This window comes from Microbulbifer mixtoriginis (SeqCode) (assembly GCF_052468275.1).
Window position 1 is genome coordinate 1,376,024 of record NZ_CP174341.1, and the last position, 57,671, is coordinate 1,433,694.

Genomic DNA, 57,671 nt, shown 5'->3' on the forward strand with positions numbered 1-57,671 from the left:
GACTCCACTGATTAAAAAAATGCCTGCAGGGATGTTACAGACGGTGGGAGAAATGGGATGGAGATTGTCTCACGGTGAGATGAGCCGCTTGTTTATTGCACGGGCACTTTTGCAGAATTCTGAGTTGTTGGTACTGGATGAGAGTTTTGCAGCTTTGGATCCAGATAATTTAAGACGATCGTTTCATTGTGTGCAAAAATATTCGAATAGCTTAATTGTGATCGCTCACCCATAATTTTTGGTTAATTGTGGTGTGATTGAAGAAGGCGGGTTAAGCTATGACTATCTAGCATGTGTATATCTGCTAGATAACTTTTTAGAATTAATGATAAAAGGAGCAGGCGTATGTATACTGAAAGCGATATCCAGGTAGGTCCTATAGGTGGTATCGATCCTCCCGAAGAGATTTCTTTCTTCGCTGTATAATTTGCAGTGTGGCCAGAGATAGATAATTTCTCTTCTTTGTTAATTGGAGGAAGTTTTTCTCTGGCCTTATCTTATACGCTATAATATAAGTTTGTAGTTTTTCAGCGTTGATTTTTTGATTGAGATTTACATGAAATGCAAATCTCAATATTATATTTCACTACTGGTGCACATGGTTTCTATACTGTCATTGTGGTGACGCTTGACAGCCTTATCTTCTTGGGCAATAAAAGTTTCAATATCTCAATCTCATGGATCTTTTTTGTCAGTCCATAAGAAAAAAACGTCTGCGAAAAATATATATTTCGGTGTGGTTACTTACGATTGATTAGTGATTATCAAGTACGTAGCTGATGTCGAGCTTTCGCAATTACTTGATGGATTTAGCATCCGTTTGATCGATGCTTTTATTAAATTCATAGTTTACAAGTACATTTGCAAAGGCTCTTTCTGTGAACTTTAGTATCTTCCCTGTATTACTTGAGGTCAGCGTCTTTAACAGTCTTTACGGGACACTTATCAATATTAACGCGACTATGGTTTAGTTTTCTTAGATTGTAAAAAAGCCCGCATAATGCGGGCTTTTTTGATCAAGTCTTCAGCTTCTTATAATGCATCCTATGCGGTGCGGCATCCTCGCCTTTGCGCTGCACAAAGTCTTCGTGGTACTCGGTGTAGTTACCTTCAAAGAAGACCGCTTCACTCTCACCCTCATAGGCGAGGATATGGGTGGCAACGCGGTCCAGGAACCAGCGATCGTGCGAGATCACCAGGGCGCAGCCTGGGAAGTTGAGCAGGGCTTCTTCCAGGGCGCGCAGGGTTTCGATATCCAGATCGTTGGAGGGTTCGTCCAGCAGCAGTACGTTGGCGCCCTGCTTGAGGGTGTAGGCCAGGTGCAGGCGTCCGCGTTCACCACCGGAGAGTTCGCCTACGCGCTTCTGCTGGTCACTGCCCTTGAAGTTAAAGCGGCCAACATAGTTGCGCGAGCCCACTTCGTAGTTGTTGATCTTGAGCATATCGTGGCCGTCTGAGATGGCTTCCCATACGGTCTTGCTGTCATCCAGATTCTCACGGCCCTGCTCAACGTAGGCGACCTTAACGGTTTCACCGGTCTTGATCTCGCCGGAGTCCGGCTGCTCGGTGCCACTGATCATACGGAACAGGGTGGACTTACCGGCACCGTTACCGCCGACGATACCCACAATTGCGCCCTTAGGCACGCGGAAAGACAGGTTGTCGATCAGCAGGCGCTCGCCGAAGCCTTTGCTTACTTCTTTAAACTCAATCACATTGTCGCCGAGACGCTCGCCGGGCGGAATGTAGATTTCGTTGGTCTCGTTGCGGGCCTGGAAGTCCTGGGACTGCATTTCTTCAAGGCGGGACAAACGGGCCTTGTTCTTGGACTGACGGCCCTTGGGATTTTGACGGGCCCACTCGAGTTCCTTTTGCATGGCTTTGGCGCGGGCCTGTTCGCCGCGCTGCTCTTGCTCCAGGCGCTTTTCTTTCTGTTCCAGCCAAGTGGTGTAGTTGCCTTCCCAGGGGATGCCGTGGCCGCGGTCCAGTTCCAGAATCCAGCCGGCAACATTGTCGAGGAAGTAGCGATCGTGGGTGATGGCTACCACAGTGCCGGTGAAATCGTGCAGGAAGCGCTCCAGCCAGAATACGGATTCTGCATCCAGGTGGTTGGTGGGCTCATCGAGAAGCAGCATATCCGGGCGGGACAGCAGCAGGCGGCACAGGGCCACACGGCGCTTTTCACCGCCGGATAGGTTGTTGACGTCTGCATCCCAGGGCGGCAGGCGCAGTGCGTCAGCGGCGACTTCAAGGCGGTGCTCCAGGTTGTGGGCGTCCCAGGCCTGGATAATGTCTTCGAACTGTTGCTGTTTCTTGGCCAGGGCATCGAAGTCCGCGTCGGGCTCGGCATAATCGGCGTAGACCTGTTCCAGGCCGGCGAGGGCGTCAATGGCTTCGCGTACACCGTCCTCTACGTTGCCGCGCACGGTCTTGCTGGCATCGAGTTGCGGTTCCTGGGGTAGGTAGCCGACCTTGATGCCGGGCATTGCGCGGGCTTCGCCGTTAAAGTCCTGATCGACCCCAGCCATAATGCGCAGCAGGGTGGATTTACCTGCGCCGTTGAGACCGAGTACGCCGATTTTGGCGCCGGGGAAGAAGGAAAGGGAAATGTCCTTCAGAATTTCACGTTTGGGGGGCACTACTTTGCCCACCCGGTTCATGGTGTATACGTATTCAGCCATTTGGGGTTCCGTAACTGGGTGTTGCAATCGCTCAGATTTTGCGCGCAACTTATCAGTTTGCGTAAAAAGTGCAACCGCGCCGCAGAGCATGTCGCCGTTGTACTCGCGTGTGGCTGACGTTGAATCTGATCTGTGCTTAACTGCGACGCTAATTAGTACAAGAGCAATAAGACAGATAGCAATGGATCAGGACTCCCCGGTGTTGTTCTCCCGGCGCGGCGCATTGGCGATTGCGACCCTCAACCTGCCCAAGGCGCTTAATGCGCTCAACCTGCAGATGATTGATCTGCTTTCAGCGCAACTAGGTCAATGGGCGCATGACGATGACGTGGCCGCTGTGTGGATAGAAGGCAGTGGAGATAAAGCCTTCTGTGCTGGGGGCGATGTGGTGGCGCTGTATGAGCAATCGGCCGCCTACGGTGAGACGCCGGAATATAGTTACACGACTGAATTCTTCTCTCGTGAATATCGTCTCGATTACCAAATACACACTTATCCGAAGCCAATCGTGGTCTGGAGTGGCGGTATTGTGATGGGCGGTGGTATCGGCATTATGGCAGGCGCCAGCCACCGTATTGTGACTGAAACCACACGTATGGCGATGCCGGAAATCACTATCGGCTTATTTCCCGATGTGGGTGGAAGCTGGTTCCTGAACCGTATGCCGGGTCGCCTGGGGCTTTTCCTGGGGCTGACAGGGGCCCAGTTTAATGGGGCCGATGCCCTGTTTGCCGGTATGGCCGACCGTATTATTGCCCAGGATCAGCGCGAGCCCGTGTTGGCGGCGCTGGCGGCGCTGGATTATTCGGCCAGTTGTGCGTTTAACCACCGCCTTGTAAGCGATTGCCTTAAAAGTTGCGAACTCTCCCCATTGCAGCGGCCGGAATCACAGCTGCGTGAACACTACGATCAGATCCAGCAGCTTACCGACTTTGCCAGCCTGCCTGAGGTTTGCGCGGCAATCAGCGCCTACCAAGGAGTGGATAAATGGCTGCAGCGCGCCGCCACTACTCTGGCCGGTGGTTCGCCATTGACCCCCTGGGTGGTGTGGGAGCAGTTGCGTCGTACGCGCCACTTGTCTCTAGCCGATGTGTTTAGGATGGAGCTGATTCTCGCGGTAAACCTCTGTGCCAGTGGTCATTTCAAGGAGGGGGTGCGGGCTCTATTGATTGACAAGGATCGCACACCAAAGTGGCGGCCCCTTAGCCTGGAGGAAATTAGTCCACAACAGTTGGAGAGCTGTTTTACTGCTCCCTGGAGCAGTGCGCATCCGCTTGTGGATTTATAACGCGACCCGGGCCGCTTTACGCACGGGATACCAACAACAAAATATGGAGTGGCTTTTATGGAAAAAATAGCCTTTTTTGGTCTGGGGAATATGGGCGGCCCTATGGCGGCCAATCTGGTGAAAGCCGGTTTTAGTGTGGCGGCTTTCGATCTCAATCCCACGGCTCTGGCGCAGGCGCAAGAAGATGGCTGTAGGCCCTGCGACTCCCCAATGCAGGCGGCTGAGGGGGCTTCCATTGTAGTCTCGATGTTGCCCAGTGGTGCGGCGGTGAAAGGGCTTTATCTGGGAGAAGAGGGGCTGCTGAACCGCCTGGCTGAGAATACTCTGATTATCGATTGCTCAACCATCTCTGCAGAAGATGCCCGCCTGGTGAATGAGGCCGCATCTGAGCGGGGCCTACTCGCCATTGACGCGCCAGTTTCAGGGGGTACCGCGGCAGCTCAGGCTGGCAGCTTGTGTTTTATGTGTGGAGGTGAAGAAGCGGCAGTAGATGCTGCGCGGGCGCCGTTACAGGCGATGGGCGCCAAGATTTTTCACGCCGGCTCGGCTGGGGCAGGGCAGGTGGCAAAAATTTGTAACAACCTGCTTCTGGCTATCCATATGACCGGTACCGCCGAAGCCCTGCAGTTGGGGGTCGACAAAGGCTTGGACCCCAAGGTTCTAAGCGAGATCATGATGCAGAGCTCTGGCAACAATTGGTCTCTGGCCAATTACAATCCCTACCCAGGTGCTATGGAGAATGTACCTGCAGCAAATGGTTACTCTGGTGGTTTCACCGTGGCGCTAATGCTGAAAGACCTGGGGCTCGCCATGGATGCCGCAGCTACCAGTGCCTCTTCCACGCCTATGGGGGCTCTGGCAAAAAACCTTTATCAGCTACATGGAGCCAGTGACGAAAACCAGAAGTTGGATTTCTCCAGTATCCAGAATATGTTCCGCCGCCCGGCAGGTGGTCTGACCTGGTAGATTTCTAGCTTCCGCGGGCTCCCTCCTCAGTTGATTGTTTCTGGCCAGTACCGGAGAGGGAGCTTTGCTTCAGTGTCGCCTAACGTTAAAAATTTGGACCAGTTCGCAAAATTGGCAATAGGTACCAATTACTAGCCCCCTAGCCGTTCCTTCATTACACCCCTATCGCTATCTTCGCTGCCCCGCTCGGAAGGCCATCTGATGATTGGCCAGACAAGCGTTATGGGTAATACGCTGCTTTTAATTCCGCGAAATTCTACAGCTTGATTTGGATCAAGCTCACTATTGCGGCCAGCGGTTAACCTGCCTGCGACTTGTGATTGTGCCTGGAGGGGGCCTTCCAAAGTCGGGAAAAATGCTAAATCGCTATATGGAGAAGTTAATGAATCGTATAACTGCTTGTGCGACAGCCGCCCTGACCGCCGTACTTTCTGCACCGGTACTGGCCTACGAAGAGGGCAGCTTTATTTTGCGCGGTGGTATGGCCACAGTAGCGCCCGACACCAGTTCCAGCGCACTGTCTGCGAATGGGAGCAAGATTGGTAATACTGGGGTTGATGTGGACAACGGCTCAGCCCTGGGCTTGACCGGTGTGTATATGTTCCGCGATCACTGGGGAGTGGAGCTGGTTGCAGCAACGCCTTTTAGTCACGATATCGAAGTTGTTGGTGAAGGCCTTGGCAACTTTGATCTGGGTGAAACCAAGCATTTGCCACCCACTCTGTTAGTGCAGTGGTACCCAATGGATACTCAATCCACAATCCAGCCCTACGTAGGACTGGGGGTGAACTACACCGCTTTCTTTGATGAGGAAGTTAGCAGCACCGGTAATGCCACCCTTAAAGGCATTGGCGCAACTGGAGATTCAAAACTATCTCTCGATAATTCCTTCGGTCTGGCGGCTGAAGCGGGTATCGACTTCGCCTTCGGCGCAGATCAGCGCTGGTTGTTTAATATGTCTGTGTTCTGGATGGATATTGATACCGACGCCACCGTAAAGGTACCTGGTGTGGGTAATGTCACCGCTAAAGTAGATATCGATCCGCTGGTTTATATGGCGGGTCTCGGCTACCGCTTCTAAGGTGGCAGCACTCTAGTTTTGGAGTGTGGCAGTCGTTGCGGTTTTCCCCGTGGGAGCTCGGCGACTGCCTTTTAGTTTGTGCGGGAGGCTGTCGCAAACAATTGATTGAGGTTGTGGAAATATGATGCAAGAGACTAAAAGCACTATAGGTGGCCTATCAGAACAACTGTTATCCCGATACAGTGGCCCCTGCCCGCGCTACACCTCTTATCCCACAGCCGACAGATTTAAACCTCTGGATGGCAGTATCAAACCTTGGGATGCACTAAAAAATATTCGCAGCTTATCCCTGTATGTGCATATCCCCTTTTGCCGTTCTCTCTGTTATTTCTGTGCTTGCAACAAGGTAATTACTTCCCAATACGGTCTCGCCTCCAGCTATCTGGATAACCTCTTGCAGGAAGCTCGCTGGTATCGGGACAAGGTGGCACAGGTACCGGTCACCCAGTTGCACTTGGGAGGTGGTACACCCACATTTCTCAGCGATGGAGATATGCGCCGCTTGATGGAAGGACTGGGTGAGATTTTTGATTTACGCCCAGGCGATGGAGTGGAGTACAGCATTGAAGCCGATCCACGCACCTTGGAGCTGGAGACCTTGGATACCCTAAGAGAGCTCGGATTTAATCGCTTGAGCCTGGGCGTGCAGGATTTTGATATCGAGGTGCAGAGATCCATCAACCGAATTTGCAGTGCCGACCAGGTGACTGAATTAACGGTTGCGGCGCGTGAGCGGGGATTCGAATCTATCTCCTATGATCTGATTTATGGTTTGCCCAAACAAAACCTCAGCAGTTTGCACAGCACCCTGGATAAGGTGCTAGATTTACAGCCGGATCGTATTGCCCTCTATCACTATGCGCATTTACCCCATCGTTTTAAAGCTCAGCGTCTTATCGATACGGAACTTATTCCCTCCGCCTCAGAAAAAGTAGCAATGCAGCTGGCTGCGGTAGAGCACTTGGGCCAGGCCGGTTATGAATTCCTGGGTATGGACCATTTTGCCCGGCCGGGAGATGAGCTGGCCAAGGCCGCTCATGCGGGGATGTTACAGAGGAATTTCCAGGGCTACACATTAATGCCCGCCGATGCGTTAGTTGGACTGGGGGCTTCCGCAATCAGCTACAGCCGTAATGGTTTCTGGCAGAACCTGCACCGTCTGAAAGAATATACCCAGGCCGTCGCTGAGCGGGGTAATGCTTCGTGTCGCGGCTGGTTAATGAGTGATGAAGATAAGTTGCGTCAGTGGGTTATTACTGAACTGATGTGCCGGTTAAGCCTGGATAAAACTGAGGCTGAGCGTCGCACTGGCGTACCTTTTAATCAATACTTTTTCCAGGAACTCAAAAGGCTGGAACCCATGTTTGAGGATGGTCTTATTTATCAGGATGAAAAAAAGATCACCGTCACGGAGCAGGGGCGCTGGTTTGTACGCAATGTTGCCTCGGCTTTTGATATTTACTTACACAGTCAGCAAACTGATGCGCAATATTCTCGTGTTCTTTAATGTTCTACAGGAGACGATTGTCTTCACAGCGGGTACAATAGCCGCAAATTAGTTTACCGACTGGTTTAGTATGATGGATTCCTCAGTAGCGGTTAGTTGCAGCAACTGCTCGGTTAGACGTTTATGCCTGCCTGCGGGGTTATCTCAAGCAGATATCGATCGACTAGAGCAGGTTACGCGCCGTAAGAAAATTGTAAAAGCCGGTGAGACCTTGTATCGCTCCGGTGATCCTTTTGCAAACCTTTACGCTATTCGTTCAGGCAGTTTTAAAACTGTGGTTATCGCAGCGGATGGCGATACGCAGGTCACTCACTTTGCCCTGCCAGGTGAGCTGTTGGGGCTGGATGCCTATAGTAGCCGCGTACACCCCAGTTACGCTGAGGCGCTGGAAGACAGTAGTGTCTGCCTGTTGCCCTTTACTCAGTTGGAATTACTGGCTAATCAGGTCACCGCGTTGCAGCAGCAGATTTATAGTATTTTTTCTGAAGAGCTGCGCCAGGAAAATGATATTTTAATGCTGTTGGGCAAGCGATCGGCTGATACCCGCTTAGCGGCTTTGCTGATTAATATTTCCAGCCGCTATGCTCGTCGCGGTTATTCGCACAGTGAATTTGTGTTGTCTATGCCGCGCACAGATATTGCCAACTACCTTGGATTAACTGCAGAAACCGTAAGTCGATTATTTTCGCGTTTTCAAAAAGAAAAGCTGATCAAGGTAAGTGGTCGGGCGGTGGAAATACTGGATATGATCAGTCTCAGTGAACTGGCCGGAACCCATTACGGTTACGATGAAGACTGATTAAGCACTCTATCAGAGTTTGATAAGCTTAGTTGATTAAAAGGGCCCAGGCTAAATAATTAGCAGGCCCTATAAAATTTTTCAAATTATTTACGTTAGAGTTGCCTTAATTAAATAGCGGCGATGACCTCGGCCCATTTTCGTTGTTGGTCTTGCGAAATATAGCTGGCCTTAAAGCTGTTGATAGCCAGCTGTTTTGCCTGTTTCTTGGTCATGCCAAGACTTTCACTCAGTGCTTGGTAATTGCGGTTTACGTAACCGCCGAAATAGGCCGGATCATCGGCATTTACCGTGACACAGAGCCCGCGCTCCAATAACTGTAATATGGGATGCTGGCTCATATCGTCGTAAACACACAGTGCGGTGTTGGATAGAGGGCATACAGTGAGGGGAATTCCCTGATCGATAAGTCGCTCAATCAGAGCCTCGTCTTCCACACAGCGCACGCCGTGATCTATGCGGCTTACATCGAGTAAATCCAGGGCCTCTTTAATATATTCAGATGGCCCTTCCTCCCCCGCATGAGCGACCCTCTCCAGGCCTAATTCTTTAGCCATGGCAAAGACTTGCTGGAATTTGCTGGGGGGGTGTCCCAGTTCTGAGGAGTCCAGGCCAACACCCTTAATAAATTCCAGGTAAGGTTTGGCGGATTCCAGAGTAGTGATGGCCTCTTCCTCACTCAGGTGGCGCAGGAAGCAGAGAATCAGGTGGCTACTAATTCCCCACTCAGATTCGGCATCTTTTAGAGCGCTGTGGATGCCCCGAATAACCACACCGATATCAATACCCCTTTCTGTATGGGTTTGGGGGTCGAAGAAAATTTCAGTGTGCACAACATTATCTTCACGACAGCGCTGCAAGTAGGCCATGGTTAGATCGTAAAAGTCCTGTTCATGGATAAGGACCGAGGCTCCCTGGTAGTAAATATCCAGGAAGGACTGCAGGTTGTGAAACTTATAGGCAGCCTTAATTTCCTCAACACTGGAAAAGGGGATTTCAATTTTATTGCGCCGGCTAAGCTCGAACATTAGTTCTGGCTCCAGCGAGCCTTCAATGTGCAAATGCAGCTCTGCCTTGGGGAGAGTCTTAATAAAATCCAGATCGGCGATGCTCATAGTAATAACTGTATTGGAGATAAGTGTGGGAGCTGTTACCCGGGCCGGAGGCATCGATTCAACAGCCGGAAAAATTGGCGGTAATGGTAACAGCTTCTTCCTTATGGCTGAAAAGCCATTCACTAACCTGCCGGCCCGGGCATGGCTGGTGAAGCCGCAAGACTATAATAATGTAAACTAGACGGTTTACTTTGTGGGTTAAAGGTGTAACATACACCAGGCAGTGTACTTTTTCTGAGTGTTGGAGTGGGTCTATGGGCAAAGTAGTACTGATTACGGGAACATCGACAGGTTTGGGACAGAGTTTGGCCACCAAAATGGCGAAGTGGGGGTATGTTGTCTACGCCACCATGAGGGGTTTGGACAAAGCGGGCCCACTGCTGAAAGATGCCGGGCTTGGGCACAAGCTCAACGTTTTAGCGCTAGACGTGCAGGATGCAGGAAGTATTCAACATGCTGTGAATACCATTATTGAGGAGCAGGGGCGTATCGATATTTTGGTTAACAATGCCGATGCCGGCTTTGTGAAAACCACCGAAATGGCCTCAGAGGCAGAGACACAGTGGGTTATGGATGTGAACTTCCACGGGGTAGTGCGTTGCACCAAGGCAGTACTCCCCCATATGCGAAAGGAACGCAGCGGTCGGATTATCAACATTTCTTCTGTGGGTGGGTTAGTGGGGCAGCCGTTTAATGAACTTTATTGTGCTGCCAAGTTTGCTGTAGAGGGGTACACAGAGGCTATGGCTAGCTATATCCAGCCCAGCTTTAACATTCAATTCACTGCGGTTGAACCTGGCGGCATTTACTCTGAATTTGCCAACAGTGTTTTATCTCAACTGCAAGTGGATGGTGGTGTGCCAGAAGGAGATTACCAGGGCTTATTCGAACAATATATGAGTGGTATCCAGAGGCGCACACCAGAACAAACGGCCCGTCTTTATCAGAGTGCCGGGCAGGTGGCGCAGGTAGTTTTAGATGTTGTTGAAAGTGAAGATCCACCGGTTCGGGTCCGTACTTCTCCTTGGGCCAATGAATTTTGTGCAAAACGGATGCAGATCCAAGTGGTAAAGCTCAGCAGAAAATGGTGATAGATACCCTGTTATCTGCCAATCAATGATTTACCGAAAAGTTCATTGATTTCGCAGGCCTTTGTTTATTTAGATAAGCCCAGAAGTACCCGCTAGTCATTATTTCCATGTAGAAGAGTAATGTCTGAAATTGTGTAAACGTAGTATATATTAGTCCGTTATTTTAGAAAGATGGTTAGCCTCGATACTAATTTTTTAATATTTAGTGTTTTATTTCTGGGTGGCGACGCTTTTCAATAATACCGTTACAATTTTCCTATATTGTTAAACGGCGATTTGGGTATGGCTGATTCACCAGTGGCAGTAAGTTGCAGTAATTGCTCTGTCAGGCGTCTCTGTTTGCCTGCGGGCCTGTCTCTGGCAGAGATTGATCGCCTCGAACAGGTCACTGGAAAAAAGAAGGTCATTAAGGCCGGAGAACCTCTGTACCGGGCAGGCGATTCATTTCAAAATCTCTACGCGATTCGCTCTGGCAGTTTTAAAAATGTAGTAATTGCCGCAGATGGTGATACCCAGATAACACATTTTGCCCTGCCGGGAGAATTACTTGGCCTCGATGCTTATAGTACCCGTGTTCACTCTAGCTATGCCGAGGCGTTAGAAGACAGCAGTGTCTGTCTCCTGCCTTTTGCTCAACTGGAAGTACTGGCGCAACAGGTTCCGGCCCTGCAGCAACAGATTTACAGCATTTTTTCCGAAGAGTTGCGCAAGGAGAATGAAATTTTAATGCTGCTTGGCAAGCGTTCTGCAGATACTCGCCTTGCCGCATTGCTTATGAATATTTCCAGTCGCTATGCCTGTCGAGGTTATTCCCCCAATGAATTTATCCTTTCAATGTCGCGTACAGATATTGCCAATTACCTAGGATTAACTGCAGAAACGGTGAGTCGTCTGTTTACTCGTTTTCAAAAGCAGGGGGTTATCCAAGTAAATGGCAGGGTAGTGCAGATTCAAAATTTACTGGGGCTTAGTGAAATAGCGGGAACCCACTGTGGTTATGAGGGCGAGGTTTAGAAGTCTTTGAAGTGGCGAAAATTTTCTGGAAAGGATAAGGGTTTGAGCATTAAAAAATAAAAAAGGGGGCGAAAACGCCCCCGGAATCCACTACTTATCAGGAGTGTGTGGAGAAAGCTAATTCCTTTTCTGGACCTTTTTTCTCTACTTCTTCCGGTGCTTGTGATAGCCAGTCCATGGCCTCGTGCTGCTTCTCAAAGTAACGCACTTCGCCACTTACAAACCATCCTCCAACTTTGGTGGCCAGCTGTTGCCAGCCTTCATCCCCAAGTACAGCAATGCGGCAGAATTCATTGCCATGTTTAAGGGTTAGCTTGAATTCATCCCAAATCGCGTGCAGACCCCAGCCCTCAAAATCCCGCAAGTCAATCAGCATTTGTACCTGTGGTTTTTTAACGCCCTCAAGAGCATACTCTAGCAAAGGCGTTATATATTCGTAGTCCTCATGGGTCAACTGCCCAACAGCTTTGATATACAGGAAGAAATCATCATCAATTCTCTCCATGCCAATGGAGATTCCGTGACGCTTGATTTTCATGTCTCCTCCTTTTTATAGTTTGTGGAATGACCCGGTCATCTTAAGCAAATACTTGTGAGGGTGTTTCTGGTTGAGTCAGATATTCGCGTAAAGATTCATATACATTTCTGGTGTTTTTATCGAAAAAGGGATCTTTTAACTGCTTTACCTGCTTGTATATTTGTTTCCAGTCTTCTACCTGTAAATATTGCTCTATTTGAGGAAAAATCGCAGAATTTTCCAGCTCAATATGATTCCGCTGTAACTGCAAATAGCTATTACTAGCTCCTTGTAACACTCTCCTCTCAACCATGGCGTCATTGGCTACGGCATAGAAAAGTGCACACATATGCTTGGTGGTTGCAGCAATTTTTTCGTGCTGCATCTGCGCTTCATAAATAGCACTTCGGTCATGCACAGGTTTGGTCAACAAGCGAGCAAGAATCAAGTCTTCTACCGGATGATGATATTTATCTGGGTAAACAGAAAAATAATCCAGTGCGTCAAGAATCAGAGAGAGGGTGTTAGGGTCTCGCTCATGAGTTCCAAAAAGGTCCTGTAGCAAGCGCTCAAAGGCATTGAGCATTTGCTGCATATTTTTATGGTCTAAACAGAGTTGTCGGTAGATGTTGTTCATCCCAGACCCCCGCGATCAGTTTCGAAGCTTATTGTTGCCAGCAGACTCAAGAGAGGAATTGATGTGGATCAAGTAGCGAAAAAAAAAGTGGTACAACCTGAGGATTTTGACGCAGTAAAGAAATTAAAGGGCACCATTTTTAAAAATTATCTAAAACCAGTTATCGAGTTAGAGTCATACAAAGGCTGTGAGATAACGAAATTGGGCTCAAGCCATGTTAATTGCCACGCAGGGTTTGAGTATTAATTCCTCATTTTTATTTTGGAGGCTGAGTGCTGTGGTGCACTCTAATTACGGGGGGGCAACGGTTAAATCAATAGGAGGATAGGCCATACATTATTATTGGTGTCCTACCGGTCCACACAAGCTGATGACGGTGGGTATAAGTCACTGGTGTGAGAATGAGGCAGTGACTGGTGATCCTAGTATGGTTTTGATGTTGGCTTAGCTTAAGGGCCAGCAGTGACAAGGTATTTGAGTAAAGCAAGCTTTTAAAGAGGTGGCTTATGAGTCCGGCCCCTGAATTGCTCATTTCTAAGGCAATCAATAGTCGAAAACACGGCTAACTGGCCGGGTTTTGGTTTTCGCGCAATCCCTGTGACCTTGGTGTACAATGCGCGCCTTTCTAAAATGCTCAGGATTCTTTGAGTAGTCAGTGGGGCCTGTTGGCGCCTGAGGCCAAGTTGCAAGGCCTGAGCACAGTGGTACCGAGTTACACCAGTCTCTACTCAGCCCGCATTACCGAGGGAACACCATGTTTGATTCATCTGTCACGCTCGCTTCTTACGATCCCGAAATCTGGGAAGCTATCCGCGAAGAGGATTCTCGCCAGGAAGACCACATTGAGCTGATCGCCTCCGAGAACTACACCAGCCCACAAGTCATGGAAGCCCAGGGCAGCAGCCTCACGAATAAGTACGCAGAAGGTTATCCGGGCAAACGCTACTACGGTGGCTGTGAGTATGTGGATAAAGTGGAAACCCTGGCGATTGAGCGCGCCAAGGCGCTGTTTGGTGCGGATTACGCCAATGTACAACCGCACTCTGGCTCCCAGGCCAACTCGGCGGTATATCAAGCCCTGTGCGCCCCCGGCGACACCGTGCTAGGTATGAGCCTGGCTCACGGCGGCCACCTGACCCACGGTGCCCGCGTCAACTTCTCTGGCAAAATCTACAATGCGGTGCAGTACGGCCTGAACCCGGAAACCGGTGAGGTGGATTACGAGGAAGTGGAACGTCTGGCTCAGGAGCACAAGCCCAAGATGATCGTGGCCGGTTTTTCCGCCTACAGCCGCGTCATGGATTGGGCGCGTTTTCGCGAAATCGCCGACAAAGTGGGTGCCTACCTGTTTGTAGATATGGCCCACGTAGCCGGTCTGGTTGCCGCTGGTGAATACCCATCGCCGATTCCCCACGCCGATGTGGTGACCTCCACCACTCACAAGACCCTGCGCGGACCGCGCGGTGGCATTATCCTGGCCCGTGCCAACGAAGAGATCGAGAAAAAACTGAACTCCGCGGTATTCCCCGGTGGTCAGGGTGGCCCGCTGATGCATGTTATCGCGGCCAAGGCGGTTTCCTTTAAGGAGGCCATGAGCCCAGAATACAAGGATTATCAGAAGAAGGTGGTAGAGAATGCCCGCGCTATGGCGGAGACTTTCCTCGACCGCGGTATCAATATCGTTTCTGGCGGCACCGATGACCACCTGATGCTGGTGGACCTGATCGGTAAGGAATACACCGGTAAAGATGCCGATGAGGCCCTGGGCAATGCCAATATCACGGTGAATAAAAATGCGGTGCCTAATGACCCGCGTTCTCCCTTCATTACCAGTGGACTGCGTGTCGGTACTCCGGCGATTACCACGCGCGGTTTCGGCGTGAAGGAAACCCAGCAGCTGACCCATTGGATCTGCGATATCCTGGACGCACTGGAAGGCGGCGATGTTGAAGCCACCATCGCCGATGTGAAGCAAAAAGTTCTGGAGATCTGTGCACAGTACCCTGTGTACAAGAAAGCCTAATTTAGCTTTGCTGGAAAAAGCGGCTCGGTGAGCCGCTTTTTTTATGGCTGTATCACAGTGTGCTGCACCGCAGCGGTGCGTGGTGCAGTCACAGGGGGCAACGGCTGTGATAAACTGCGGCCCATTTTCCATTCCCCTGGGGACGATCCCACATGCACTGTCCTTTCTGCAGCGCAGAAGAAACCAAAGTAGTCGATTCCCGCCTGGTGGCGGAGGGCGATCAGGTGCGCCGCCGGCGCGAGTGCCTCGAATGCCATGAACGTTTCACCACCTTTGAAAGCGCAGAGCTGCTGTTGCCCAGGGTGATCAAACAAAATGGCCAGCGCGAGCCCTTCAATGAAGACAAATTGCGCGCGGGCATCCAGCGCGCGGTAGAGAAGCGCCCGGTCAGTATCGAGCGGGTGGAATCCGCAGTCTCCCAAATCAAGCATGCACTGCGCGCAACGGGTGAGCGCGAGTTGCCCGCAAGGGCCATTGGCGAGCTGGTTATGGAGCAGCTGCGCGAGCTGGATGAGGTCGCTTATGTGCGCTTTGCCTCGGTGTATCGACGCTTTGAAGATGTCAGCGACTTCAGTGAAGAAATTGAGCGCCTGACCAGTAAGGAAAACCAAACGCAATGAGTCAAATGGCTGTAGAGAGTGCCCAGGCACTGATGGGCCGCGCTATTCAGCTGGCGGAGCGCGGTCTCTATACCACTATGCCGAACCCCCGGGTCGGCTGTGTGATCACCGATGCTAATGGCAAAGTAATTGCCGAGGGCTGGCATAAGCGTGCTGGAGAACCCCACGCTGAAATAGAAGCCCTGCGCGATGCAGGCGAGCGGGCCCGCGGCGCCATCGTCTATGTGACCCTTGAACCCTGTAGCCACAGTGGCCGCACAGGTCCCTGTGCCGAGGCACTGGTACAGGCCGGTGTCGCCCGCGTGGTATACGGTATGGAAGACCCGAATCCCAGGGTTGCCGGAAGCGGTTTACAGAAACTACGCGATGCGGGCATTGAGGTAGAGGGGCCAGTGCTGGAAGAGCGCTGCCGCGCGCTCAACCCGGGTTTTATCAAGCGTATGACTTTGGGGTTACCCCTGGTGCGCAGCAAATCTGCGATGAGCCTAGACGGCCGCACCGCCATGGCCAGCGGTGAATCCAAATGGGTTTCGGGCCCGGCTGCGCGCGCCGATGTGCAGCGCCTGCGTGCGCGCAGCTGTGCAGTGGTAACTGGCGTAGAGACTGTGCGATTCGACAACCCGAATCTCAATGTGCGCGCCGATGAGATGGCGCTGGAGCTGCTCGAAGCGGAACAGGCTGCAGAAGTTCAGCCCCTGCGCGTTATTGTCGACAGCCAGCTGCGCACGCCGGCAAAGGCCTTTATTTTGCAGGGGGACGCCCCCACACTGGTGTGCACTACTGAGCGCGCCGATCCAGAGCGTCGTCAGCGACTGGAAAACGCCGGTGCCGAAGTTGTTGTTTTGCCTCAGGACAAGGACGGTCGGGTAGACCTGCTTGCCCTGCTCAAAGAGTTAGCCCGACGCGAATGCAATGAAGTACTGATAGAAAGCGGTGCGATCCTTTCCGGTGAGTTTCTCTACCGGGGGCACGTAGACGAATTGATTGTCTATCTGGCGCCCAAGCTGCTCGGCAGCACGGCGCGGCCGCTGTTTGAATTGCCCATCGAGCGTATGGGCTCGGTGCTGCCGATCACGATTACCGATATGCGCGCGGTCGGCCACGACTGGCGCATCACCGCAACCACGGATATCGAGCGCTGATGTTTACTGGAATTATTGAGGCGGTCGGCGAGATTGCCGATCTGCAGCCGCGTGGTGGGGATCTGCGCGTGCGTGTTAGGAGCGGCAAGCTGGACCTCGCCGATGTGCAGCTTGGTGATAGTATCGCCACCAGCGGCGTCTGTCTGACCGTAGTGGAGTTGCCCGGTGATGGCTACTGGGCGGATGTTTCCGCGGAGACGCTGGATGTCACCAGTGTCAGCAGCTGGAAGCGCGGGGATAGGGTCAACCTGGAGAAGGCATTGACCCCACAGACCCGCCTTGGCGGCCATATTGTCAGCGGCCATGTGGACGGTATCGGCGAGGTGGTGTGGCGTAAATCCGAGGCCCGTGCCGAGCGTTTTCGCCTACGCGCACCGGATAATCTGGCTCGTTATATTGCCCACAAGGGCTCGATTACTGTCGACGGTACCAGTCTTACCGTGAACGCGGTGGACGGCGCTGAGTTTGAACTCACCATTGTGCCGCATACCCTGCAGGAAACGATTATGCAGGGCTACGCGGTTGGCACCCGGGTCAATCTTGAGGTGGACTTGATCGCACGCTACCTGGAGCGCCTGCTTCTCGGCGAGGAGGCGGCCAAATCCAGCGACGGTGGTATGACACTCGAATTTCTCGCCCAGAACGGGTTTTACAAGCGCTAGCTGGCTTTATCCCGGCATGCCGCGCCAGTGAGGGCGGGTGAGTGTAACTGCAGGGAAAGCCGCTCAATTTGCAATTGATTAATTTATCCAGAGTTAGCAATGGAATTAAATACGGTTGAAGAACTGATCGACGATATCCGCCAGGGCAAAATGGTGATCCTGATGGACGATGAGGATCGCGAAAACGAGGGTGACCTGGTGATGGCGGCGGAGCAGGTGCGCGCCGAAGACATCAACTTTATGGCTACCCATGCCCGCGGCCTGATCTGTATGCCCATGTCCAAGGAGCGCTGTGAGCAGCTGGACCTGCCGCTGATGTCGCGGGATAACGGTGCCCAGTTCAGCACCAACTTCACCGTCTCTATCGAAGCTGCCGAAGGGGTGACCACCGGTATTTCCGCTGCGGACCGTGCACGTACCGTGCGCGCCGCCGTCAATAGAAATGCCAAACCCAGCGATATCGTTCAGCCCGGACATATTTTCCCGATTATGGCCCAGCCCGGTGGCGTACTGAGCCGTGCCGGTCATACCGAGGCCGGCTGTGATCTTTCCCGCCTTGCGGGTTTCGAGGCGGCGGCGGTAATCGTGGAAATCATGAATGACGATGGCACCATGGCACGCCGCCCGGATCTGGAGAAGTTTGCCAAGGAGCACAATCTTAAGATCGGCACTATTGCCGACTTGATTACTTACCGCGCGCTCAACGAGAAAACCGTGGAGTGTGTGAACGAGCGCAAAGTGCGCACCGAGTTTGGCGAGTTCAAGCTGCGCACCTATCTTGACAAGGCCCGTCGCGAGCGCCACTTCGCCTTTATCAAAGGTGAGCCCACGCCGGAGGAGCCGACCCTGGTGCGCGTACATGTGGGTAACACCCTGCGCGATGTACTCACAATTCAGCGCGGTGATGAAAAATTTGTCCCCTGGACTTTCCGCCGCGCCATGCAGCGCATCGAGAAAGAGGGCAAAGGTGTGGTGGTATTGATCTGCCATAACGAGACCACCGAGGAAATCGAGGAGAGTATCGATTGGCTGATCAGCGGCAAGCAGCAGCGCCCCAGCCAGGACCTGGTGTACAAGCAGGTGGGTACTGGTTCGCAGATACTGCGTGATCTCAAGGTGCGCAAGATGCGCCTGATGAGTGCGCCGTTTAAGTTCAGCGCTATTTCCGGTTTTGAACTGGAAGTGGAAGAGTACTTGAACGTCGAAGAGTAATAACAGAATGTTTCCCGGCGCATTTGAAATGGCACGGGTATGGAAAGAAATACGGATTGGACATTATGAGCAACATTCAAGTGATTGAAGGGGATTTTGTCGGCAGTACAGGTAAGTACGCGCTGCTGGTGAGCCGTTGGAACAGCTTTGTGGTTGAGAGCCTCAAAGACGGCGCCCTCGATACCTTGCGCCGCAAGGGCATCAAGGATGAGGATATCACCATCTATTACGCCCCCGGTGCCTTCGAATTCCCGCTGGCCGCGCAAAAGCTGGCGGAAACCAAAAAATTTGATGCGATTATTGCACTGGGCGCGGTGATTCGTGGCGGCACTCCGCACTTCGAATATGTCGCTGGTGAGTGCACCAAAGGTCTGGCTCAGGTATCCCTGAATACCGGTATTCCGGTGACCTTTGGTGTGTTGACTGTGGACTCCATTGAGCAAGCTATCGAGCGCTCCGGCACCAAGGCTGGCAACAAAGGTTGTGAAGCCGCCGAAACCGCCCTGGAAATGGTTTCCCTACTCGGCAAAATCTAATTGCCACAGCGCCGGCCAGTTGCGTCGGCGCTGTCCATTCTGAGAAGTATCTACCGGAAAAGACAATGACCGTAACTGCATCTGCCCGCCGCAAGGCGCGCCACTACGCCATGCAGGCGCTCTACCAATGGCAAATGGCCGGCGCCAGCCTCAATGCGATTGAAGCCGAGTTCCATACCGACAACGATATGAGCAAAGCCGACGTGGAATATTTCCGCGATATCTTCCACGGGGTAGCCAAAAACCTCGACGAAGTGGAAGGCGCTTACTCCTCCCATCTGGATCGCAAAGTGGAAGATCTGGACCCGGTGTCCCGCGCCCTGCTGCGCATGGCCACTTATGAACTGAAAAACCGCATCGATGTGCCCTACAAAGTAGTGATTAACGAAGCAGTGGCACTGGCGAAAAAATTCGGCCCCACCGACGCTTTCAAGTTCATCAACGGCATCCTGGATAAGACTGCTGCAGACCTGCGCGCTGCGGAAGTGGCTGCAGACAAGAAGTCCTGAAGTCACGCTTATGGGAACTGCGCCGGGCGAATTTGAAATTATCCGCGATTTTTTCGCCAGTGCTCCTGTGGGCGAAGGGGTTGCTCTGGGTATAGGTGACGACTGCGCTCTCCTGCAGGCACCCGCCTCGGGGCAGCTGGCCACCTCTATGGATACCCTGGTGGCAGGCCGCCACTTCCCCGCTGATGCGGACCCTGCTGCTATTGCCGCGCGTGCACTCAGGGTTAATCTCAGTGACCTGGCGGCAATGAATGCGCGCCCGCTCTGGTTTACTCTGGCCCTGACCCTACCTGACAGTGATGCAGTTTGGTTGCGCAAATTTGCCGATGGCCTGCTGCAGACCGCGGCACAGTTTGGTGTTTCTTTGGTGGGGGGCGATACCACTGCGGGCCCTTTGTCGATCACCATTCAGGTGATCGGACACACGGAATCGCCACTGCGCCGAGATCTTGCCGGCCCCGGTGATCACGTTTATGTCAGCGGTCCTCTAGGTGCTGCTGCCGCCGCTCTGCCGGTGGTGCTGGGAGAGCAGCGGGTGAATGCCGATGTGCAGTTGCAGTGTGAACGCGCCTTCTATTATCCCGAACCCCAATTCCCTGTGGCTGCGGCGATTGCCGAGTTGGCCAGTGCGGCTCTGGATATTTCCGATGGTCTGCTCGCGGACCTGGGACATATTTGTGAGTCCAGCGGTGTCAGCGCTGATATTCATCTGGAGCGATTGGCCGTTTCTCCCTTGGCGCAAACTCTTGCCGCAGAGAAAGCAATGGCTCTGGCTACAGGCGGTGGCGATGATTACCAACTCTGTTTTACCGTTCCCCAGCAGCGGGTTGCAGATTTGGACCAACTGGGCCTGAAAGTAACTGCTATCGGCACCCTCATTGAGGGCAGTACCGGGGTGCGCTGCTGGCATAATGGCAACCCTTGGTCGCCAGCGGTCACTGGCTATCAGCATTTTTAAATGGTATTGGCCCGGAAGTGCCGGTGGTGGCTTTGGAAATAAGACAATGAGAATACATAACCCCAGTTTTTCCGAGCTTTTGCGCGATCCTACTCTGTTGCTGGCTTTTGGTTTTGGTTCGGGGCTGGCACCCAAGGCACCGGGTACTTTTGGCACTCTGGTTGCCATACCTTTTTGGTGGCTGATGAAAGATCTCCCCCCATCTTGGTACCTGGGAATCCTAGTGGTGACGGGTTTAGTGGGGTGTTATTTATGTGGCGCTGCGGCAAAGAAGCTCGGTGTACATGACCATGGGGGCATCGTTTGGGATGAGATGGTGGGCTACTGGCTCACTATGTTTATGGCCCCGGCTGGATGGATTTGGGCACTTTACGGTTTCGTACTTTTTCGCCTGTTCGATATCGCCAAGCCACCGCCCATCGGTTGGGCAGATCGGCGGGTACAGGGTGGCGTCGGAATTATGCTCGACGATATACTGGCCGCCGTTTATGCGGCTTTAATATTGCAAATAACCGTGTTTTTTGTAGGGGCTTAGCGGATAGGGATTATCGATGCACAAGGCATTTTGGCTTCTGCTGGGGTTACTGGTTTCCAGTACAGCCTGGGCACAACAGGTACAGCTGAAGGGTTTGTTTGGCGATAGCGCCATGCTGGAAATCGATGGCCGCCAACGCATTCTTAAGGCAGGCCAACAATCACCGGAAGGGGTTGGCCTGATTGAATCGACGACCAGTTACGCGCGTGTTCGCGTGAATGGACGCGAACAGAAGCTCACCCTGGATGCGCCCATCGCCGCAAGCTATGCCCAGGCTGAGCGCGCCGAGGTGCGCTTGATGGGAGATAGTCGTGGCCATTTCAATACCGATGCCTGGATTAATGGGATGCGGGTTCCGGTGATGGTGGATACTGGAGCGACTACTCTGGCAATCAATTACCCCACCGCCCAGCGTCTGCGTTTAAATCTTAATGGTGCCAAGCGCATACCGGTGTCGACCGCCAGTGGTATCACCAGTGCTTATTTGATCAATCTCAGCAGTGTCACTATCGGTGGCATTAAATTGCACAATGTAGAAGCTACCGTGCACACTGATAACTTTCCCCAAGTGGTGCTTCTGGGAAACAGTTTTCTCGGCCGGTTAGATATGGAACAGCAGAGGGGTGTGCTGATACTGCGCGCCCGCAACTGACGTGAAGAGGTATTAAGTTGACCATTCGTTATGTGGAATCCTCAAAGCTGCCCACTTCCTGGGGTATGTTTGAAATGCACGGCTTCGAGGAAGTGGAGACCGGCAAGGAGCATGTGGTGCTCACCATGGGGGACTTCGATACCAGCGAGCCCCTACTGGCCCGCATTCACTCGGAATGCCTGACCGGTGATGCCCTGTTTTCCCTGCGTTGCGATTGTGGTGCCCAGTTGCAACATGCCATGCACCGCATTGCCATGGAAGGACGTGGAGCTATTTTCTACCTGCGCCAGGAGGGGCGTGGCATAGGCCTGTTAAACAAGATCCGTGCTTACCATTTGCAGGATTGCGGTGCGGATACCGTGGAGGCCAATGAGCAGCTCGGCTTTGGCGCCGATATGCGGGATTATTCAATTCTGAAAGCGATGATCGACCACCTGGGTATTCATGCCATTCGCTTGATGACCAATAACCCGCGCAAAGTAAAAGCGTTGGAGGACTTGGGTATTAATGTGACTGAGCGCCTGCCGCACCAGTCCGGGCGCAATCCCCACAATGCCAAGTATTTGTCCACCAAGAAAGGCAAGCTTGGCCATTTGATTGAAAATGAGGATGAGGAAGGGAAAGAAGAAAAATAACTTTTAACCTCCTTCAGGCACCCCCACAAAAAAGGCCGGATAATCCCGGCCTTTTTTGTGGAAATTAATTAAAGCCGAGCTCGAGTATTTGAAGTTCGGCTTTGAATAATTCAGAAGCTCCAAAAATATTGGGCTTCTAATCTTTAAAGACCTTGCCACCTTTCATCACAAAGTCCACGTCTAAGAGTTCCTCAATATTATCCAGTGGCGAGCCATTGGTGGCGATAATATCGGCGTACTTACCGGACTCAATGGTGCCCAGTGAATCGCTCATATCGATCAGGTCGGCGGCGTTAACGGTAGCGGACTGCAGGATGGCCATATTGTCCATACCGGCTTCACTCATCAGGACCGCCTCGCGTGCATTGATGCCGTGCTTGGATACACCTGAGTCGGTACCGAAGGCAATTTTTACTCCGGCATCGACCGCTTTACGGAAATTGCCGCGCATGTCTGTGCCAACACGAATGGCTTTTTCCTTCTGAGCTTCAGATAAGACATCGGTATTTTTTGCCAGCTGTACCACGGTATCGCCGGCGAGAAGTGTCGGAACCAGGTAAGCGCCGGTTTCTTTAAATAGCTTATGGGCGCGGGGACCTGCGTAGGTGCCGTGCTCAATACTGTCTACACCGGCCTCCAGTGCGGCGATAATGCCTTCTTCCTGGTGCGCATGACTGGCTACTTTGCGACCCATGCGCTGGGCTGCCAGGACCACCTCTTTTAGCTCATCGATTTCCATCTGCTGGCCGGTACCTGTAGCGCGATCGGTAAGTACGCCACCGGTAGAGGTGATCTTGATAAAGTCAGCGCCGTATTTGATCGTATGACGGGTCGCGCGGCGGCAATCATAGGGGCCGTCGCATACCGTTCTGGTTTTATCGTCATGCAGTGCCATTAACTCGGGGCTGACTCCACTGATATCTGCGTGCCCTCCGGTAATACCCACTCCGCCGGCTGCGATAATACGTGGGCCATCTACCCAGCCATTATTGATAGCATCGCGCATCGCATACATTTCTTCACCGCTATTACCCGCATCGCGTACAGTGGTAAAACCTGATTTCAGAATACGCATGCCAAACATTTGCGAGCGCATTTGGGTCAATGGCATGGACATCTTTAGGGCTTCGGAATCGTTTTTGGGGCCCAACTCAGTTTGCAGGTGAACGTGCATATCCATTAAGCCCGGCATTACGAAGCTGTCCTTAAGATCAATGACTTCGGCATCATCTCTGTTCACATAACCAGGGCGGATGGAAGTAATCCTGCCATCCTCGATTATTACGCTTTGCTCTTTTAAAGGTTTTTTACCGGGAACAGTGAGCAGTGTGCCTGCGTGGATAATGGTTTCTGCCAGTACTGAGGAAGAGAAAAGAGTCGCTGCGATACTGCTGAGAAGGAAACGCTTCATGATTTGTACACCTATTTATTATTTAGGCACACGCTAAATCAATCTGCGGAATATGACAATTGCGAGCTGATTACTTGGTGAGAGCCGGGAAATAGTTTCTAAAAAATGAAAAAAAGGCCGGAAAATCCGGCCTTTTAAAATTTATAAAGAATTAATATCTACGGCGTGGTTGCACAAATACTGCGGTAGTTCGGCCGGGTAGAGTAAAGGTGCCGCTGCTCCTATCAAATTTTACTTTGTGCAGGCGTGAGTCTACTGATCGGCGCTGACGTGGGTGCTTGAACAGGTACTCACCAATAAGGTTTTCGCTGGTAAATTCCAATGATTCGTCATCGCCATTAAACAGCACCACAATACGTTCAAAGCGGCGATCGATGCTGCCACTGGAATCTGATAACTCCATCACAATCAGCCCAGGAATCTGGTCGGGTCCGGTGTTGAGGAAATTGAGGTGTGCCTCTACGGACTCTGCATCAGACAAGCGGAACAGGGGAGAGCTGTTGCGAATCGCCAGCTGCTCGCGGAATAGAGCGGAGCTCCACAAGCGGTGCCGGCGCTCGGGAGCCAATTCCGGGTTTGCCAGTAAAGGTTGCATCAGGGACCAGTTATCTTCGTTTTTATCTGCAATAGGTAAACCCGCACCCCAATTATCGGTGGCGAGGCTGAAGTCCAGTGCATTAAACCAGTCACCGGAGTTGTAACTGTCCCGATCCATCGACTTTGAGCGCAGGAAATCCTGGCCTGCGTGGATAAACGGCACTCCCTGGGCGAACAGAACCAGGGAATTACTGAATGCCTGGATACGCACTCGTTCAGCCAAGTCGGCGCTGTCGCTGGCTTTGATCTGTACTCCGTCGAACAACGTCTCGTTGTCGTGGGCGGCAATATAATTAATGGATTCCTGCGGGTCGGCAGTATAGCCGGTGGGCTGGCCGTTATAGACCAGCTCGCTGCCGGTAATGATATTGCCGTTGGCATCTTCAAAAGGATAATCCGCCAGGTTGCCGGCGAGGGAAACGCGGACTTTATCTGCCAGGGTTAGCAGTGTGGCACGCTCATCTTCTCCCTCAAACTTACCGTTGCTGTCGGTGAACAGACCGGTACCAAAGCCCTGCTCCTCAAAGCCTCCGAAGGGGTTGCCGCCACGCACGGAATCGCGCAGGCGATCGTTAAAGGTGCCGATACCGCTGCCGGCCATATTGCCCTGGCGGGCCTGTACAAAGCGAGCATCGTCAGCCACCTCGCCAAAATTCCAGCCCTCGCCGTACAGATAGATAGCGCTGCCATCGACACCATCGGCTGCCGGGGTCAGTGATTGCAGTGCTGCTTGCGCCTTTAGGATATTGTCGAGGCTGTGGTGTCCCATCAGATCGAAACGGAAGCTGTCCACCTTGTAGGCCCGGGCCCAGGTGACCAGGGAATCGATCATCAGCTTTTCCATCATGGCGTGCTCACTGGCGGTATTTGCGCAGCAGCTGCTCATTTCCACACCGCCCTCCAGATTGCGGCGGTGGTAATAGCCGGGGACGATTTTATCGAGTACGGAGTTGTCGTATTGGCCATAGGAGCTGGTGTGGTTGTAAACCACGTCCATCACCAGTCGGAGGCCGGAGTGGGATAACCCTTGTACCATTTGACGGAATTCGCGAATGCGCGCAGATCCATCGGGAGCGCTGCTATAGCTGCCTTCGGGGACCGTGTAGTGCAATGGATCGTAGCCCCAGTTAAAGCCATCGGTATCGCGAACAGAATCCACCTGGGCCTGCTGCTCGCTGCTGTCCGATGCGTAGTCTGAGAGGTCCGGGGTTTGCTGCTGCTGCATGCGATCCTCATTGACTGTGGCAAAGTCAAAGGCCGGCAGCAGGTGGATATGGGTGAGGCCGGCGCGGGCCAGTTTATTGAGGTGGCGCATGCCGTCGCTGTGCTTGCGGGTGAAAGCCTTGAAGGTGCCGCGCTCTGCTTCGGGGACAGTTTGATCCGCAATACTGAAATCGCGTACGTGCAGCTCGTAGACACTGATATCTTCCGGCTGGGTTAACTTGGGCTTGCGCAGGCGGTCCCAACCGTGCGGCTTCAGGTCCCGGTCATCCAGGTTGACGATCTGGCTTTTGCCGCTATTGATGGAGAGACTCAGGGAGTAGGGGTCGGTGACCAGGTTGGTTTCAATCTGACGGCTAAAGTAGGAATACACCTCGACCTCGTAGAGGTAAAAGCTGCGGTCCCACTGCTTATCGATATCGGCACTCCAAACCCCGGTAGATTCATCGCGCAGCATGGATACCACGTGATCGGCGCTATCGCTGCTGGGGTCTGTAAACAGGTGCAGCTTTACTGCCCGTGCAGTGGGCGCCCAAAGATCGAGCTGGATACTCTCCTCGCCGACACGGGCACCGAGTTCACCGTCGTAGTAGAAGTGGTCATCGAGGGCACCGGCCATCTGCACACCAGTCGCATCCAGTAACGTGCCCTCCGCATCGTAAGCGGCGAGGGCGAGTTGCTGGGTGACCAGATCACTAGTGGAAGCCTGCCCTGGCAATTGCCAGGCACTGAAACTGGCCAGGTGCGGGAATTTTTGTTGGGCGCTGTCGGGCAGGGTGGCGTGAGGGGTGAGATCGATGGTGCCATCGGAACGGATATCACCGTCCTCCAGTTTTAGCTCGGCGGTGTTGCTGTAGTGCAATTTAACCTTGGTAGCTTCCTGCACCTGGATATCCCAGGCAAAGCTGCTGGTATCCACCCAGTGCGCTTTATCGCTGCTCAGGTCACCCTTGGCGAAGCCATCACTGCTGACGGTGACTTCTTTACTATTCGAGTCAAAAGCAAAGTAGATTTCGTCGTAATCGGCGGCCACGGTAAAGCTGACGTTGGCTCCATTGTTGCCGTAGCTCTCCTCCCAGCCTTCGTGCAGGGCTACCTTGAATTCATAGGAACCGGCAGGCAGCGCTGAGGTGATAAAGGTGTAGGTGCCATCTCCATCGGCATCCTGCATCCAGCTGCGCAGGCAACCGGGTTGCCATTCTCCCGGGCACCCCAGCAGGGATTGGAAGTTGCCGGCTACAGTGGCGACCACGCTATTGTGGTTGTCGGTGATCCAGTGACTCTCGTGGTCGTAGATAAATTTAACTTCGCGGGCCTCATCCAGGCTAAGGGAAATATTACCGCCGTCCCTCTGGCCGCCCCAGCCATAATTTTCATCCCAGCTGTTGTTGAGAGCGGCTTTGTACTCCCAGTTGCCGGCGGGTATCCAAAAGTTGCCTTGCCATTTGTCGTCTTCGCTGTCATGGCTGAGCAGGGTGGCGACACAACCTGGTTGCCAGTCGCCATCGCAGCCCAGTTGGCTTTGTAGGTTGCCGGGAATATTGACCTCTGTGGGGTCTGGTGTGTCAGATGCCCATACCGGTATTTGGATGGAGCAGAAGACTGCCCCCAGAATCAGCCCGGCCTTTGTGCCGGGCCCTGTAAATTTTGTTGTTGGCATAGCGCTTCCCATTTTTTGTTGTACTTGTTGCGGTTCTCTCAGTTGGTATTGAATCGCAGTCACGCATTGACGGCCTCCCACCCCGAGGAGGTGGAGGTCTGGGGGAGGTGGTTGGGGGTGTCATAAAACCTTTATAAATTCGTCACTTGGTGGAAACACCCGCAGGAGAAGATGCTTCCCGAGTAAACGTGATGGCGAAAGAAAAAGCCGGATCTATACTCAACTGATCGGGTTATAGTGAGTCGAGAAAGGTGATGCACTCGCTGTAATCGGATTCGAAGGCCGGCTTTTGCCGGCTTTGCTTTTTGTGGCGGGGCAATTACTGAGAGGCTTCCCGGGATTATCCTTGCTCCTACCCCCTGGTAGTGCTAATTTGCCCATAACCCGCCAGGTACTATGGCGGAATCCAGAACTCAATAACTGCGGAGGATGATTGATGATTGTTGCAACCCTCCGTCGGGTCCAGTAGCAGCCTCCAGCTGCCCACGCCCGGCGATAGATTCCTAGACGTCGGGCTTTCCCTGAGAAAGCTCTGTTGGCCGCGTATCTGCGGTCGCTTGGTGCTTTGTTGCGCCCAGAGGGTTTCAATCTTGAGTAAATCTCACTTTACCCGCCGGTCTGTTAATAGATTCGGCACTAAATCCCCATCTATCAAAATTGAGCGGGAAGCTTCTCCGCTACAAAAACTTGGTTGGAAGTCTTTTTTCCAACAGCAGCTGACACTCGACGAACTCGAACAGTGTTTGCCGCTGCGGGTTATGGCTGTACACCGCAGTCGCCTGGAATTGGCCGGCGAGAAGGGGGCTGTGTCCCTTCCCCTAACCGGGAGTCTTGTGGCTAATTTGCCGACGGTGGGGGATTGGTTGTTGTTAGAGAAGAGCAGTGGATATTTTATGCGTTTGTTGAGCCGTAGCAGCCAGTTTGAGCGCATGGCACCTGGGGGGCATCAGGTGCAGATGATCGCCGCCAATGTCGATAGTGTTTTTATTGTTTCGTCCCTGAATGATGACTTTAACCTCTCACGCATTGAGCGCTATTTGGCTCTGGCGCGGGAGTCCGGTTGCCGCCCACACTTGATACTGACTAAGGCCGACCTGTGTGAAGATACTGCCCCTTTTCTTCAGGCTTTGCGCCCATTCGGTGAATTACCTGTTGCAATGGTAAATAGCCTGGATCGAGAAAGCGTGGCACAGCTGCGCCAGTGGTGCTTACCTGGGGAAACTATCGCGCTGTTAGGTTCTTCTGGAGTGGGTAAATCCACTTTGCTAAATGCGCTGTCTGGCGAATCCCTGGCTGAGACTGGGACCATTCGCGAAGCCGATAGTAAAGGGCGTCACACTACACGGAAACGCTCTCTTCACTCCCTGAGTTGGGGAGCGCTGTTACTCGATAGCCCTGGAATGCGGGAGCTAGGATTGGTGCATGTTGAAGATGGCGTGGCGGAGACTTTTTCTGATATCGAGGCCTTGTCCAGAGAGTGTCGCTTTTCTGACTGCCAGCACCAGTCAGAGCCAGGCTGTGCGGTACAAGAGGCAATAACGGGCGATTCGCTGGATGATCGGCGCTTGCGCAATTGGCAAAAACTGCAACAGGAACTAAGCCGTAACGGTCAAACTCTCGCGCAGAAACGGGCAGGGGAGAGAGCGCTATCCCAGATGTATCGATCTGTGCAAAACCAGGCGCGTAAACGTAAGTATCACGGAGAGGATTGAAAAAATGACTGCCTCTTTTTTTACACCTCTATTTTTTTAAGCGCTATTTAACCAGGCTTTGAAGGGCAGCATTCGCTGCCCTTCAAAGCCTTTATACAAGCTAACGAGCCAGTTTTAATGTGACAACCCCGACGATAATTAGCAGTACTCCGAGATATCGTCCGAGACTGGCTGTCTCACCAAAGAAAATGACTCCCATCAGAAAGGCACCGGCCGCGCCGATACTGGTCCAGACGGCATAGGAGATGCCAATGGGAATCTCTCGCTGGGCCAACCACAATAAAAACCCACTGAGGCCAATAAATACGACCGCCATTACAACACCCAGCAGGCGAGTCGATGTCTCTTGGGATATTTTTAGCCCCAGCACCCAGCCTATTTCACAAAGACCAGCCATTAACAGATAGAACCAGGCCATGCTTTTCCTCTTTAAAGGGTAATTTTTAAAAAATCTTATTTCGACCTCCTCTTGGAGGTTAGGTCGGAGAATAGCTATCTGCCACTTTGCCTAGAAGTTAGGAAAAATAGATTGACTAATTTGTAGATGACGCTTTTTTATAGCGTGTTTTTACTTCGGTATAGCTTTTGACAGGGAGCTTGATAGCTTAATGCGGAAGGAGACTTTGAGAGAAGTAGGGGGAGAGTGGGAAAACCCTGCCCAGGTCCTGTATGGTGGACTGATACCGAAGGAAAAATAAGCTGGAAGCATGTTAATAAAAACCAAGAGCCTGGTACTAATACTTTTGTCGGTCAGTCAGGTGGCTTTGTCGGATTCGGCGAACATAGAGTCGGTCGTTGTCACAGCTAGTCGTGTTGAGAAACCGTTTCAGGATTATCCAGAAAGTTTCTCCATGGTTGATCGTTTCGAGTTAAAGCTGATTAAGCACAATCATATCCAGCAAAGTTTAGTGCGAGTTCCTGGGGCCAATGTGGCAAGGGGTAACGGCCAGGAATATTTACCCGCATTGCGTTCGCCAGTACTGTCTGGGGCTGGAGCCTGTGGCAGTGTGCTGACAATGGAGGATGGCATCCCTCTGCGAGCACATGGATTCTGCAATATAAATGAGTTGTTTGAATCCCATAGTGAAATGGCTCAGAGAATTGAAGTTATTCGCGGCCCAGCCAGCACCCTGCATGGTTCCAATGCTATGCATGGTGTCATGAATATTCTGAGTCCGGAAATTGAAGAAAATACCAAGGCCTTTTCTGGCATTTTAGGCTTTGAAGGTGGTCCTCACGATTACTATCGAGCCAGTATTTCGGCAGAATCTAACCTTTCTAACAAAGGCAGAGTACGAGCAGATCTTTCCCTGACATCTGATAGTGGTTATCGGAACCACTCTGGTTACGATCAACAAAAGCTCAGCCTTTTACACTCTGTCACTACAGGGAAGACACAAATCCGTTCTCGTCTGGCAGTCACGAATTTAAATCAGGAAACAGCGGGTTATATCGAAGGATACAATGCCTATCGGGATGATCAGCGGGACAGGGAAAACCCGAATCCAGAAGCATTCCGCGATGCCTCCGCGGTACGGCTTTACTCCATTCTCGATATTGATTTGGGCTTGGGAAAAAAGCTGTCACTGGCCCCTTATCTTAGAAAAACAGATATGCGTTTTCTGCAGCATTATTTGCCAGGGCAGGCGTTGGAAGAAAATGGCCAGGAGAGTATCGGCTTGCGGAGTAGCTATCTTTTTAGCTGGGAAGGCAACTTGGAAGTAGTAATGGGGCTAGATACAGAATTTACTCAAGGCTACTTACGAGAACGCCAAAAGGATCCAACTGAGGGATCAGATTTTTTGCGGGAGACTATCCCTGTAGGTAAGCACTATGACTATCAAGTAAATGCTTACAGCGTTGCTCCTTTTACTTTGGCTACCTGGAATGTTACCGATACTTTAAAGCTTTACAGCGGTGTACGTTTTGAGTCGGTACAGTATGACTACAACAATAAAATGCTTTCTGGCCGTACGGCCGAGGATGGTCTCCCTTGTGGCTTTGGTGGCTGTAGGTTTAGCCGGCCAGAGGACCGCAAAGACAGTTTCCAGAACTGGTCACCCAAACTAGGAGCTACTTACGATTTCACATCAGACCTGCAATTATTTGTCAATATGACTCAAGGATATCGGGTTCCCCAGGCAACAGAACTTTACCGTTTACAGCGAGAACAAACTGTTGCCGAATTGAAGTCCGAGCAAATCAGCAGTATTGAATTGGGGGTACGAGCTATTAAGGAAAACCTTTCTTATGAGCTCGTCGCTTATGGAATGCGCAAGCGCAATGTGATTTTTCGGGATACGGAGTACTTTAACCAATCTAATGGGAAAACCTCACATCGCGGTGTAGAGATGGCTCTTGGCTATAAATTTGCCCAGGACTGGCGACTGGAGGCTTCTTCCAGTTATGCGGAGCACCGTTATCGAGATGAGCGAGAGCTGCAGGGAGTATTACTGGATGGCAATCTTGTGGATTCAGCTCCCAGGGCTTTCGGTAGCTATCGCCTGCAGTGGCAACCTCGGCAAGGTATAAACGCTGAACTGGAGTGGTTGTATCAGGGGCGCTATTACACCGACCCCCAAAATCAGCATGAATATTCTGGGCACAACTTATTGAACCTGCGAGCCCGGTGGGAATTCGATCGTTGGGCTCTCTCAGCAAGGATGTTAAATCTAACCAATAGGGCTTACGCAGAGCGAGCGGACTATAGCAGCTTTGCTGGGGACAGGTATTTTCCTGGGGAGCCACGCGCAATCTATTTATCTGTATCTTCAGAGTGGTGATTTGATTAGAGGGTTTTTAGCGGATACTTCAGTCATAAAAAAAGGCAGGAAATACCTGCCCTTTCGCTTATCTAGCCCGCAGAGATTTGTGATGTTACAGGGGGAGTAACCTGGGCCGATGCAGAGCCCTGGCTTTCAATCCAGCTGTTCATTCGTGTTTCGAGAATATTTAAGGGCAGGGCACCGGCGCCAAGAAGGGCATCGTGGAAGCTGCGGATATCAAAATTATTGTCGAGTTCCTCTTCTGCTTTTGCACGTAGCTCCTTAATTTTTAATTGCCCTAATTTATAGGCCAGTGCCTGTCCAGGCCAAACCAGGTAGCGATCAATTTCCACGGTGACATCGTGCAGAGGCTTGGCACTATTTTCCATAAAATAGTCAATTGCCTGCTCACGGCTCCAGCCCAGCTGATGCATGCCGGTGTCTACAACCAGACGCACGGCGCGCCACATATCGTAGGTCAGCGCCCCAAACTCGCTGTAGGGATCTTTGTACAAACCCAGGTCATAACCGAGGCTTTCGGAGTAGAGGCCCCAGCCTTCCACAAAAGCGGTATAGAGAGCCATGCGTCGCAATGGATGAATATCAGCTTGCTCCTGGGCCAGGGCAATCTGTAAGTGGTGGCCAGGCATTGCCTCATGTACCGTCAGTGCTTCCATTTCCCATTTGGGTCGACTGGGCAGGTTGTAGGTATTGGCAAAGAAGATACCCGCGCGGCCGGCTTCGTTGGAGCCAGGCTGGTAATAGGCCGTGGTCTGTGACTGCTCCGAGTAGCCGGGAATGGGTTTAACTCCATAGGGCAGCCTGGGCAAGGTACCAAACAGGGCGGGCAGCTCGCTATCGATGCGCTTGGCAATATCCCGGTAGTCTCGTAACAGGGCCTCACGGCTGGTGTGGTAAAAGCGTGGGTCAGTGCGCAGGAATTCTGTAAAGGCCTTGAAGTCACCTTGGAAGCCTGTTTTCTGCATGACAGCTTGCATCTCTGCACGGATACGCTTCACTTCGGCCAAGCCTATGCGGTGGATTTCTTCCGGGCTAAGGTGAGTGGTGGTGCTCTTTTCTACTTTGTAGGCATACCAGCGTAGACCGTCTGGGCGACTGCTGAGGGCGATGCCTTTCTGTGCTTCAGGAATGTATTCCCTTTCGATAAATTCCGCCATGTCTCGCCATGCCGGTAATAACTGGCTTGCGTAGATGGCGAGGGCGCGCTGGCGCAGGCTTTTTTGTTTCGCTTTGGGGATGGCGCTGGGCATTTCCGCAAAAGCACTGAGTAGAGGACTCTGCTCGGGAGTTGTGGGGATCAGCGCGCGGATCTGCCGGGGTAGATCACGCAGAGTGATTTGCGGCGGAGTAACCCCTTTTCTTAATCCCTGCTGCATTAGCGTCTGTGTCTGTGTTACCAAAGTTGGTAGCTTTGATAGGCGTGCCAGAATATCTTCGTAATCAGCAACCGTACTGCGCGGCATACTGTTGAGTACATTCGGCACATCGAGCTGGATACCGCTCATATGGGTAATGGGTTGTAGATGTTCGGGGAACTGGAAGCCCTTCACCCCACCGAGCAAATCCTGGTAAAGCAGTTGGTAGTCCAGTTGTTGCTGCTCGGGTAACTCGCTGACATCGAGGTTGCGGGTAGCACCTAAAAGTTGACGAGTCTGTTCTTGTCGAGCCTCAATGCCTCTCTTTGAGTTGTCTACCCAGCGATCATTTTGCCCTGGATAGCCCTCATAAGTGGCCTGGCTGGGAAAGCTTTCCATAATCCAGCGATAGCGCAGATCCTGTAGGGCCACCAGTCTTTCAGAGGCATTCTCTTTCGGCAGCGCCCGATAGGCCTTCTTAAAATCTTCCTGTTCCATAGCGGTTGCATTGAGGCTGGCGAACAGACCGATGGATGCGACAAGAGTTTTCTTGAGTAGTGACATCTTTCCCCCAAGGCGTGCGGAAATTGATTGATAGAAGGGCGCTAGGTCACGCGGTATCGTCAAATCAATAGTAAGCGGCTGAGTTGTGGTTCAGGACCCGATATCCCAGATGGTTATCGGGCCCTTATGGTTAGTTTGCGGCTGCGGCGCGGTCGTTAAAATTGTGCCGGTTAAGCAGCTGCAGGCGCCGGCGGATTTGTTCCTCAATGCCGCCGGCATCGAGGCCTATCTCTGCGAGTAGGTCTTTGTGTTTGCCGTGCTCAATAATGCGGTCCGGCAGGCCTAGTTGCAGTACGGGCAGGGTTCGCGCAGAGCTGTTGAGATACTCCATAACGGCGCTGCCAGCACCTCCGGCGACGGTATTTTCTTCGATGGTGACCAGCAACTGATGGCTGTCGGCCAGTTCATCAATCAGCTCTTCATCTAATGGCTTGACCCAGCGCATATCGGCGAGAGTGGCGCCCAGGCGCTCAGCCGCTGCCGTAGCGGGAGCGAGTAGGGTGCCGAAATTCAAAATGGCCACGCCGCTGCCTTTACGCAGTAGGCGGCCCTTACCGATAGGTAACTCGCGCATCTCTTCTTCTATTGCGGTGCCCATACCGGTACCGCGGGGATAGCGCACAGCGGCGGGCCCCTCGTACTTGTATGCGGTATAGAGTAATTGGCGGCATTCGTTCTCGTCGCTGGGTGCAGCGATGGCGAGGTAGGGCAAGCAACGCATAAAGGTCAGATCGAAGCTGCCTGCATGGGTTGGGCCGTCTTCACCTACAAGGCCGGCGCGGTCGATGGCGAAGGTGACATCCAGGTTTTGGATAGCAACATCATGCACCATTTGGTCATAGCCGCGCTGTAGGAAAGTAGAGTAAATGGCCACAACCGGCTTTTGGCCCTCGCAGGCGAGGCCGGCAGCAAGAGTAACGGCGTGCTGCTCGGCAATAGCTACGTCTTGGAAGCGTTTTGGAAAACGCTTGGAAAACTCTACCATGCCAGAGCCCTCACACATGGCGGGGGTAATTCCGATTAGGCGCTCGTCCTTTTCGGCGGTGTCACACAGCCACTGGCCGAAAATATCCTGATACTTGGGCAGCTTCTTCCTGCCCGGCACAGCCACCTGGACTTTGCTCTCTGGCTCCAGCTTGTTCAATGCGTGGTAACCCACCGGGTCGGCTTCAGCCGGACCAAAGCCTTTGCCTTTGGTAGTGGCGATATGCAGTAGCTGGGGACCGGGCTGGCTGCGCAGGTTGCGCAGGGTGTGCACCAGATCGTGCATGTTGTGCCCATCCAGTGGCCCAACGTAGTTGAAGCCCAGTTCCTCAAACAGAGTGCCGGGTGTGATCATGCCTTTAACATGCTCTTCGGTGCGGCGCGCCAACTGCCAGGCCTTGGGAATAGCCGATAAAATCTTGCGGCTGCCCTCGCGCATATTGAGATAGGTTTTGCTGGCAAGAATCTTGGCGAAGTAGGTAGCCAGGCCTCCGACATTTTTAGAGATCGACATGCTGTTGTCATTGAGCACAACCAACATATCCCGGCCTGTGTGAGATGCGTGATTGAGTGCTTCGAAGGCCATGCCAGCGGTCATAGCGCCGTCGCCAATCACCGCCACGACTTTGCGCTCGTCGGGGGAACCCAGGGCCATTCCCAGGGCGGCACCGATAGAAGTACTGGAATGCCCCACGCCGAAGGTGTCGTAGGGGCTCTCACTGCGCTTGGGGAAGCCTGACAAGCCGCCTTGCTGGCGCATGGTGAGCATCTGCTCGCGGCGGCCGGTGAGTATCTTGTGAGGGTAGGTTTGGTGGCCCACATCCCAGACCAAGCGGTCCTCTGGCGTGTTGTAGATATAGTGCAGGGCGATGGTCAGCTCCACCACACCGAGACCGGCGCCGAAGTGTCCGCCGGTTTGGCCGACACAATACAACAGGTACTCGCGCAACTGGTTGGCGAGTTCGGGCAGTTGGCGTTCATCGAGTGCGCGCAGCTGTGCCGGCTCGTCAATGACGTCAAGCAGCGGCGTATGCGGGCGTGTGCGTGGAATTTCTTCGAGCATCAAACGGTTCAATTGCTACAGATGGTATTTGTGAAGGGGATTGTATGCCTGTGAAGGGCATATTGCATCCCAATGACGGGGTAGAGATCCCGACTTAGTGGCCGCGTTGGACGATATAATCGGCCAGCTGCTTCAGTAGTAGTGTATCGCCGGGCAGTGTTGAAAGGGCACTTAAAGCCTCCCCGCGCAAGCCCTGGAGCTTCTCTTTTGCGCCTTTGAGCCCCAGTAGGGAGACATAAGTCGGTTTGTTGAGAAGGGCGTCTGCGCCCTGAGTTTTACCCAGAATGGCAGTATCTACTGTGACGTCAAGGATATCGTCCTGTACCTGAAAAGCCAGGCCAATGGCTTCTGCGTAGAGGGTTAGCGCTTCCAGTTGGTCGCTGGTAGCACCACCGTGCAGCGCGCCCATGCGCGCACTAGCGCGAATAAGGGCGCCAGTTTTCAGGCGATGCATCGCTTCTAGTTGTGCTAGGGTGAGGGTTTTATCCACAGAATCCAGGTCGATGGCCTGACCTGCAACCATTCCCCGGCTGCCAGATGCCTTTGAGAGCTCCGCAATAAGTAGTAGCTTCAATGCGGGTTCGGTGTTATCGGCCAACAGCAGTTCGAATGCCTGGGTTTGTAGTGCATCACCGGCGAGAATAGCGGTGGCCTCGTTGTAGGCGATATGGCAAGTGGGACGGCCCCGGCGCAGATCGTCATCATCCATGGCTGGCAGGTCATCGTGCACCAGTGAATAGGCGTGGACGCACTCAAGGGCAGCGGCGCTGGCGTCGCATCTGGCAGGATCAAAATCCACCCCACGGAAGACCTGGGCACAGGCGTACACGAGTGCTGGGCGCAGGCGTTTGCCAGGGCCCAGTGCGGCATAGCGCATGGCCTCAAAGAGCTTATTGGCACCGGGAATAGATTCTGTCAGCGTGTCGCGGAGACGGCTTTCGACACGCTGAGAGGAATCCTTGAGGAATGCACTCAGCTCGGCGGGCAGGGTAGGGGAGCTCACTTAGGAATCGCCTGAGGAGTTATCGGCTTCGAACGGCAACTCGCGAATACTACCGTTCTCCTCCATCAGCATTTTGACCTTTTGCTCGGCGCTGGCGAGTTTTTTCTGGCACTCACGGGTGAGTTTGACCCCTTGTTCAAAGTCGGCCAGGGCCTCCTCCAGGGGCAGGTCTCCTGCCTCCAGGCGTTCTACTAATTCTTCAAGAGCCTCCAGGCTCTGTTCAAAACTTGCCGATTTTTTCTTTGCCGCCATAGCATCGCCTCGTAATTGCGGGGCAACCTTAGCCGCTGGCGCGGCAGGGGTCAATTGGCATGGAGTAAGGGGTAAGAGGGAGTTATTGCAAAGCTTCCCTTGAAAGCAGGTAGTGGGCCAATGCTTTTTTCTGCTCCTCGGTGAAATCATATCTGGGCATCGGGGGGGTTGGCGTATCAAAATAGTCCGCCAGGCTTTGCACGGTGTACTTTTTGTTGAGCCCTGCTAATGGTACCTGTTGCTGGTGGCACTGCGCACAATTGTGGCTCAGGTATAGCGCTCTTCCCTCGCGCGCGGCGGTGGCATCGGTTGGTGGTGGTTTTTTGGGTACCCTAGGTGTGGTAGGTGTTCTCTCCGCGGATAACTTTACTTTTTGTGGGGTAGCGGTGGGTGAGAGACGATAGATGGCCCCCGCGTAATCGTCTGATATATAAATATTGCCCTTGCCATCTTCGGCAATTGCCACTGGCCTGCCAAAAACCTCCTTGCGGTTGTTGCTGAGGAAGCCCCAGAGGAAATCCCGCTGGGTGATTTTCCCGCCTTCATCCCAGTGTAGAGATACCACTTTGTAACCATCTTTCACGCTTCTGTTCCAGGAACCGTGCAGTGCTACTAAGGCAGCGCCGCGATAACCTGTCGGTTGTTCCGGACTTCGCAGGAAGCGGATGCCTAGAGGGGCATTATGTGCGGCGAACTCGTGTACAGGGGGGAGGGAAGCGGCAATCATTTCTTTGATGGTGGGGTCTTCATCGTCGATAAAGTCCGGGTCCGGTACCCGGTCACCATAGGCATAGGGCCAGCCGTAGAATTTTTCGGCTTGGATAAGGTTGAGCTCATCGGGTGGCAGGTTGTCACCCAGCCAATCGCGACCATTATCTGTGGCATAGAGGCCGCCATCTTTGGGTGACCAGTCAAACCCCACACTATTGCGCAGGCCGGTGGCGAATATTTTGAGGTCACTGCCATCGGGACGCAGGCGCATAATACTGGCGCGTCGACGATCTTTTTCTACACAGACGTTACAGCTGGAACCGCTACTGAGGTACAGCCAGCCATCCGGTCCCTTTTCAAGGGTTTTGGTCCAGTGGCCGCTGTCTGCCAAGCCTTTGACGATTCTCTGGTAACGCCCTGCCAGGCGGGCATCGGAGTGATCAAAGGGCACTCTGCCTACAGCATCGCTTTCCGCTATATATAGCCAGTTCTCATGCAGTAGAAGTCCGTGTGGGCGGTTTAAGTCTCCAATTAAGATGCGCTGGCTGTCGGCGCGTCCATCACCGTTACGATCGGGGGTTAATAGGGAAACCTGTCCCTTCTTGGGTTGGGATACGAGGATATCCCCCGAACGGGTTATTGCCAGCCAGCGAGCATTGGGCACATTATCTGTAAATAGTTGTAGTTGATAGCCAGTGGCGGCTGTTAAATTTTGAGTGACCTCCTGCTCGCTGGTTTTCGCGCCTCCAATGATTTGGCGCCAGGGAACGCTAATACCCGAAGAGACTGCTGTGAAGGCGCTTGAAACAACGGCGCTGAAGATAAGCAAAAAAATTAGCGTATATTTCAACGTCTTTTTCCCTGTTTCGATTGAACTTGAAATAAAGGTGTTTATAGTGGCCGCGCTCATGCACTGAGCTCCGTTTTAGCACAGTGTACTCATCGAGTCTCCCTCTCATTTATTAAAGAAATATTTCACCTTGTGAGATATGTCTTACATAAAATTCAGCAGATTACCCCTACTCTTTTTTCGCCTGATGTCCATAATTAACTGGCAGGGACGCAAAAGGGACTGCAACTCTGCGGCAAAGGATAAAAGGAATGCGCCGCTCGCCCTAAGGATATGGGCACCATCCTGTGAGACGCACCGCCCGGGCCGGATTGCCTGGGCGGTGTTTTACATGCTCGAAGACTTTATATTTGTTCAAATAACTTTTAATAGTAATTTTTTACTTAATCTTCGCTCTCTCTAATCGTTAATTATTCACGGTCGTTACTTTTTGTAAGGCAGGTCTGCTTCTATCTGGAATTTGTAATATTTATCCGCTTTAATGATGAGAGGTCGGCCATTATTGCTCGGGCCGGTGGAGGATGGCGCATTCAGCAATCAATCATTAGCAGTGCCCGTTTACGCTCTGGCATTCTCTCACTGCCGGACTCTTGTCCTCTCGCCATTGAAATCATCAGCGGGTTATCGCCTTTATCACTTTAACGCCTTATCCAAACTGGACTCTCATGTTCAGGCTTATTTGTCTATCTCTTTCTTCCAGGCAGCTTGTCAAATCAGATATTTGAGTGCCGGAAAAGCATCCGCTTGGTTAGTTGTAGTAGTAGGCCGGTTTCTTCTGTCTAACTGCGGGGAGGCGAAGTCATGCAAGCACGCATTTTGCGCCTGAATTTGGCGGGACAGCCATTGGACTGGCTCACTTGGCAGGAGGCTTCCTGTTTATACGTCCGGGATCTGGTTACCTGGTCTTTGGGGGGCATAGTACAGAGGGTAAGGGGCGGGTTTAATCGGAATGGAGAGCGTTCGGCCTTGGATCTGGCATCAATTATCGCCTGTGGCGGTGCTCGAATGGCGCGGCCACGCAACCGTCCGCCGCTTACAAACCGCGCACTTTTTTTTCGTGATGTGCACACCTGCCTCTACTGCGGAAGTATTTTTAAGTCAGCTGAGCTAACTCGAGATCATGTTATCCCTGTGTCGAAGGGAGGGATGGACTCTTGGGAAAATGTGGTCACAGCCTGTCGCCGCTGTAATCAGCATAAGGGCAATTTTTTACTTGAAGATATTGATATGGAATTACTGGCTCTGCCCTTTTGTCCCAATGCTGCAGAATATCTGGCTTTGATTAATAGTGAGCGGATTCGCGGGGATCAGATGGAGTTTCTGCGCAGCCAATTTTCCCGTAGACGGCAACAGGATTGGTTGTTGCACTAGTTGTGTTTCGTTTACTGACATTAAAAAAAGGGGCTATTGCCCCTTTTTTTAATGTCAATTTTCTGAGTGGGGTTCAAGGTAGTATTTATTTAAGCGATTGTTTTACCGCGGAACGAATTTGACCCGTCAGATATTCAGTAAAATCATGGCCATGGTTTTGCATCATTTTGGGGAACATAGAGTTGGGGGTCATTCCGGGGAAAGTATTGACTTCATTTAGGTAGAGTTCCCCTTCGTCTGTTAGGAAAAAATCGATGCGAGAGAGATCTTTCAGCTTTAGGGCCTTAAAAGTACGTATCGAAACTTCCTGAATCCAAGCCAATTGCTCTTCGCTCAGACCCTCAGCTTTAATAAACGTCTCGGCGCGACTGCCTGCGGCATATTTTTCCTTATAGGTATAAAAAGTATCTGCTGGCGCGCGGACCTCACCGGGACGAGTGGCTATGAGCTCTTCGCCATAAGTGTAAACTGCCACCTCGAGTTCGCGGGCATTGAGGGCTTTTTCTACCAATACATAGGATGAGAGGGTAAAGGCTTCTGCGATTGCATCTTCCAAATCTTCCTTATGGCTGACTTTAAAGCAGCCCACCGAGGAACCCTGGTTTGAAGCTTTGATAAAGACCGCTTCCCACTCTTCCAGTGCGGCGTGGGCCTTACTCAACTCTTCAGCCTCCAGGCTGTGTAGAAACAGATAGGGGGTGTTATCGATCCCTAGCGCGCTCAGCCACATTTTCGTTTTAATCTTGTTAAAACAAATTTTGCTCGCCTCCGGTGCTGAACCGAAATAGGGGATGCCGAACATCTCGAGTTGGGATTGCAGGTCGCCAGTTTCTCCTGGGTAACCGTGAATTGCTGGGATAACGTAATCGACATCCCAGGCATTGCCGGCTTCATCGCGAATCTTGCCATCGTAAAAGATATGATAGACGCGACCTTCTTTATCAGTCAGGCAACCGCTAGCATCCATCTCAACTCGCATCAGGGCGATATCTTCAGATTCGGCCAATTGTCCTTCAATAAAATCTGCGGTGCGCAAGGACACTTCGTGCTCGCTGCTGCCACCGCCGCAGATAAGCAAGGTGTTGATCATAAAGTTATTCCATCGTGGTGCCAGCTGGAGGTGCCAGTAAAACCTGCTGGCACTGCTGCGGCATCGTCTTGGGTTTGGGTTTTGTCGGCTGGGCCTTAGTGCCGTTCAGTATTGCGTAGAATTCTTCGCTGAACCACCAGTCCAGGTCATTCCCGCAGGGTGTGGTGCGCACTGGAGCCTGAGGCTTGCAGTCACTGCTGCCGGCCGGGCAGGCAAGCCGCACATGAAAGTGGTAATTGTGTCCCCACCAGGGGCGTACTTTGCGCAGCCATTCATTGTCGGTGCCCGAAATTTCACATAAGTGACGCTTGATGGTGGGATGGACAAAAACCCGCTCTACCCGCTGATCCTCTGCGGCCATACGCAGGATCTTGGGGACTCGTTCGTCCCAATTTTCTTTGACCAAGCGATGTTCGCGGGTATCGGCCAGAGGTATCGCGGAGATATTATCGCGCTCCCACTCTGTCAGTGCCCGCTCTGCAGCGCGCTTGTCTTGTGAAAACCAAATATCCACATCAAGGCCGGTCTGATGGCTACTGTGCCCTCCACTGCCAAAGGGACCACCTCGCGCCATGGACATATCGCCGATCTGTATTCTGCCGAGGTTATTCCGTGCGACACTCCGGGAAAAGTCCTTGAGGAAGGCGATGGTGTCCGGGTGGGCGAAGTGGCGATCGCGGCCGGTGCGCACCAGTTGATAGCCTTCGCCACGTAGAGGCAGGGTTTCTCCTCCTGCGAGGCAGCCATTGGTATAGGTGCCTATGCTGGCTGGGTTCTGTGCGCTGGGGCTCTCACTCTCCTCCCAGGGGTTGGCCTGGGCCTGATAGCTCAGGATGGCGGTGGCTAGAACCAGAGCGCTGGCGAAGAGCTTGGTATTGGCGAACAGTTTGGGGCGATTAAATAAGAGAGACATAAATCCCTAGTTACCGATAAGTCTGGTGGTCGGGTTGCGCTGGGCGCGGACCCGACGAGTATAGACTGACAGTTTACTAGCTCTGTGACGCAAGTATCTCTTTACAGTTCCCTATCAGTTGGTCCATTTCCTGATCTGTGCCAATAGAGATACGCAGGTATTCACTGATGCGGGGCTTATTGAAGTATCTCACCAGAATGCCCAGCTCGCGCAGCGCCAGGTAGAGGGCCTCGGCACCAGGGGCAGGGGGCTTCGCCAGGATGAAATTCGCTTTGGAAGGTATAACTTCAAACCCCAGTTCAAGCAGTGCCTTTTCTGTGCGAGAGCGTGTGGCGACAACCTTGCTGCAGTTGTTTTCATGCCAGGCCCTATCGCGGATGGCTGCAGTAGCCACTTCCTGTGCGATGGCATCGATAGGATAAGAATTGAAAGAGTTCTTGGCGCGCAGCAGCCCCTCAATCAGGTGTTCCTGCCCCATAGCAAAGCCGAGGCGCAGACCTGCCAGAGCATAAGACTTAGACAGGGTGTGAATGACCAGCAGATTGGGGTATTGCTCGATCAATTGGGTGGCACTTTCCCCCCCAAAATCGATGTAGGCTTCATCAATGATCACCACTCGCTCTGGTTGTAGCTGCAGTAGTGCTTCAATTCTATCGAGTGATAAGTGGCGTCCTGTCGGGGCGTTGGGATTGGGGATAATAATTCCAGCGGCAGTACCCGAGAAATCCTCTACATTGAGACTAAAGTCTTCTGAGAGGGGAATACTGCGGGACTCTATGTCGAAAAGCTGGCAGTACACTGGGTAGAAGCTGTAGGTGATATCGGGAAACAGTAAGGGTTCGTTGCGGCGGAAAAAACTATAAAAACTCAGCGCCAAAACCTCATCAGAACCATTACCGACGAAAACCTGCCTGTCATTCAGTCCATATCGCGTGGCAATGGCTGCGCGCAACTCACAGGACTCTGGGTCGGGATAGCGACGCAGGGCGTCGGCAAAATCTTTCTGTGCCAATAGTGCCAGTGCTCGGGGCGAAGCGGGGTAGGGGTTCTCGTTGGTGTTCAGTTTAATCAGAGTTGTACCGCTGGGCTGCTCACCGGGAGTGTAAGGTTCCAACTGTTCCAGGCCGGGGCTCCAAAACACTGTATTCACTGCTCTACCTCTACGTTCTCGTTTTCTGCGGAAGAGCTCTCCTTGCTCTCATTTTCCGGCTCTTCTTTTTTGATAGGAATATCAAATAGTGCGGCCGAACCGGTGATAAATTCCTGCATGGGCACCGGTTTACGCAACAACATATTATCGTATTTGAGCTCAGTGGAGAGCGCCGGTGTTTCTCGGAAGTCATCGATCGAGCTGATCGTTTCCACCAGACTGAGGCCTAAAAAGCCGAGCGGCAGTACTAGTGCTACCGCCCAGCGCCAGGCGCGCCCTAGGTTGGTGGCCAGATAACAAGCGCACCAGAGCATAGTGGGCAAAATGACAGCGAGTACCAGGAAGTCCAGAACCTCCATGGTATCCCCTATGGCGAAGTTGTAATTCAGTATACTGCCTAACCACTCCCAGACGGCGTAAGTGAGTACGCCCATAGCGGCGATGGAAAGGTGGGCAAAAAAGTGTGTTTCGTGGCGGACCACCCTGCCTACAAAAGCCCAGGCACCCGCATAAATCACCAAGCCAATCACCGCACTCACTAAGATGTTGACTGCGATGGTCCACTGATAAGTACGCGCGTAGCCGAGGTAGCTGAGCAGTACCGTGGACAGAGCTACGGCGAGTACCAGGAGGGTAGCGTACAGAGGGTTGGATAGGCTGGCAAACAGATTTTCCAGCGAATGCAGAGGGGTGGCCTCGGCAACATCGTCATCGCAATTAAATATTCGTAAGCGCGACTTACCACATTGTATTAGATCCCCAGAGGTAATCTGATGGGAGGAAATCTCCCCCGGCTTAACCGATCGGTCTTTCAGATTCCCCAGTAGCTGGCTGCCATTCACCGTATTCAAATCGTGCAGAATATAACTGCCATCTTCTTCCCGACGAATTTCTGCATGGCGCCCATCTGTGTGGATGTCTTCCAAGATTGCATCGTTGCTATAGGCGCGGCCCAGGGTGAACTTTTCACCTTTCATTCGGTAGCGCACCTGCACCCGGTGAGCGCGGTTGAGTTCTTCAATTATCAGTGCCATTGGATTTCGCTCGTGAACTTCTCGGCAAAGGCGTCGGCAGACTCCCGGGTAAAGCCGGATAGAGTAAAGTGGCTGACCAGCGCGCGATTCTTCTGGTCCACGCTGAGGCTCAAGAAAAAGATATCGTACAGATCGGGGAAGTTTTTATAGCGTCTTACACAGTAACTGGTGCGGCTAATTAGCGGTTTTTTACTGCGCTCTGGTTTGGATACGGGGCCATTGCCATTGCGCGGCTGGGAGGTAAAGTTCTGGCGGCAGCGGAAGTTGGTGACATCCTCTTCACCGGCACTGTTGCCAGGATAAAAAGTGCTCATCTGATGCTCGTATTCCGCATAAAAGCGTGCCGGTAGAAGACCTTCAGATTCGAGCCAGAAAAACTCGTACTCCACTCGACCGGTGTTAAAGTCGTCGGAGAGAAAAATCACATCCTGCCCAGTACAACCTTTATCGATGCGTTTAATAGGATTGTCGCTATCTTCCTCACTGTTGCCCCAGCACTTAATGGCGGGCACTATTTCCCCAACAACCTTGGCCTCGCCGAGGGAGCGGCGCTGCCAGTCCGCCTCCAGTATGGAGTCGATAATACGCTGTTGATTGTCGAGTAGCTGCTGGTAGGTGACCTTTTGTAGGTCCAGTGCTACATTGCGTTGATGGAAGTGCTTTAACAAGTTGATCAGTTTATCCACCGGAACCAGGAAGCTTACCTGGTTACCGGCAGTTGCCACATTGATCCCCACTACTTGGCCGCGAGTATTAATAGCCGGGCCACCACTCATGCCGGGATTAATAGAACCGGCAAAATGAATACGATCGTAAAAACTGCCTCCGGCGATACCGTTGTAAGTGCCTGGGATCAGGGTCATCCCAAGATCCAGAGGATTACCGAGGGAGACTATGGTTTCGCCTTGCTTTGGGGTTTCGGTGGCGAGTTGCAAGTATTCTTTGCCGGGCTTGTCCTGGCGTAGTAGCGCCAAGTCATTGACGACATCGATATCCAGGAGCTCCAGGGTGCCCTTGGTGCCATCGGTTGAAAGATATTCCAGTATATATTTATCCGGATCGCTAACTGCTTGCGCGACAACGTGGTAATTGGTGGCGAGTAGACCATCGGCGGAAATCTGGAATCCTGAGCCGAGCCCGGCTTTCGAATTAGAAGATTTTTCAATTAAGCGTATTTGATAGAGGCTACCGCGATAGTCGCTGTAAAGCTGCTCATATCCCTGTGCCAGCGCCAGAGTTGAGAGACAGAAGAGCACCCAGGCCAGAAAGTGGGCAGAAAAATTCGGCATTTTGTTTGATTAAATTATGGACAGAAGCGGTGATACTACGGGATATAGGGTAGTGCAACAAGCGGGCCACGGCAGGGGATAATTACTGTGCGCCCGCTTTTCAGATTTTTATAGGTAGTCGGTGATTTTCGGTTGTGCTTCTACAACTTTTTTATGTGATTCCAGATAGAAGCGGGTGAAGGTAGCATCCGCTTCCTGCGGTGAGATAAAGCCCTCACTAAATCCAGGGCTGACCGGGTCAAGATGTAAGCGCGCACAGCTGATCACATGAGCCGCTAGCTGAGCCATATTTTCATCTCCCACCGATATTCGGATTGTGGTTGCGAATATACCCGCCGCTTCCATGGCCTGAGGAGAAAGTTCGGAGTGAGAAGTAAGAGCGGGGCAAAGTACCATGGTATTGGTCTGCCCCAAGCTTACCATCTGTCCAAACGCGGGCTCCAGCGCATCGAAGAAACTCTTGAAAGCCTCAGTGGGAATCTGTGCCGCTTCCATATCAATACTAAATAATGGGGTTGGCAGCTGATAGCGCATCAAGGCTTTGCGTAGCTTCGCGTTCGGATGGCTTTCCACCGCATGGCTGTTCACACGAATTTTGCTGTGACTGGCGAAGAAATGGCTGAGGCACTGGGTATTGATACACTTGGTCAACATACGCATTTCCAAAGTGCGCATACCACAGTGCACCTCCCAGGCTTTATCCGCATCTAGGAAAGCGCCTTTGATGTAATACACATCCCAGAACATGCACTGATCCCAGTTCAGCCCCTTGGCACTGTCGCCCTTGGGAATAAACATACGGTGGTTTTCCCCAATCACCACGCCAGCGGTTGCGGCACCGGTGCCGCCAATGTCTTTGGTGTAGGAGTGCACAACAAAGTCTGGACGCTCCTCGCGATCTTGGCGTCGCAGTGGTTGGTAGAGGAAGGGGGTGGCCAGGGTGGCATCCAGGCTGATCAGAATATTTTCCTGGTGTGCAGCCTTACAGATAGCGGGTACGTCCAACATGATACCGTGGGGGTTGCAGGGCGATTCGATATAGACGTGGAGCTTGGAGCCTTGCTGAAGGGCATCGGCGTAATCTCGCTGTGTGTCGGCCAGTAGTTTTTCGAAGTCTTTACCGCTGGTGCCGTCAAACCAAACCAGCTGGATCGCCAGTTTGTCTGGTCGAGCATAAAAATCCTGTAAGAGCTGGTGTACGCCGCCATAGATATTGCGTGAGACGATTAAAATATCGTCGCGGCGCAGCTGATTGGAGAGTAGTGCGTCAATGGCGGCCATACCGGAATTGAAGTTCCAGGCCATATACTCATTGGCTGCCGGTCCGCACTCCAAATCCACAATGGCGTTGGCCAGGGAGATAGAGGTGGGGTTGAGTAGGCGAGAGTAAATATCGTGGCTGGGTTCACGGCCGCGGAAGGCGTCGTCTACCCACTCGGTACAGGCATAGATATAAGTGGCGGTGCGTGCAATCACCGGCGTAGCAGAAAAAATCGCCGGGATATTATCGAACAGTGGGTAGCCACCTCGGGTGGTGATATTGAAATCATCTCCCTGCAGACTCTGAAAGCTGGCGCGCAACGGATTTTGAAGGGTGTCCAATAATTTTGCCAGCTGGAAACTCATAAAGCGTTTGGCATTGAAGTAGGCAATTTTGTCGGACCGATCCAATCGGTTCAGGGTTTCGCTTATCTGGCCCCACAGCTGATTTAAGTTGCCCTGTGCCTGATATAACAGCGCCGCAGTTTGCTCCAGTAAACGCCCGTGCTCTGACTCCTGATCAATACAAAAATGCTGGAGTTGCTCCCGAGCAAGCTCCGCAATATTAGTGGCCTCGGTGCTGTTGCGTCGGGGAGAGAGAATTTTTACATCTTCGAGATTCGCTTCCATCGTATCCTCATCAGGTGATTCTTTTTGTTATTAGATGACTCTAACAGCCTAAGAGAAAGGATAAAATACTTGGCGTGTAATTCCTTGTAATTGGCCGTGATAGACCTGTAATTCCCGAATTCGTAAAGTAGCTACCAGTTGAGGGGGTACGGGAGATTGTGAAAGCGGTTCCCTGCCACGGATGGGCAGCCCCCACAACATTTCGGATGGATTTTGTATTCTCGCACTGTCGGAGGTGCGAGAAGCGGGAAGAATCAGCGCAAGCTGAGCGGACAAGCTGGAACCGACGGGTGCAGAGTCTTAGTCGGACCTTGTGGATGAGCTTGCCCGAGGCACGGATGCCAAATTTTGCTCTTGATAGTGTTGTTGTAACCGTCGATGGTTGGGACCATCATTCCGGGCCGGCAGTGGCTATACTGCCGGCTTTTTTTCAGAGCTGAACTGGTTATCATGACGCAGTCACAGACGTATTTTACACGAATAAAAACGTCTTAGGATGACACCAAATAACAAATGCTTACAAGGGGATGAACGATGAGCACTTGTGCCGATTTACCCGTACTCGAGTGCGAGGTACCTGAAGAGGGCTTGAAGCTGGATCTGGTTTTGCGGCCCAGAGAGCAAAAAGATGGTGAGCCGCAGTACTGGCCGCTGTTTAATGCCGATAATCCGGAGGAGCATTTTGGCAATATGCGCTTCAAGATCCACAAGGGTGGTGTGGTTGTTCTGAGAATTACCCTGGATTTATCAGAGGTGTCGGGGCGCGAGTTGGAGTTTGTGCGTTACCAGCAGAGCCAAAAGTTAGATGGCATTATTGCGCTGAGCCCGGATTTTCGGCACCAGTTCCGTGCTCGCGCCAGGCAGGTGGATGGGGATTACACCAAGTTAATTATTAAAATCAAGGATAAAGAGCAGATTCCGGATCGCTTTAATTTCCTATGGATGTGTGTCGATCCAGAAACGGGGATGCACTTTGTTTCCGGAGACCCCGAAGCTGGTGTTGACCCTGTTCCTGGAAAGGGTGGTGAGGAGCCCTAAGGACATATGGTCGCTAGTGTTTTCTCTGATCCATGGGATTGGGTGCAAAGTTGCTTAAGTGATGGAAGGTTAAACCACTTCGCATCCATTCCCTGGTTCAGCAGTTGTTCAATATGATAATTTGCGGACTGCCATTCCCCGGCAAGTGCATAAACTTGCGCCGCGTAGTACTTTATATAAGTGCTATCAGGCGACTCTCTTAGGAGTTCTTTGATTAGACTAATAGAATTGGCTGTTTCGCCTAAATAGCCAAGTGCTAGGGAACGGAACTTTTTTGTTTCGAGGTCTGTAGCTTCTGAAGTGAGTTCCATTACCTTTAAGAAGTGCTCTTTAGCACCCTCTTCGTTTAGGAGCATCAAGTGGGTTTCTGCAATTTGTAAATGCATTTGTACATTTTCGGGAGACGACTCTAAAATATCCATATAAACATCTAGTGCTTGTTGATATTTTGATTGAAAAAAAGCAACTGTGCCCAGGTTACCTTTTGTTCTCCAGCTTCGGTTTTCCTGAGGGATGGCTAGTATGGCTTTCTCAGCAAGATTGAAATTTCCATTCTCAAGCTCAATAACTCCTAATAGTGCGTAGGTGGGCCAATACTTTGGGGAGCCTTGAATTAGCTCAGTTAAAACTTCTTTGGCTGCTTTATAATTGCCTGTTGCCATTTGATTGATAGCAACTAAATATAGATTATTTGAGGATGGGTTGAGCTCTGCGGCTTGCTTGGCGTAGTCTAACCCTTGAATATAATCCCCTTGTAGATACTGGAAGCGAGAATACTGCGCGAGTAAGTGTGATGAAGGGTGGCCTTTACTTTGTAGTTTTTTTAATATTGTTTCAAACCCCTTTTTATCTGCTGTGACAGACATCAGAGCCAGCTTCGCTTCAAGAATGGTAGTTTCATAAGATTCCGACACCTCCGCATTGGCAAGAATTCTGAGGGCCTTGGTAAGAAACTTTCTATCGTTTGTGTCGCCGTAGCTTGTAAGAGCCATGCGTGCATATAAAGAATAAAGGTTTATATTCCTAGGGTATTTAAGGATCAAATCCTCAACGCCAGTCAAGTCAAGGCCTTTTGCGGAAGCACTAATTCCATACATGGCAAGCGTTGTCAGATAGATGTCATAATCTGCCGGCTCCATCTTACTGTCATTTATCGCTCCTTCATGATAAGCGTTAGGAAAAAGCTCCTGTAAACTGTTGCCAACCGTATATTGAGCTTCCTGTTGCTTGGAGCTGAGGAAAACAAAACCGGTTTGTTTTTTGACTTGTGAGTCTGCTGGGTTGATTCGCTGCAGTTCGATATTACAGCGAGATTGCATACAATCCAGGCGAGCGCGAAGAGCATCAGTAACCCCCCTGTCCTTCAGTTTTTGTAACTGCTGTTCAAGGCTTAAGTTTTGGGAAGGATTAAAACTGAACAGTGCGCTGGATTTAAGCCGGGCGGGAGTACCCATTAATGCTTGACGAACCATTGCCTTGATCAGGGTTTCCTGGTCTTCACCACCACGCACCTCGCCATTAAACTCCACGGGAAGGATTGCGATATACTGTGGGGGCAATTGCATAAAAGTGCGCCAACCCCAAAATATGCTTAATCCAAGTAGGGCTATACCGGTTAATACTGCGGTAATACGCCCTCGTCTCCTACGTGGCTTAATTAATAGCTGGGTGACAGTTTCCGAATACTGTTGAGTGTCTGCATCAATGCCATGCTTTCTCACCAGCTCCAGGGCCTCAAAAACTCTTTCCGCGGACTCGGGTCTCTGTTCTGGGCGCTTGCCCAATAGTCTGTCTAATAGTGCAGCTAAAGGTTTGGGGATCTCCGGCCAGACCTGTTGCGGTGGAATATGGGGCTTACTGGTAATTTGCTGGGCAAAGGCCAGTGCACTCTTATCGCCACGCTCAAACGGTTTGTGCCCGCAGAGTAATTCATAGGCGATACTGCCCAGGCTAAACAGATCGCTACGGGCATCTAGGGTAGTACCCTGCAGCTGCTCAGGAGACATGGCCTGCACGCTGCCGGCGATATGGTCTTCTCTGGTGAGTTGCTGGTCGCAATCGAGAGCTTTGGCGATTCCGAAGTCGGTGATCTTGGCTACACCATCATTGGTGACCAGGATATTCTCAGGTTTTAAATCCCGGTGGATAATCCCCAGGCAGTGGGCCTTGCCCAGCCCTTGGCAGATCTGCATCAGCAAATCGAGTTTCTCAGCTAGCGTGGCGGTACGTTCGCGTATCCACTCTTTGAGGGTAACGCCTTCAACCAATTCCATGACCAGGGCGATATTATGGTCTTCCTCCAGGACATCGTACAGACGTACAATGTTGGGGTGGTTCAGTCTGGCTAATAATTGTGCTTCGCTGCGAAAACGGGCTTCGGCGGAGTTGCCTGTCATATCAGAGCGCAGTTGCTTGATGGCGACTTTGCGCCCCAGCTTTACGTCTTCAGCCAGATAGACAACACCCATACCACCGGCGCCAAGGGTGCGCTCTACCCTATAGCGACCTTGATATACCTCAGTTTTCTCCAGCGCAACTACGTCCATTGTATTTAGTTCTTTTCGGATGGATAGGGGATTCTACCCGATAGTACATTTTCGTGAAGCTATCTGTCTCCATTTCAGAGGAAATGGTTCACGTTATTCCATTTCTTTTGGATTGCCATCGGTTGCAAAAAGAGACGTGCCTAACGTCTATAAAGTCTTTATTTTAAGGAAAGAAATGCGAGAGTTTCAGCACGTGAACCTTTAAGGTGAGTTCACTCTGGCGGAAAGTCATATATGTCAAGAAAGGCTTTGCTGTTTATAAAGGCAAACAACGGGGGCATAAGATCCGTACCTTTAGCGTGACTGCTATACGTACGGATCGATTCTTTTGAGCTACGAATAGCGATAAGGCCTAAGCTCCAAATTACGCTTCCTGCAGCTCAGTCTTCGCTTCCAATTGAGTGCCTTTATAGATTTCAAACTGGTGGCAGCCTAGGCGGATTTCCCAGGAGCGTCGCTCTACTAAGTTTGAGGTATCTACGGCATCTGGCAAGGATTCAGAGATCTGCTTGCGTGCGCGGAAAATCTGGGTGTTCAGGTGGTTGACGGTGATGCCCAGTTCGTGAGTGGCTACCTGGATGGAAACCCAGCCTTGGGAATCTATATCCATGTCATTTTGCATATCACGGAAGCGTGCTCGAGCCAGGTACAGCAGCAGGTAGTTGTGAATGCGTGCGGGCAGGGACTGCTTCATACCCTCTCGCTGTAGCTGCAGTTGTACATGTTCCTCGTGGGAGCTGACAGAGAAGCGCAGGCCGAAATCTGTAATGGATAACTGCTGTAAAGAGAGTTCTTTGGTTGCCCCTTGGTTGTCGGCGAGAAACAGTTGCCAGCTCTGCAGGCCGCAATCAATACGATCCCCGTGATTGACCATGCTCTTGCTGCCCCCTTCGCCGGTGCTACCGGTAAACTCGTATTGCCATTGGGCGGTAACGGGGCTGAAATGCAAGCTGGCGAGGGGCTCGCTCTCGTCCGGCAGTAGGTGGTATTGCTCCAGTAGCTGGGCTTCACCAGTCTTCAGGTCAATCAACAAGTTTTCCGGGGCATCGAGATTCTCGACAATCCAAGCGGGGTTATTGACTCGTCCGAAACAGATCTTGTCGCCGGTTTGCAATGGGTAGCTCTTGGCTGGAACCAGTTGCTGGCCATTTAACCAGGTTCCATTGCGACTAAGATCGCGAATATTCCAATGTGTGCCGGTCCACTGAATGGCCGCGTGAATACCAGAGATTTCGGCACTAGTGATACGGGTATCCACGGCTCCTTGACGGCGGCCGATGGTGTGGTGTGCCATCAGGTATACGGGTTGGTCCCTATCTGGATGCTGTAAGCAAGCCATTATCTTGTCCTTTTTCTCCGGGTTGCGTCGGGCGCTGAGCTAGAGCTGCTTGCCAGAATTGTTGGCAGTTCAATGCTGCAGATGGGATTGCTCACTCGGCAGCAATAAAAAGTAACCTACAAGTGCTATTGTCCAGATTCTTTGAGATTCGCTCTACAAGGCCAAGAGAGTTTGGCTATTTCCCCCTCTAAGGGAGAAGTGGGCGCTCACTAGGGATCTGGCTGTAAATAAGTTTGAGGTTCTTTATACCTACTGTGGAATGATTGTAATCACTGCTACTACTAATGGTTGCTATTTTCACTGAAAAACTTTGCTGTCGTCAAAAGTAGCGTAATAGTTTGTGCTTACTAATTGTGAACTGGTTAAAATTTTAAGTGCTTGCAGTTTCTTTATTGCCATCTGGGCTAGCTGTCAGATGTCTTTTCTCCAGTATTTAGCTAAAGCTGAGAGATTCTTTAAGTATTAGTTTTAGGGAGCTGTAGGCCATTTGGCACTAATCTAATGGATCTGTTAGCGCTTAAAAATGCCATTTTTGCGGCAGTTTCTGCCAAGTGGTGTTAAATGGGTACTTGAGGGATAGGAGCCCGATTTGTTGTAAATCGGGCTGTCAAAGGAATAAGAGTTTCTAAATAGGTTTAGATACGGATGCCTTCAATATCCAGAATCATTTCAACCTTCTGGGAGGCTGGGCCCAGATTGTAGTCGATACCGAAATCCTTCAGATCAAACTCTGCAGTGCCACTGAAGCCCTGACGGTAGCCACCCCAGGGGTCCTTACCGCCCCCAATGTTGGTAACGTCGATAGTTAGCGGCTTGGTTACCCCACGCAGGGTTAACTCACCTTTGAGCAGTGCCTTTCCGTCTTTTGTTGGTTCAAAGCTGGTGCTTTTGAAGGTTGCTGTGGGGAATTTTTCCGTGTGGAGGAAGTCGGAACCGCGCAGGTGCTTGTCGCGCTCGGCGTGATTACTGTTAAGGCTGGTTACGTCGATATTGACGTTTACTGTAGATTTTTCCGGTGCCTTGTCATCATAAAAGAATGAACCGTTGAAATCGTCAAAACGCCCATAGAGCCAGCTATATCCCAGGTGTTTAATGCGAAACTGGACGAAGGCATGGGCGCCTTTGGTATCGATTTTATATTCCGCCGCTTGGGCTGTGGTGCCGAGCAGGGCAGCGAAAAGAAGGGCCGTGAGCTTCTTCATAGGGAGATTTCCTTTTTTGTGGTTGTAACTGTGTTTTGCTTATTCAAACGGGTGGGCATGCCTGATAGCCCAAGCATCCTGCGAAGTGTTACGTCCCTGTCGAAAAAATGATGCTTCAATGCCGCCAGGGCGTGAAGGCTGACCAAGATGATCAAGGTCCAAGCCAGAATTTCGTGAAGGCTCCCGGCAATGTCTTCCTGATTGGGAATGCCCTGGATAGTAGCCGCTACGCTAAACCAACCGAATACATCAATGGGGCGTCCATCGGCGGTCGATATCAGGTAACCCGATAGCATAATGGCCAATAGAAGCAGGTAGATGAGGTTGTGTATGCCACTGGCAGTGAGTGCTTGCCATCGAGGCGTTCCTGGGGCAGCCCTGGGGGTGATATTCACTGAACGCCACAGTAAACGAAGCACCAGAGCAATCAATAGCAAAATTCCTATGCCTTTATGGATGCTGGGGGCCTGCTGATACCAGGGGTCATAATAGGACAGCTGGCGCATCCACCAGCCGAGTACAAAGAGGCCTATGATCGCTGGGGCCATTAGCCAATGCAGCATAATCGCGACCCAGCCGTAGTTATTTTGGTTGTTACGAGCTTGCAAGCTCTTTCTCCAAGTGTGTTTATTGATCGGGTAAATAGATGAGGCTTCAGTATGCTGGTTTGATTAGCCTCGAATCCCGCCAGGGTTTTTCTTTCTGCTTGAAGAAGGTCTGGAGAGGCTACATTCGCATTCACCCCGTTAGCGGATTATAACTTGGCGCTAGGGTATCGTTTTTGTTGTCTATGACCAATGCCTGAAGGGAATCTTTGCGAGAGAGATCAATTAGGCTCAGGTGACGAATAAAAGAGACAGAAAGCACGATAATTGTGCTGTTAGTGGGGGCGGCTCCGGTTACCCTCACGTTCTGCGGCAAGAAGAATGCGCTCGCAGGCCCCTCTGTCCAGGGCTGTAGATCGCTGTGCCAGCTGCTCAGCCAGCCAGCTGGTGGAGTGATGTTCGCGGTCCAGGGCTAATTGTTCAAGCTGCCAGATCACGTCGAGCATTAACTGCCGCTCCAGTTTGTCTTCAGTTTCCTGGCTGGAGAACAGCCGTGGCTCTAGCATCTCCAAGTCGCTGCGCTTCAATACCAGCTCTGCCAGGCTAGGGTACCAGCGGCCACTGAAGGGCTCAGGGCGTTGATGATAGTCAAATGTGATGCGCAGGCGATTGCCCTCGGCGTCCTCGAGTAGAGGGGTGTCTTGCTCATAAGCGGGTAGGGCGGGGCTGTGTCGCAAGATACCGACAAGGGCCCGCCAGTCACTGCGGTTCTCTGAGCACAGGCGCAGTGGCTCAATCAATTCTCTCTGCCCCTCGCGATTGAGAAAGGTCAGTTTCTGCCCCGGACGATACCAGTAGAGATCGAGGAGCTTTTCCTCGGCTAAATCTGCAAGATGGATGCTGGTTAGGGGTTCCTCCGCTAGGGCGCTCAAGTGGCTGACGGCCTGCTGGACACTCAGCCATTGCTTGCGATGGAAATGTTTGCCATTGGACGTGGTCATGCGCTGCTCCAGCCTCGCGTTAAGCTCCCCAAATTTTAGCAACCCTGAAAAACCACTATAAGTGGCTTATAGGCTTGGCAAGTGATAAGTGAAGTCATATTTGCTGGCTATGATCCAATCAAGCCGTGAATTATCGCCAGATTTATTCAACTGTAGGAATATTAAAGTGGTGCTGATTGAGGAGGCCTGGGAACACCTATTACATTGCCAGGATATTAGTTTAGCAGTGGAGCATTGGTATAGGTTCGGCTCAGGAAACTGTGACTGGAGATTATTAACACAGAGACTGGGATGAATTGGTGGGTCATGCCAATGGCTGGAGATGTACAATGGCACTTTTATTTACCTGGGGTGCTTATGAAGTTACGAAATGCTCTTTTACCGCTGTTTCTCTCTGCAACCCTGTCAGCACCTGTTGTCGCTGGTGTGTCTTCTCAGGCACAGGAGACTTCTGACTATGCAGTTGAAAAATATGAAGAAGCCATGACTGAGACCTTAGCGAGCTTGGTACGCTTTGAAACGGTAGCTCGCGAAGACCTGCCTTTGGAACGCAACCCTGAGTTTAAAGGCTTCAAGGACACTCTACAGGATAAGGCTCGGGAGCTGGGGCTGGAGTATCAGGATTTCGGCCATGTTGTGGTAATTGCCCTGGGTGAGGGGGCAGAGAAAGTGGGTATTGTTACCCATGGGGATGTCCAGCCAGCCAACCCGGCCAAGTGGCAGAAAAGCCCGTTTATGTTGGATGCGGAAAGTGAGCCAGGCAAGCTGATTGCCCGTGGCAGTGAGGATGATAAAGGTCCGATCGCTACGGCCCTTTATGCTATGAAAGCGATTAAGGATCAGGCGGTGCCCATGAAGCGCAGGGTTGAACTTCTGATCTATTTGGCGGAAGAGTCTGACTGGGAGCCCCTCAAGGAATTCCTGAAAACTTATCCAATCCCTGCCTACAACATCACCATCGACGCTAATTATCCGGTAGTGACTGCCGAGAAGGGCTGGAGTGAGGTGCAAGTCACCACTGCTGGTGTACTGGCAGCGAACTTCGATAAGCCTTATATAAAAAGTTTCTCAGGTGGCTATTTTCGCAGCCAGGTGCCGGATGAGGCGCGTGCTTTGCTGGGAAATGTTAATGCTGAGCTAGTTTCGGCTATCCGCGCGCGCGCCGCTCAGAACAAGCTTGTCTCATATGAGTTTAAAAGCGGTAATGGCAGTTTAGAGGTATTGGCCCGCGGTGTGGCTACCCACAGCTCAGAGCCTGAACATGGGGTAAACGCGATCGCCTATCTTGCGGATGCGCTCAGTGTGTACGATTGGCCCGCCAATGCCGCTGGTGCGACGGTGCACTATCTGAATGACTTGGTGGGCACAGGGGTCCTGGCTGAGAAGTTTGGCAGTATCGCTTATCGCGATGCATTTATGGGTCCAATGACGGCGGCAGTCACCATGGTGAAAGAGACTGACTCTGGACTGATCAGCCACCTCAACCTGCGTCGCCCCACAGGTAAAACAGCCCCGCAGCTAGAAAAGGAGATTGACTCTACCTTGGCCGAATGGCAGGAACTTTCGGGTATCACATTGGCAGATACAAAAGTGATTTTGGGGAACCCCTACCGAGTAGACGATGCTCCTCACGTGAAACCTTTGCTAGAAGTTTTTCGTCATTTCACCGGTATGGAAAAGGCTGAGCCGGTCGCGATTGGTGGTTCCACCAATGCCAAGCTATTACCTAATGCTGTGAGTTTTGGGCCCTCTATGCCTGGAGTTGCTTATTCCGGGCATTCGGAACATGAATTTATTACCGTTGAACAGTTTCGGCTGAACCTAAAAATGTATACGGCGATGATGATTGAGGTGGCTAACCTCTAGACTGGTGAATCTGCGAGTTGTTGAATAAGAATAAGAATGTGGGCGCCAGAGTTTACTATGTAAAATCGGTTTTCTCAGGCGTCCGTTAGGAATCTCTTTTACCACTATTTTAGAAGCATAAGATGTTAAATTTTCTTCCCTCGGCAGTGTTGTTGGTATTGGCTTCGGTGTTGCTGGTCATCAGCACAACCCTTTGCTTTATTCCCATTTTGTTTTTTGTTGTAGTGCGATTGATTTTTCCTTTTTCAGCGCTGCGCAAAATCTACACATCCATTTTTATGTCGATTGCTGAAGCCTGGATTACCATGAATAAAGGCTGGATGAAACTTACGCAAAAGACAGAGTGGGATGTGAAAATTGGGGGGGAGCTGAAAAAAGATGGCTGGTATTTGGTAACCTCCAATCACCAGAGCTGGGTGGACATCTTTGTACTACAGTCAATTTTTAACCGAAAAATCCCTTTCCTGAAATTTTTTATCAAGCAGGAGCTTATCAAGGTCCCTGTAATGGGGATCTGTTGGTGGGCTTTGGATTTTCCATTTATGAAGCGTTATAGCAAGGCATATTTGGAGAAGCATCCGGAAATGCGCGGCAAAGATCTGGAATCAACCAAAAAGGCTTGTGAGCGCTTTAAATTAATTCCCACCAGTATTATGAATTTCCTTGAAGGTACGCGTTTTACTCAGGAAAAGCATGATAGGCAGGGTTCACCTTTTAACTATTTGCTCAAGCCCAAGTCTGGTGGCATTGCTTTTGCTATGCAAAGTATGGGGGAGCAACTTAACCGCCTGTTAAATGTAACCATTGTCTACCCAGATGGTATCCCATCATTTGCGGATTTCCTTGGGGGGAAAGTTAAGCGCGTAGTCGTTCGGGTGGAGCAGATTCGCATACCAGATAAATTTTTTACGGCTGATTATATGAATGATCAGGTATTTCGTGCTGAATTTAATCATTGGGTGTATAAACTTTGGCAGGATAAGGATCAGTTGATTGGGAATCTATTGAGTGATTCAAAAGGGACTTAAGAGGCACAGGCTAATTTTAT

Annotated in this window: 50 protein-coding genes (1 of these 50 cut by a window edge); 27 read left to right on the forward strand and 23 right to left on the reverse strand. The window is 51.7% G+C overall.

The annotated features are described in order from the left end of the window. Positions 1 to 235, forward strand: the 3' end of a protein-coding gene (locus tag ACJJIC_RS05990; RefSeq protein WP_445356609.1) for an ATP-binding cassette domain-containing protein. It extends 1,904 nt beyond the left edge of the window; only the last 235 of its 2,139 coding nucleotides appear in the window; its start codon lies beyond the left edge, outside the window; it ends in the stop codon at positions 233 to 235. Positions 236 to 1,016: 781 nt separating this feature from the next. Here the strand turns inward: ACJJIC_RS05990 and ettA are convergent. Then, positions 1,017 to 2,681 carry an energy-dependent translational throttle protein EttA gene (gene ettA, locus ACJJIC_RS05995; protein WP_444910548.1) on the reverse strand — a complete coding sequence of 555 codons (1,665 nt, stop codon included), beginning with the start codon at positions 2,679 to 2,681 and terminating at the stop codon, positions 1,017 to 1,019. Between the two features lie 181 nt (positions 2,682 to 2,862). On the opposite strand from ettA, the gene ACJJIC_RS06000 reads away from it, so the two are divergent. The 5 genes from ACJJIC_RS06000 to fnr (ACJJIC_RS06020) all read left to right on the forward strand — a co-directional run bounded on the left by ACJJIC_RS06000 (position 2,863) and on the right by fnr (ACJJIC_RS06020) (position 8,322). Beyond that, positions 2,863 to 3,969 carry an enoyl-CoA hydratase/isomerase family protein gene (locus tag ACJJIC_RS06000; protein ID WP_444910547.1) on the forward strand — a complete coding sequence of 369 codons (1,107 nt, stop codon included), beginning with the start codon at positions 2,863 to 2,865 and terminating at the stop codon, positions 3,967 to 3,969. Positions 3,970 to 4,026: 57 nt separating this feature from the next. Then, positions 4,027 to 4,935: a 3-hydroxyisobutyrate dehydrogenase gene (gene mmsB, locus ACJJIC_RS06005; protein WP_444903192.1), complete on the forward strand. Its 909-nt coding sequence runs from the start codon at positions 4,027 to 4,029 to the stop codon at positions 4,933 to 4,935. A 382-nt stretch (positions 4,936 to 5,317) separates the two neighbouring features. Then, on the forward strand, positions 5,318 to 6,016 hold the full coding sequence (locus tag ACJJIC_RS06010) for an OmpW/AlkL family protein (protein WP_444882803.1): 699 nt from the start codon (positions 5,318 to 5,320) through the stop codon (positions 6,014 to 6,016). 124 nt (positions 6,017 to 6,140) lie between these two features. Next, entirely contained in the window at positions 6,141 to 7,523 is a 1,383-nt protein-coding gene (hemN, locus tag ACJJIC_RS06015; protein WP_444887227.1) for an oxygen-independent coproporphyrinogen III oxidase, read from the forward strand. Positions 7,524 to 7,596: 73 nt separating this feature from the next. Beyond that, on the forward strand, positions 7,597 to 8,322 hold the full coding sequence (fnr, locus tag ACJJIC_RS06020) for a fumarate/nitrate reduction transcriptional regulator Fnr (protein WP_444882801.1): 726 nt from the start codon (positions 7,597 to 7,599) through the stop codon (positions 8,320 to 8,322). Between the two features lie 110 nt (positions 8,323 to 8,432). Here the strand turns inward: fnr (ACJJIC_RS06020) and ACJJIC_RS06025 are convergent, their stop codons facing one another. Beyond that, positions 8,433 to 9,437 carry an adenosine deaminase gene (locus ACJJIC_RS06025; RefSeq protein ID WP_444910545.1) on the reverse strand — a complete coding sequence of 335 codons (1,005 nt, stop codon included), beginning with the start codon at positions 9,435 to 9,437 and terminating at the stop codon, positions 8,433 to 8,435. Between the two features lie 25 nt (positions 9,438 to 9,462). Here ACJJIC_RS06025 and ACJJIC_RS06030 point away from each other — a divergent pair, with 25 nt between their 5' ends. The 3 genes from ACJJIC_RS06030 to fnr (ACJJIC_RS06040) all read left to right on the forward strand — a co-directional run bounded on the left by ACJJIC_RS06030 (position 9,463) and on the right by fnr (ACJJIC_RS06040) (position 11,542). Next, entirely contained in the window at positions 9,463 to 9,618 is a 156-nt protein-coding gene (locus ACJJIC_RS06030; RefSeq protein WP_444899792.1) for a hypothetical protein, read from the forward strand. A gap of 73 nt (positions 9,619 to 9,691) precedes the next feature. Beyond that, a complete protein-coding gene (locus ACJJIC_RS06035; RefSeq protein WP_444910544.1) occupies positions 9,692 to 10,528 on the forward strand; it encodes an SDR family oxidoreductase in 837 nt (278 codons plus the stop codon). A 282-nt stretch (positions 10,529 to 10,810) separates the two neighbouring features. Continuing rightward, positions 10,811 to 11,542: a fumarate/nitrate reduction transcriptional regulator Fnr gene (gene fnr / locus ACJJIC_RS06040; RefSeq protein WP_444910543.1), complete on the forward strand. Its 732-nt coding sequence runs from the start codon at positions 10,811 to 10,813 to the stop codon at positions 11,540 to 11,542. Positions 11,543 to 11,639: 97 nt separating this feature from the next. Here the strand turns inward: fnr (ACJJIC_RS06040) and ACJJIC_RS06045 are convergent, their stop codons facing one another. Both ACJJIC_RS06045 and ACJJIC_RS06050 read right to left on the reverse strand, forming a co-directional pair. After that, positions 11,640 to 12,080: a SpoIIAA family protein gene (locus tag ACJJIC_RS06045; protein ID WP_444910542.1), complete on the reverse strand. Its 441-nt coding sequence runs from the start codon at positions 12,078 to 12,080 to the stop codon at positions 11,640 to 11,642. A 40-nt stretch (positions 12,081 to 12,120) separates the two neighbouring features. Further along, positions 12,121 to 12,696: a hemerythrin domain-containing protein gene (locus tag ACJJIC_RS06050; protein ID WP_444887222.1), complete on the reverse strand. Its 576-nt coding sequence runs from the start codon at positions 12,694 to 12,696 to the stop codon at positions 12,121 to 12,123. 63 nt (positions 12,697 to 12,759) lie between these two features. On the opposite strand from ACJJIC_RS06050, the gene ACJJIC_RS06055 reads away from it, so the two are divergent. The 12 genes from ACJJIC_RS06055 (at position 12,760) to ribA (ending at position 22,180) form a co-directional block, all read left to right on the forward strand. Continuing rightward, positions 12,760 to 12,942 (forward strand): hypothetical protein, encoded by a 183-nt coding sequence (locus tag ACJJIC_RS06055; RefSeq protein ID WP_444910541.1) that lies wholly within the window; start codon positions 12,760 to 12,762, stop codon positions 12,940 to 12,942. Positions 12,943 to 13,450: 508 nt separating this feature from the next. After that, a complete protein-coding gene (glyA, locus tag ACJJIC_RS06060) occupies positions 13,451 to 14,719 on the forward strand; it encodes a serine hydroxymethyltransferase (RefSeq protein ID WP_445356610.1) in 1,269 nt (422 codons plus the stop codon). A gap of 152 nt (positions 14,720 to 14,871) precedes the next feature. Then, positions 14,872 to 15,339 carry a transcriptional regulator NrdR gene (gene nrdR, locus ACJJIC_RS06065; RefSeq protein WP_252083353.1) on the forward strand — a complete coding sequence of 156 codons (468 nt, stop codon included), beginning with the start codon at positions 14,872 to 14,874 and terminating at the stop codon, positions 15,337 to 15,339. Next, entirely contained in the window at positions 15,336 to 16,481 is a 1,146-nt protein-coding gene (gene ribD, locus ACJJIC_RS06070) for a bifunctional diaminohydroxyphosphoribosylaminopyrimidine deaminase/5-amino-6-(5-phosphoribosylamino)uracil reductase RibD (protein WP_444887221.1), read from the forward strand. Before nrdR ends, ribD begins: the two co-directional genes overlap by 4 nt. Beyond that, the gene (locus tag ACJJIC_RS06075) at positions 16,481 to 17,143 is read left to right on the forward strand and encodes a riboflavin synthase (RefSeq protein ID WP_444910539.1); all 663 of its coding nucleotides are present in this window, start codon (positions 16,481 to 16,483) and stop codon (positions 17,141 to 17,143) included. Before ribD ends, ACJJIC_RS06075 begins: the two co-directional genes overlap by 1 nt. 99 nt (positions 17,144 to 17,242) lie before the next feature. Then, the gene (gene ribBA / locus ACJJIC_RS06080) at positions 17,243 to 18,355 is read left to right on the forward strand and encodes a bifunctional 3,4-dihydroxy-2-butanone-4-phosphate synthase/GTP cyclohydrolase II (RefSeq protein ID WP_252083351.1); all 1,113 of its coding nucleotides are present in this window, start codon (positions 17,243 to 17,245) and stop codon (positions 18,353 to 18,355) included. A 65-nt stretch (positions 18,356 to 18,420) separates the two neighbouring features. Further along, positions 18,421 to 18,891, forward strand: coding sequence for a 6,7-dimethyl-8-ribityllumazine synthase (gene ribH / locus ACJJIC_RS06085; protein WP_152454910.1), 471 nt, complete (start codon positions 18,421 to 18,423; stop codon positions 18,889 to 18,891). A gap of 65 nt (positions 18,892 to 18,956) precedes the next feature. After that, a complete protein-coding gene (gene nusB / locus ACJJIC_RS06090) occupies positions 18,957 to 19,400 on the forward strand; it encodes a transcription antitermination factor NusB (protein WP_152454909.1) in 444 nt (147 codons plus the stop codon). A gap of 10 nt (positions 19,401 to 19,410) precedes the next feature. Further along, positions 19,411 to 20,358, forward strand: a complete 948-nt coding sequence (gene thiL / locus ACJJIC_RS06095; protein ID WP_444910538.1) for a thiamine-phosphate kinase — start codon at positions 19,411 to 19,413, stop codon at positions 20,356 to 20,358. Positions 20,359 to 20,404: 46 nt separating this feature from the next. Next, on the forward strand, positions 20,405 to 20,893 hold the full coding sequence (locus ACJJIC_RS06100; protein WP_444882791.1) for a phosphatidylglycerophosphatase A family protein: 489 nt from the start codon (positions 20,405 to 20,407) through the stop codon (positions 20,891 to 20,893). A gap of 16 nt (positions 20,894 to 20,909) precedes the next feature. Beyond that, positions 20,910 to 21,545 carry a retropepsin-like aspartic protease family protein gene (locus ACJJIC_RS06105; protein ID WP_444887219.1) on the forward strand — a complete coding sequence of 212 codons (636 nt, stop codon included), beginning with the start codon at positions 20,910 to 20,912 and terminating at the stop codon, positions 21,543 to 21,545. Positions 21,546 to 21,562: 17 nt separating this feature from the next. After that, positions 21,563 to 22,180, forward strand: coding sequence for a GTP cyclohydrolase II (gene ribA / locus ACJJIC_RS06110; RefSeq protein ID WP_444910537.1), 618 nt, complete (start codon positions 21,563 to 21,565; stop codon positions 22,178 to 22,180). Positions 22,181 to 22,316: 136 nt separating this feature from the next. Here the strand turns inward: ribA and ACJJIC_RS06115 are convergent, their stop codons facing one another. After that, positions 22,317 to 23,591: an amidohydrolase family protein gene (locus ACJJIC_RS06115; protein WP_444910536.1), complete on the reverse strand. Its 1,275-nt coding sequence runs from the start codon at positions 23,589 to 23,591 to the stop codon at positions 22,317 to 22,319. Between the two features lie 151 nt (positions 23,592 to 23,742). Then, positions 23,743 to 27,069, reverse strand: coding sequence for a pullulanase-type alpha-1,6-glucosidase (pulA, locus tag ACJJIC_RS06120; protein WP_445356611.1), 3,327 nt, complete (start codon positions 27,067 to 27,069; stop codon positions 23,743 to 23,745). 590 nt (positions 27,070 to 27,659) lie between these two features. Here pulA and rsgA point away from each other — a divergent pair. Continuing rightward, positions 27,660 to 28,781, forward strand: a complete 1,122-nt coding sequence (gene rsgA, locus ACJJIC_RS06125; protein ID WP_444910534.1) for a ribosome small subunit-dependent GTPase A — start codon at positions 27,660 to 27,662, stop codon at positions 28,779 to 28,781. A gap of 100 nt (positions 28,782 to 28,881) precedes the next feature. Here rsgA and ACJJIC_RS06130 read toward each other — a convergent pair whose 3' ends face one another. Further along, positions 28,882 to 29,199, reverse strand: coding sequence for a DMT family transporter (locus ACJJIC_RS06130; RefSeq protein ID WP_252083343.1), 318 nt, complete (start codon positions 29,197 to 29,199; stop codon positions 28,882 to 28,884). 289 nt (positions 29,200 to 29,488) lie between these two features. On the opposite strand from ACJJIC_RS06130, the gene ACJJIC_RS06135 reads away from it, so the two are divergent. Further along, entirely contained in the window at positions 29,489 to 31,564 is a 2,076-nt protein-coding gene (locus ACJJIC_RS06135; protein WP_445356612.1) for a TonB-dependent receptor, read from the forward strand. A gap of 71 nt (positions 31,565 to 31,635) precedes the next feature. Here ACJJIC_RS06135 and ACJJIC_RS06140 read toward each other — a convergent pair whose 3' ends face one another. The 5 genes from ACJJIC_RS06140 to ACJJIC_RS06160 all read right to left on the reverse strand — a co-directional run bounded on the left by ACJJIC_RS06140 (position 31,636) and on the right by ACJJIC_RS06160 (position 38,349). Next, entirely contained in the window at positions 31,636 to 33,486 is a 1,851-nt protein-coding gene (locus ACJJIC_RS06140) for a DUF885 domain-containing protein (protein ID WP_445356613.1), read from the reverse strand. Between the two features lie 130 nt (positions 33,487 to 33,616). Beyond that, positions 33,617 to 35,533, reverse strand: a complete 1,917-nt coding sequence (gene dxs / locus ACJJIC_RS06145; protein ID WP_444910531.1) for a 1-deoxy-D-xylulose-5-phosphate synthase — start codon at positions 35,531 to 35,533, stop codon at positions 33,617 to 33,619. 94 nt (positions 35,534 to 35,627) lie between these two features. Further along, complete coding sequence (locus ACJJIC_RS06150) at positions 35,628 to 36,521, reverse strand: polyprenyl synthetase family protein (protein WP_444910975.1); 894 nt, start codon at positions 36,519 to 36,521, stop codon at positions 35,628 to 35,630. Between the two features lie 15 nt (positions 36,522 to 36,536). Continuing rightward, positions 36,537 to 36,788: an exodeoxyribonuclease VII small subunit gene (locus ACJJIC_RS06155; protein ID WP_444882781.1), complete on the reverse strand. Its 252-nt coding sequence runs from the start codon at positions 36,786 to 36,788 to the stop codon at positions 36,537 to 36,539. An 82-nt stretch (positions 36,789 to 36,870) separates the two neighbouring features. Next, positions 36,871 to 38,349, reverse strand: coding sequence for a DUF7133 domain-containing protein (locus ACJJIC_RS06160; RefSeq protein ID WP_445356614.1), 1,479 nt, complete (start codon positions 38,347 to 38,349; stop codon positions 36,871 to 36,873). 801 nt (positions 38,350 to 39,150) lie between these two features. Here ACJJIC_RS06160 and ACJJIC_RS06165 point away from each other — a divergent pair. Further along, a complete protein-coding gene (locus tag ACJJIC_RS06165; RefSeq protein WP_444882779.1) occupies positions 39,151 to 39,720 on the forward strand; it encodes an HNH endonuclease in 570 nt (189 codons plus the stop codon). 85 nt (positions 39,721 to 39,805) lie between these two features. On the opposite strand, the gene ACJJIC_RS06170 is transcribed toward ACJJIC_RS06165, so the two are convergent. From ACJJIC_RS06170 to ACJJIC_RS06195, 6 genes are all read right to left on the reverse strand, one after another. Continuing rightward, complete coding sequence (locus tag ACJJIC_RS06170) at positions 39,806 to 40,810, reverse strand: D-alanine--D-alanine ligase (protein WP_444910528.1); 1,005 nt, start codon at positions 40,808 to 40,810, stop codon at positions 39,806 to 39,808. Between the two features lie 4 nt (positions 40,811 to 40,814). Then, complete coding sequence (gene mepA, locus ACJJIC_RS06175) at positions 40,815 to 41,723, reverse strand: penicillin-insensitive murein endopeptidase (protein WP_445356615.1); 909 nt, start codon at positions 41,721 to 41,723, stop codon at positions 40,815 to 40,817. A 76-nt stretch (positions 41,724 to 41,799) separates the two neighbouring features. Further along, the gene (gene hisC, locus ACJJIC_RS06180; RefSeq protein WP_444910526.1) at positions 41,800 to 42,873 is read right to left on the reverse strand and encodes a histidinol-phosphate transaminase; all 1,074 of its coding nucleotides are present in this window, start codon (positions 42,871 to 42,873) and stop codon (positions 41,800 to 41,802) included. Beyond that, entirely contained in the window at positions 42,870 to 43,907 is a 1,038-nt protein-coding gene (locus tag ACJJIC_RS06185; protein ID WP_444910525.1) for an FHA domain-containing protein, read from the reverse strand. Before ACJJIC_RS06185 ends, hisC begins: the two co-directional genes overlap by 4 nt. Beyond that, on the reverse strand, positions 43,898 to 45,196 hold the full coding sequence (locus tag ACJJIC_RS06190) for a S1C family serine protease (protein ID WP_444887207.1): 1,299 nt from the start codon (positions 45,194 to 45,196) through the stop codon (positions 43,898 to 43,900). Before ACJJIC_RS06190 ends, ACJJIC_RS06185 begins: the two co-directional genes overlap by 10 nt. A gap of 108 nt (positions 45,197 to 45,304) precedes the next feature. Beyond that, a complete protein-coding gene (locus ACJJIC_RS06195) occupies positions 45,305 to 47,086 on the reverse strand; it encodes a trans-sulfuration enzyme family protein (protein WP_444910524.1) in 1,782 nt (593 codons plus the stop codon). A 534-nt stretch (positions 47,087 to 47,620) separates the two neighbouring features. Between ACJJIC_RS06195 and ACJJIC_RS06200 the strand changes: the two genes are divergently transcribed. Then, entirely contained in the window at positions 47,621 to 48,124 is a 504-nt protein-coding gene (locus tag ACJJIC_RS06200; protein WP_444910523.1) for a hypothetical protein, read from the forward strand. Here the strand turns inward: ACJJIC_RS06200 and ACJJIC_RS06205 are convergent. The 5 genes from ACJJIC_RS06205 to ACJJIC_RS06225 all read right to left on the reverse strand — a co-directional run bounded on the left by ACJJIC_RS06205 (position 48,121) and on the right by ACJJIC_RS06225 (position 54,757). Then, on the reverse strand, positions 48,121 to 50,670 hold the full coding sequence (locus tag ACJJIC_RS06205; protein WP_444910522.1) for a protein kinase domain-containing protein: 2,550 nt from the start codon (positions 50,668 to 50,670) through the stop codon (positions 48,121 to 48,123). The genes ACJJIC_RS06200 and ACJJIC_RS06205 overlap by 4 nt on opposite strands. A 364-nt stretch (positions 50,671 to 51,034) precedes the next feature. Continuing rightward, positions 51,035 to 52,009 (reverse strand): FHA domain-containing protein, encoded by a 975-nt coding sequence (locus ACJJIC_RS06210; protein ID WP_444882770.1) that lies wholly within the window; start codon positions 52,007 to 52,009, stop codon positions 51,035 to 51,037. A 635-nt stretch (positions 52,010 to 52,644) separates the two neighbouring features. Continuing rightward, a complete protein-coding gene (locus ACJJIC_RS06215) occupies positions 52,645 to 53,211 on the reverse strand; it encodes a YceI family protein (RefSeq protein ID WP_444910521.1) in 567 nt (188 codons plus the stop codon). Beyond that, positions 53,208 to 53,819, reverse strand: coding sequence for a cytochrome b (locus ACJJIC_RS06220; protein WP_444910520.1), 612 nt, complete (start codon positions 53,817 to 53,819; stop codon positions 53,208 to 53,210). Before ACJJIC_RS06220 ends, ACJJIC_RS06215 begins: the two co-directional genes overlap by 4 nt. A gap of 272 nt (positions 53,820 to 54,091) precedes the next feature. Continuing rightward, complete coding sequence (locus ACJJIC_RS06225; RefSeq protein ID WP_444910519.1) at positions 54,092 to 54,757, reverse strand: hypothetical protein; 666 nt, start codon at positions 54,755 to 54,757, stop codon at positions 54,092 to 54,094. Positions 54,758 to 55,114: 357 nt separating this feature from the next. On the opposite strand from ACJJIC_RS06225, the gene ACJJIC_RS06230 reads away from it, so the two are divergent. Both ACJJIC_RS06230 and yihG read left to right on the forward strand, forming a co-directional pair. Further along, entirely contained in the window at positions 55,115 to 56,623 is a 1,509-nt protein-coding gene (locus ACJJIC_RS06230) for a dipeptidase (RefSeq protein ID WP_444910518.1), read from the forward strand. A gap of 122 nt (positions 56,624 to 56,745) precedes the next feature. Beyond that, entirely contained in the window at positions 56,746 to 57,651 is a 906-nt protein-coding gene (yihG, locus tag ACJJIC_RS06235; protein WP_445356616.1) for a 1-acylglycerol-3-phosphate O-acyltransferase, YihG family, read from the forward strand. The last annotated feature ends 20 nt before the right edge of the window (positions 57,652 to 57,671 follow it).

Excerpts from the sequence above, each read along its gene's own strand:
- ettA (WP_444910548.1), bottom strand. The coding sequence starts at position 2,681 with ATGGCTGAATACGTATACACCATGAACCGGGTGGGCAAAGTAGTGCCC.
- ACJJIC_RS06000 (WP_444910547.1), top strand. The coding sequence starts at position 2,863 with ATGGATCAGGACTCCCCGGTGTTGTTCTCCCGGCGCGGCGCATTGGCG.
- mmsB (WP_444903192.1), top strand. The coding sequence starts at position 4,027 with ATGGAAAAAATAGCCTTTTTTGGTCTGGGGAATATGGGCGGCCCTATG.
- ACJJIC_RS06010 (WP_444882803.1), top strand. The coding sequence starts at position 5,318 with ATGAATCGTATAACTGCTTGTGCGACAGCCGCCCTGACCGCCGTACTT.
- hemN (WP_444887227.1), top strand. The coding sequence starts at position 6,141 with ATGCAAGAGACTAAAAGCACTATAGGTGGCCTATCAGAACAACTGTTA.
- fnr (WP_444882801.1), top strand. The coding sequence starts at position 7,597 with ATGGATTCCTCAGTAGCGGTTAGTTGCAGCAACTGCTCGGTTAGACGT.
- ACJJIC_RS06025 (WP_444910545.1), bottom strand. The coding sequence starts at position 9,437 with ATGAGCATCGCCGATCTGGATTTTATTAAGACTCTCCCCAAGGCAGAG.
- ACJJIC_RS06035 (WP_444910544.1), top strand. The coding sequence starts at position 9,692 with ATGGGCAAAGTAGTACTGATTACGGGAACATCGACAGGTTTGGGACAG.
- fnr (WP_444910543.1), top strand. The coding sequence starts at position 10,811 with ATGGCTGATTCACCAGTGGCAGTAAGTTGCAGTAATTGCTCTGTCAGG.
- ACJJIC_RS06045 (WP_444910542.1), bottom strand. The coding sequence starts at position 12,080 with ATGAAAATCAAGCGTCACGGAATCTCCATTGGCATGGAGAGAATTGAT.
- ACJJIC_RS06050 (WP_444887222.1), bottom strand. The coding sequence starts at position 12,696 with ATGAACAACATCTACCGACAACTCTGTTTAGACCATAAAAATATGCAG.
- glyA (WP_445356610.1), top strand. The coding sequence starts at position 13,451 with ATGTTTGATTCATCTGTCACGCTCGCTTCTTACGATCCCGAAATCTGG.
- nrdR (WP_252083353.1), top strand. The coding sequence starts at position 14,872 with ATGCACTGTCCTTTCTGCAGCGCAGAAGAAACCAAAGTAGTCGATTCC.
- ribD (WP_444887221.1), top strand. The coding sequence starts at position 15,336 with ATGAGTCAAATGGCTGTAGAGAGTGCCCAGGCACTGATGGGCCGCGCT.
- ACJJIC_RS06075 (WP_444910539.1), top strand. The coding sequence starts at position 16,481 with ATGTTTACTGGAATTATTGAGGCGGTCGGCGAGATTGCCGATCTGCAG.
- ribBA (WP_252083351.1), top strand. The coding sequence starts at position 17,243 with ATGGAATTAAATACGGTTGAAGAACTGATCGACGATATCCGCCAGGGC.
- ribH (WP_152454910.1), top strand. The coding sequence starts at position 18,421 with ATGAGCAACATTCAAGTGATTGAAGGGGATTTTGTCGGCAGTACAGGT.
- nusB (WP_152454909.1), top strand. The coding sequence starts at position 18,957 with ATGACCGTAACTGCATCTGCCCGCCGCAAGGCGCGCCACTACGCCATG.
- thiL (WP_444910538.1), top strand. The coding sequence starts at position 19,411 with ATGGGAACTGCGCCGGGCGAATTTGAAATTATCCGCGATTTTTTCGCC.
- ACJJIC_RS06100 (WP_444882791.1), top strand. The coding sequence starts at position 20,405 with ATGAGAATACATAACCCCAGTTTTTCCGAGCTTTTGCGCGATCCTACT.
- ACJJIC_RS06105 (WP_444887219.1), top strand. The coding sequence starts at position 20,910 with ATGCACAAGGCATTTTGGCTTCTGCTGGGGTTACTGGTTTCCAGTACA.
- ACJJIC_RS06115 (WP_444910536.1), bottom strand. The coding sequence starts at position 23,591 with ATGAAGCGTTTCCTTCTCAGCAGTATCGCAGCGACTCTTTTCTCTTCC.
- pulA (WP_445356611.1), bottom strand. The coding sequence starts at position 27,069 with ATGCCAACAACAAAATTTACAGGGCCCGGCACAAAGGCCGGGCTGATT.
- ACJJIC_RS06130 (WP_252083343.1), bottom strand. The coding sequence starts at position 29,199 with ATGGCCTGGTTCTATCTGTTAATGGCTGGTCTTTGTGAAATAGGCTGG.
- ACJJIC_RS06135 (WP_445356612.1), top strand. The coding sequence starts at position 29,489 with ATGTTAATAAAAACCAAGAGCCTGGTACTAATACTTTTGTCGGTCAGT.
- ACJJIC_RS06140 (WP_445356613.1), bottom strand. The coding sequence starts at position 33,486 with ATGTCACTACTCAAGAAAACTCTTGTCGCATCCATCGGTCTGTTCGCC.
- dxs (WP_444910531.1), bottom strand. The coding sequence starts at position 35,533 with ATGCTCGAAGAAATTCCACGCACACGCCCGCATACGCCGCTGCTTGAC.
- ACJJIC_RS06155 (WP_444882781.1), bottom strand. The coding sequence starts at position 36,788 with ATGGCGGCAAAGAAAAAATCGGCAAGTTTTGAACAGAGCCTGGAGGCT.
- ACJJIC_RS06165 (WP_444882779.1), top strand. The coding sequence starts at position 39,151 with ATGCAAGCACGCATTTTGCGCCTGAATTTGGCGGGACAGCCATTGGAC.
- ACJJIC_RS06170 (WP_444910528.1), bottom strand. The coding sequence starts at position 40,810 with ATGATCAACACCTTGCTTATCTGCGGCGGTGGCAGCAGCGAGCACGAA.
- mepA (WP_445356615.1), bottom strand. The coding sequence starts at position 41,723 with ATGTCTCTCTTATTTAATCGCCCCAAACTGTTCGCCAATACCAAGCTC.
- ACJJIC_RS06185 (WP_444910525.1), bottom strand. The coding sequence starts at position 43,907 with ATGGCACTGATAATTGAAGAACTCAACCGCGCTCACCGGGTGCAGGTG.
- ACJJIC_RS06190 (WP_444887207.1), bottom strand. The coding sequence starts at position 45,196 with ATGCCGAATTTTTCTGCCCACTTTCTGGCCTGGGTGCTCTTCTGTCTC.
- ACJJIC_RS06195 (WP_444910524.1), bottom strand. The coding sequence starts at position 47,086 with ATGGAAGCGAATCTCGAAGATGTAAAAATTCTCTCTCCCCGACGCAAC.
- ACJJIC_RS06200 (WP_444910523.1), top strand. The coding sequence starts at position 47,621 with ATGAGCACTTGTGCCGATTTACCCGTACTCGAGTGCGAGGTACCTGAA.
- ACJJIC_RS06205 (WP_444910522.1), bottom strand. The coding sequence starts at position 50,670 with ATGGACGTAGTTGCGCTGGAGAAAACTGAGGTATATCAAGGTCGCTAT.
- ACJJIC_RS06210 (WP_444882770.1), bottom strand. The coding sequence starts at position 52,009 with ATGGCTTGCTTACAGCATCCAGATAGGGACCAACCCGTATACCTGATG.
- ACJJIC_RS06215 (WP_444910521.1), bottom strand. The coding sequence starts at position 53,211 with ATGAAGAAGCTCACGGCCCTTCTTTTCGCTGCCCTGCTCGGCACCACA.
- ACJJIC_RS06225 (WP_444910519.1), bottom strand. The coding sequence starts at position 54,757 with ATGACCACGTCCAATGGCAAACATTTCCATCGCAAGCAATGGCTGAGT.
- ACJJIC_RS06230 (WP_444910518.1), top strand. The coding sequence starts at position 55,115 with ATGAAGTTACGAAATGCTCTTTTACCGCTGTTTCTCTCTGCAACCCTG.
- yihG (WP_445356616.1), top strand. The coding sequence starts at position 56,746 with ATGTTAAATTTTCTTCCCTCGGCAGTGTTGTTGGTATTGGCTTCGGTG.